Consider the following 42,416-nt stretch of genomic DNA (forward strand, 5'->3'; position numbering starts at 1 on the left):
AGACCAAGAACCTGCTGGTCAGCTATTCGGAGAAGAAGCTCGGCTTCTTCTGATCGGCGCGGCCGGCTCTGACCGACGGGACCGGCCTGATCAGCATCGACGATCGTGATCGGCACCGCCGGTACCGATCGGCACGACCGACGGGCCGGTCCGCGGGGCTCCCCGGACCGGCCCGTCGGCACCATCGCGGGAGGAGAGATCATGCATGAGGATTCCGACCAGCACGATATGAGCATCCCCGGGCCCTACGAGCCCCCGATGCCGCCCCCGGGGCAGCCGCCCACGGACCCGCCGGGACCTCCTCCCGGTCCGCCGTCGCAGCCCTTCCCGGGTGAGCCGCTCGAGCCGACGCCCGAGCAGCCTCGGCCCGAGCCCGAACCGGATCAGCCGCCGCCGGATCAGCCGCCCCCGGGCGCTCCCCCGTCGACCCCCTTCGGGCAGGGCGGAGGCCTCCGATGACGACCGGATCCACCGGTGCACAGCCGACGACACTCGGGGCCGACAGCGCGCGAGCGACGAGGAGCACCGAAGGGGCGAGACCGACGGAGCCCGGGCCCAGGGTTCCGCCGCCGACCTCGGCCGACGACGTGCTCGAGGCAGAGCCCACGATCGAGGGCGAGGACTTCTCGCGGGTGGCGTTCACCCAGGCAGCGGTCGCGCAGATGCAACGGCTCATCGACCGCAACGGTCCCCTGATGTTCCACCAGTCCGGGGGCTGCTGCGACGGCTCCTCCCCCATGTGCTTCCCCGAGGGGGACTTCCTCACCGGGGACGCCGATGTTCGGATGGGCCATGTCGAGGTCCCTCTGCCAGGCGGCGGCACCTCACCGTTGGACTTCTGGATGAGCCGGGAGCAGTTCGCCTACTGGCGCCACACGCATCTCACGATCGATCTGGTCGACGGGCGCGGCGGCGGCTTCAGCCTTGAATCTCCCGACGGGAAGAGGTTCCTGACCAGGTCGCGGATGCTGGAGGACTGACCACCCGAGAACTGACAGCTCCAAGACCGACGGCCTCTGACAGGCGGGATGTCACAGACCTCCACCGCCCGGTGTCCTCCTCACGAACGGCCCGTCGAGTGGGCCCGCTGAACGAAGGAAGCGCCATGTCTGCCATCACGCCCCTGCGCACCGTGTCCACGTCGAGCGGTGCGCCGCGGATACCCCTGGATCGCGACGGCCGCTTCGAGAAGGTCGCCGGCTGGGTGGTCCGTCGCGTCTACGGAAAAGTCCTGGACCCGCTCAAGGCCTCCTTCCACCATCGGCCCGTCCTGGTCTCGACGGTGGCCCTCGAAGCGACCGCCTCGCGCTGGAAGAAGCTGCCGCCCACCCTCCAGGCCCTGGCCACGATGGCCCCCGCCCACGAGATCGGCTGCTCCTGGTGCACCGACTTCGGCTACTGGGAGTACCACCACCGCGGGGTGGACCCGCGCAAGCTCCGCGACGTCGCCTCCTGGCGCACCAGTTCGGCCTACACCCCGCTGGAGCGGGCGGTGCTGGAGTACGCGGAGGCGGCGACGGCGACCCCGTCTGCCGTGACCGACGAGATGGTCGCCGTGCTCCGCGAGGACCTGAGCGACGGTCAGGTGGTCGAGCTCGCCTCGCTGGTCTCGCTGGAGAACTACCGTTCGCGCACGAATGCGGGTCTGGGCCTGAGCAGCCAGGGGTTCAAGGACGGGTGCGACGTCCCCTCGAGCCTGGCGCACTGACCACAGGAGCCCCATGAGCACAGCGCACGCCCGCGACTTCGAGACCCATCGCCGAGCGCTGCTCGGCGCGGCCTACCGTGTGCTCGGCACGGTCCAGGACAGCGAGGACGCCGTGCAGGACGCCTGGCTGCGTTGGCAGCACGTGGACCTCACAACGGTCCGCGAGCCCCGCGCCTTCCTGCTCACGGTCGTCACCCGCACGGCGCTGAACATCGTGCGCTCCCGCAGCCGACTGCGGGAGGAGTACATCGGCCCCTGGCTGCCCGAGCCCGTCTCCACGGGCGCCGACGCGGATCCTGGTCACGCCGCGGAGATCGCCGATGACGTCTCGCTGGCCCTGCTGGTCGTGCTCGAATCGCTCTCCCCGCTCGAACGTGCGGCCTTCGTGCTCCACGACGTGTTCGCCGCCCCGTACTCCGAGATCGCCGAGACTCTCGAGCGCTCCGAGACCTCCGTGCGGCAGCTGGTCAGCCGCGCGCGGGCGCATGTGCGGGAGCGTGCCCCGCGCCATCCGGTCGACGAGGACACGCACCGCGCCCTGACCGAGGCGTTCCTGGGCGCCGTGCGCGGCGCGACCGATCTGGAGGACATGGTCGCAGTGCTCTCCCCCGACGTCGTCCTGACGACCGACGGCGGCGGGATCGCCAAGGCCGCCCGGCGCCCGATCCTGGGCACGGACAACGTGCTGCGCTTCGTCGCCGGCGTCCTCGCGAAGCCCGAGGTCATGATCCTGTCCTGGCAGGTCGCCGAGATCAACGGGCGTCCGGCGCTCGTGGGTCACGACGGGCCGCGGGTCGACTGCGTGGTGTGGGTCGAGGGGACCGACGCGGAAGCAGGTCCCGCCGGAGCCGGCTACGAGGTGTCCCGCATCGACATGATCCGCAATCCCGAGAAGCTCGGCGCCGTGCGGGTCTGAGACACCGCAGCGATCACGCGGCGTCGATCCCGGCCCACCTGCTCACCACGGCCCTTCTGCTCACCGCGGCAACAGCCCGTCGACGAGGGCGTCGACGATGTCGTCGATCGAGTCCTCGGGCCTCAGCGGACCCGTGAGACGGTCCAGCAGCAGCCCGTCCACCGCATAGTGGAACAGGGCGATCTCGTGAGCTCCCCCTGGGAGCCCGGCGGCCGCGTTGAAGGCGACATCGCCCGCGAAGCCCTCGCGCCGCCACGTCACCAGCAGCTCGGCGATCTCCGGCCGACGGGTGCTCTCCAGGCGCAGCTCGAACAGGGCGATCGCGACCTGCCGCTCACCGAGCAGTCGGCGCGCGATATCGCGCAGGTACTGGGCGAACAGGTCCCTGCTCGGCGGCAGGCCCTCTCGCTCGCGCACGAACTCCGCGCTCGGGGCGAGCCGTTCGCCGATGCGTCCCACCAGGCCCTCGATCAGCGCGGTGCGGGAGCTGAAGTAGTTCGACGCCGTGCCCAGCGGGACCCCGGCGGCGCGGTCCACAGCGCGGTGGGTCAGGCCGCGGGCGCCCTCGTCGGCCAGCACCGTCAGGCCGGCGTCGGCCAGCGCCCGTCGGCGTTCCTCGTTGCGTGCCATGGAAATACCCTAGCGCGAACCACCACAGGTGTCGTACTCTCGACCACCACAGCTGTCGTGGTCCGCGACGGCGCCCCGCACCCCTGGAGTCGACATGCGTGAGCTCATCTACTACGTCGCCGTGAGCTTGGACGGCTATATCGCCGGCCCCGAGGGCCAGTTCGACGCCTTCCTCGTCGAGGGCGATCACCTCGCCGGCATCAACGCGGAGTTCGGCGACACCATCCCGACCGACATCGCCGCGCATCTCGGCATCGACCAGTCCGGCGGTCGATTCAGCACCGTCCTGATGGGCGCGGCCACCCACGCCGTGGGACTGCCGGACATGCCCAGCCCGTACCGGCACCTCGAGCAGGTGGTGTTCACCCATCGCGAGCTCGAGCCCGCGGAGAATCTGACCACGACGGACGCGAACCCCGTCGAGGTCGTGCGCGAGCTGAAGCAGCGCGGCGAGGGCTCGGGCGGCGGCAGGGATGGCGGCACCGGCGACATCTGGCTGTGCGGGGGCGCCGACCTCGCCTCCCAGCTGCACGGCGAGATCGATCGCCTGGTGCTCAAGCGGCAGCCGTTCCTGTTCGGCAGCGGCATCCCGCTGTTCGCACCCGGTGACTACGCGCCCGTCCGCTTCGACCACGTCCGCACGCGCGACTTCGACAGCGGGGTCGCGCTCACCGAGTACGTGCGGCGCCCCTGAGCGCGCGCACGCGGCCAGGGCCGCAGCACGCCGGCCGGGCGATCGGAGAACCGGGATCGCACGCGGCACGACGGAGCCGGACCCTTCCTGCTCCTGGCGCTCGCGGACGGCGTGTCCGTCCCGCGAACATCCGCGTCCGCTCTCTGCCTGGTGGGCTCGCACGGAGCTTCCTAGGCTCGAGGAGCACGCACAGTTGACCGCACACCACTCACACGAAGGGTCGATGATGACCACCCTCTCCACTGCTCCTGCAGATCTCGACGCTCTGGCAGATTCCTACGACGAGCAGGGCTATGTCCTGGTCAAGGGCCTCCTCACGAAGGAGGAGGCGGCCGAGTACCGCGCTCGCAGCCACGAGCTGATCTCCTCCCTGGACCGCGGCGACGACCCGACCTGGTCTTCCGCCTCCGACGTCGCCATGGGGCAGAAGACCAGCCTCCAGCACCTCCACGACGCCCAGTTCTACGATGCCGCGTTCACGCGTCTGCTCACGGATCCGCGCTTCACGTCCGTCGCGGCGGCCGTCATGCGCACCCCGAACGTGCAGCTGCACCACACCAAAATGTTCATCAAGCCGCCGGAGAACGGGTCCCCGTTCCCGCCTCACCAGGACTACCCGTTCTTCCCGCACCGGAACGACTCGGTGGGCGCGGCGATCTTCCACTTCGACGACGCCCCCGACCTCAAGGGCTGCGTGCGCGTCGCCCCGGGCAGCCACAAGGAAGGACCGCGCGAGCACGACCCGGCGGGCAGCTACCACCTCCCCGACTTCCCCACCGACCAGCTCGTCCCGATGGAGGCCGAGGCCGGCGACGTCCTGTTCTTCACCTACTTCACGGTGCACAGCTCCGGCGTCAACATGAGCGACGAGGCCCGCACCACGTGGCTCGTGCAGTACCGCGATCCGGCCGATCGGCCGTTGACCGACCAGCACAAGGAGTCCCTCGGCCAGGGCCTCATCCTCGCGGGAACCGATCCCACGGGTCGGGCCGAGCAGGCATGATGCTCGGGTGACCCTCGATACCGTCGCCCGCGCGACGACCTTCGTCGACCTCGCCGGTCTGCTCGTGACCGGCGAGGTCGACGGGTTCGACGTCGACTACCTCAGCTGGGGCTTCTACGCGCCCGCGGTCTGGCGCAACTACGCGCACACGCATTCCTACTTCGAGGTGTGCCTGGCCTACTCGGGCTCCGGCACCTTCAGCGTCGAGGGCGAGGTGCAGGAGATCGAGGAGGGCGCCTTGTTCGTGGCGCGACCGGGCGACGTGCACGAGATCATCTCCGACCCCGTCGACGGGCTCGGGATCGCGTTCTGGGGATTCACCCTGCAGCCGACGGGTGCGACGTCTGCCTCGGCCCCCGGGTGGTGGAGCGGACTGCTGCGCGCCGACCGCCCGCTGGTCTCCTCCGAGCTCGGGTCCCTGCCCGTGCTGATCGCGGCGCTGGCCGCGGAGGCCGCCGCTCCACGCTCCGGGGTCAGCGAGCAGCTCAAGGCTCTCGGCACCGCTCTGGTGATCGAGACCGCACGGGCCTTCGCCGCGCCCGACGACCTCGCCGTCGCCCTCGACCCGGAAGCCCGCACCACCTCGAGCGTGGCCTCCATGGAGCGCTACCTCGCCGACAACCTCGCACGCCCGGTGCAGGTGCGGGACGTGGCCGCGGTCGTGCACCTCTCCGAACGGCATGCGGCGCGGCTCTTCGCGCGGGAGACCGGGGAGTCGCTCATGGCGATGCTGCGCCGGCTGCGCCTGGAGCGCGGCGCCCACCTGCTGCTGGAGACCGACGACCCGATCGCCCAGGTGGCCCGCACCTGCGGTTATCCCGAAGCGCGCCCGTTCATCACCGCGTTCCGCCGCTACTTCGGGCAGCCGCCCGGCACCTTCCGCAGCAATGGCGGCACCCTGCACCTGTGAGCCGGCACGATGCTCAGGCGGCGACGAACTGGCGGCTGAGCAGCCGGCTCACGCCGGGCAGGCCCATCGCGCGGCGCCCCACCTGCTGCACGCGAAGCTGGAACGTGGTGGCCGGGATGAAGGCCGACGCGCTGAGGCGACCGGAGCGCCGCACCTTCTCCGCCGTGGGCCGCCACCGCCGCTCGTACTCCGCCAGGCCCACCTCGATGTGCGGACCGGCGGCCCGCAGGCTCCTGGCCAGCGCCTCGGCGCCGGCGATCGCCAGCGACGTGCCCTGCCCGGCGAGCAGCGACGGCGCGTGGGCCGCATCTCCGGCCAGCACCACGCGTCCACGGCTCCAGCGCGGCGCATGGCTCTGCGCCACGAGATCGTCGTAGAAGGAGTCCGGGACGTGGGTGAGAGCCCGGTCGATCTGCGGGTGCAGTCCGCTGAACCGCCGACACAGGCGATCGGGGTCCGGGACGGGACGCTCCGTGCCTTGGCGGTCGACGCGTTCGGCGAACATGACGCCCACCTGATCGACGTCGGCCGCATACAGCCAGCCCACCCGCTGGATCGAGTCGGACATGAGCATCCGCTCCCCCAGCTCATGGGCCAGCTGCGGATCCTCGTAGAGATAGCTGGCGGCGCGGTACCCCATCGGCAGGATCGGGCCGTGGCCGGGGGCGACCTGCTCACGGACCGGCGAGCGCACGCCGTCGCAGGCGACCACCAGATCGGACGTCAGCACCTCACCCCCCGCGGTGACGACCGCCGCTCGCTCCGGGCCGACGTCCTCCACCTCGACCACGCGGGTGCCGTAGCGGAGGTCCACGGAGTCCGGGAGCTGAGCGAGCAGTCCGAGCTCGACCTCGGGGCGGAGGATCGAGAAGTAGCGCCCGCCGGCGGCCTCGACCAGGGGGCCGGCGTCGATCGTGCCGCTGTCGGAGCCGTCCGGCAGGCCGTAGCGGACCCCGTCGAACACGTGCCCGCGCAGGCGCAGCTCCTCGAGCACGCCCATCCGCTCCGCGGCGACGAACCCGGGGCCGAAGAAGTCGATCATGTAGCCGCCGCCGCGTGGCCCCGGGGAGGACTCCAGCACGGTGACGCGATGATCGGGGGCGAGCTCATGGGCCAGCGCGAGGCCGCAGACCCCGCCGCCGACGATCGTGATGTCCATGCTCCGACGCTACTCCCCGCGAGTGGTCCAGACCACACAGCACCGGTCGCTGAGCGCCCCGGTCCTCGTGCTCCCCGCCTCGTGTCCCACGCCCCACGCCCCACGCCCCAGCGAATCCGACGCAGCCACCATGCCCCGCGACCACGATCGCGGCCACAGCCACGGCCACGGCTGCCGACTACCGATAACCGATTGCCAATTGCCGATTGCCGATAACCGATTGCCAGCGGGGCAAAGTTGGGGGAATGGCGAGCTCGTTCCCCCAACTTTGCCGGCTCATCCGAATCCAGGGTGTAGTCGGGGTCTGAACCCGCCGGTCTCGAGCAGGGATCTGGCGATGTAGTTGGTCAGGTTGCGGAACCCCAGCGCCGAGCCGCGCAGGTGCTCGAGCCTGCCGTTGATCGCCTCGGTGGGCCCGTTGGAGGTGCTGGGCCGGTCGAAGTAGGCCAGGACGTCGGCGGCGCGCTTCTTCAGCGTCCTGCCGAGCTTGGTGATCTCGACCAGGGCCTTGGGGACGCCGGTGCTGATCGAGTCGATGAGCCGGGCCATCAGCTCGCGGCCGTGGCGCCGGTTCTCGTGGCGGTAGGCGGCGATCATGCGCTGGTAGACGCTCCAGGTGACCTCGACCTCGACGTGGGCGTCGTCGGCGAACAGGGTGTCCAGTCGGTCCTTCTGCTTGTCGTTGAGCAGGTCGGCGCCGGTGGACAGGGTCCGGCGGGCGGCATAGAGCGGGTCGCCCTTGCGGCCGCGGTGCCCACAGATGGCCTGCTGAACTCGCCGTCGGCACTCATCGAGCGCCTCGCCAGCGAGGCGCGTGACGTGGAAGGGATCTAGCACGGTCACCACGTCGGGCAGTTCCTCGACGGCGGCGGTCTTGAACCCGGTGAAGCCGTCCATCGCGACCACCTCCACGCCGTCGCGCCACTCCTGCGGGCGGTCGGCCAGCCAGGTCTTGAACGCCTGCTTGGAGCGTCCTTCGACCATGTCCAGCAGCCGTGCCGGGCCGGTGCCATCTCGCACTGGGGTGAGGTCGATGATCACGGTGACGTACCTGTCGCCGCGACGGGTGTGCCTCCACACGTGCTCATCGACCCCGACGACCTTCACCCCCTCGAAGCGGTGCTCCTCGTCGATCAGCACCCGCTTGCCCTCGGCCATAACGGCGTCGTTGGCGGTGTCCCAGGCCACCCCGAGCCCCTCGGCGACCCGAGCCACGGTCAGGTGCTGGACCACGATCCCTTCCAGCGCCCACCGCAGAGCGCGCCGAGACAACTTGGCCCGGGGCTCGGCCGCGGCGGTGGTGTCCTGGCGCCACACATACCCGCAGCCGCTGCAGCGGTAACGGCGCACGACGACCTCCAGCGTCGTGGGCCGCCAGCCCAGTGGTTCGTGGGCAAGCCGTCGGACCACGGTGTCACGTGGTCTCCCTTCGCAGCCGCAGCGCCGGCACCACTGGTCGGGCTCGACCACCTGACAGGCCAATACGGCACGATCCGGCTCGAGTCGCTGCCCGGTGACAACGAGGCCGAGTTCGTCGAGGCGGCAGAAGGCAGTCAGGTCGGGGCTGGCGAACGCATCAGCGCGCCCGCCGACGGTAGCGTCGTGCACGTCGAGGTCTTTCGGGCTGAGTGTGTAGGAGCTCTCATCCTCGGGAGACCTCGACCCTCACCCCGACACCGACGCGCCGGCCCGCCGCGCGACGTGCGCTACACCCTCATCTGGGAAGAGCCACTTTGCCCCGCTGGCCCTGCACCCCAGGCGGAGGAGGTGTGCCGGGGTCGGGGGTACAGAACGTGAGCCCAGGCGAGGAATCCGTGACCGGGCAGCGCGAGGTACAGCTCGGCGGGGCAGCACCTGGCTAGGCGTGAGCGGGGCCGTCCGGGGTGTCGGGCGCCTGGCTAGGCGTGAGCGAGGCCGTCCGGGGTGTCGGGCGCCTCGCCGGCCACGGCGGCCACCTCGCCGGTGACGGCTGCGGACCCCGCCAGCACGGCGTCCTCCGCGTCGGGATCCACGCCACCGGCGAACTGCGACCAGTACAGGCGGTGATAGGCGCCCTCGGCCTCGAGCAGCGCGTCGTGATCGCCCTGCTCCACGATGTCGCCGTGCTCCATCACGAGGATCACGTCGGCGTCGCGGATCGTGGAGAGGCGGTGCGCGATGACGAAGCTGGTGCGGTCCGTGCGCAGCGCCGCCATCGCCTCCTGCACGAGCACCTCGGTGCGGGTGTCCACGGAGGAGGTGGCCTCGTCGAGGATCAGCAGCGCCGGATTCGCGAGGAAGGCGCGGGCGATGGTGATCAGCTGCCGCTCACCGGCGGAGATGTTCGCGCCCTCGTCCTCGATCACGGTGTCGTAGCCCTCGGGCAGGGTGTGCACGAAACGGTCCACGAAGGTGGCGGTCGCCGCCGCGATCACCTCGTCGTCACTCGCGTCGAGACGCCCGTAGCGGATGTTCTCGCGGATCGTGCCGCCGAACAGCACGGCATCCTGCAGCACCATGCCCACCTGGCTGCGCACCGCGCCGCGGTCCAGGGCCCGGATGTCCACGCCGTCGAGGCGGATCTCGCCGCCGTCGATCTCGTAGAACCGCATGATGAGGTTGACCAAGGTGGTCTTGCCGGCGCCGGTGGGTCCCACGATCGCGATGGTCTGGCCGGGCTCGGCGACCAGGGTGAGGTCCGTGATCAGCGGCTTGTCGGCCGTGTACGAGAAGGCGACGTGGTCGAACTCGATGCGCCCGCGGGTGGGGGCGGTGAGCTCGGCTCGCTCGATGCGGCGGCGCGGGAGGGCACTGCCGGCGACGGGGCCGTCGAGAGCGGGAGTGCCGTCGAGAGCGGCACCCGGGGCGGTGATCTCCCCGTCGGCCTCCTGCTCCTCGGCGTCCAGCAGCTCGAAGATCCGCTCGGCCGAGGCCACGCCGGAGATCAGCATGTTCGCCATACCGGCCACCTCACCCAGCGGCGCGTTGAACTCGCGCGAGTACTGGATGAAGGCGACCACCTGGCCGAGGCTGAGCTGCCCGCTGGCGATCCGCAGACCGCCCACCACGGCGATCCCCACATAACCCAGGTAGGTCACCCACTGCATGATCGGCATGATCATGCCGGAGTAGAACTGCGCCTTGAAGGACGCCTCGTACAGCTCCTCGTTGCGCGTATCGAACTGCTCGAGCATCGAGTCCTGGCGGTCGAACACAGTGACCAGGTCGTGGCCGGTGAAGGACTCCTCGACGTGGCCGTTCAGCCGCCCGGTGTTGCGCCACTGCGCGGTGAACAGCTTCTGCGACTTCGATCCGATGATGCCGATGACCACGCCGGAGATCGGCAGCGCCACCAGGGCGATCACGGCCAGCTGCCAGGAGAGGTAGAACATCATCGCGGTGATGCCCACGATGGTGAGCACCGCGTAGACCAGAGAGGCGAAGGCCTGCTGGAGGGCGGTCTGCACGTTGTCGACGTCGTTGGTGGTGCGCGAGAGCAGGTCACCGCGCTGGCGGGTGTCGAAGTACGAGAGCGGCAGGCGGTTGACCTTCGCCTCGATCTTCTCCCGCAGGCGGTACACGATGCGCATGACCACGTCGTTGAGCAGCCGGCCCTGCAGCCAGTCGAACAGGGCCGCCACGAGGTACATGCCCAGCACGACCAGCAGCAGCCGTCCCAGCGCCGGGAAGTCGACGCCGTCGCCGGTGAGGACCCCGTCGAAGATGACGTCCATCGCGTCGCCGAGGATCGAGGGTGCCCACACGGTGAGCGCCGTGGAGATGATCCCGAAGGCCAGCACGATCCCGAGGCTGAGCTTGTGATCTCCGAAGGTGCCGGCCAGGCGCAGTGCGGAGGGCCAGAAGGCCTTGGCCTTGCGCGGCGCGGACTCGCCCCACTCACCGCTCATGGAGTCCTGCATCTCGAGGATCTCGGCCTCGGTGAGATCCGGGGCGGCCGCCCCGGATCGCGGCGTCGCCCCGTCGGCCGGATCCGTCACGTTCTCTCCCTGCTTCTTCGCGGCGCTCATGCCGGCTCCTCCACGGTGATCTGGGAATCGACGATCTCCCGGTAGGTCGTGCTGGTCTCGAGCAGCTCCTCGTGGGTGCCGCGGCCCACGATCCGACCTTCGTCGAGCACGAGGATCTGGTCGGCGCCGGTGATGCTGGAGATGCGCTGGGCGACGATGATCCGCGTGGCGCCCTCGGTGTGCGCATCGAGCCCGGCGCGCACCGCGGCGTCGGTGGCGACGTCGAGGGCGGAGAAGGAGTCGTCGAAGACGAACACCCGGGGCCGGGCCACCAGGGTGCGGGCGATGCACAGGCGCTGGCGCTGCCCGCCGGACACGTTGGTGCCGCCCTGGGAGACGCTGGACTCCAGGCCTGTCGCCGCTCCCTCCCCCTCGCCGGTGGTGCGATCGGCGACGAACTCGGTGGCCTGGGCGATGTCGAGGGCGCGCCACAGCTCGTCCTCGTCGGCCGTCGGATCGCCGAAGCGCAGGTTGTGCGCGATGGTGCCGGAGAACAGGTACGGCTTCTGGGGCACGAGGCCGACGGTCGCGGAGATCGTGGCGCGGGCGAGGTCGGTGACCGGCACCCCGTCCAGGAGCACCTGGCCGCTGGTCGCGTCGTGCAGGCGCGGGATCAGGCTGATCAGCGTGCTCTTCCCGGAGCCGGTGGAGCCGATGATCGCCGTGGTGCGGCCTGCCTCCGCGGTGAAGGAGACGCCGTCGAGCACGGCGGCCTCGGCGCCCGGATAGGAGAAGGTGACGTCCCGGAACTCGACCGTCGCGCCGCCGTCGGCCCGATCCAGGGCGACCGGGCGGGAGCTCTCGGCGAGCGTGGGCGTGGTGTCGAGGACCTCGCCGATGCGCCGGGCGCTGATGATCGCGCGCGGGAACATCATGAACATGAAGGTGCCCATCATGACCGCCATGAGGATCTGCAGCAGGTACTGCATGAAGGCGGTCAGCGAGCCGACCTGCACGAGCCCGGCGTCCACGCGATGCCCGCCGAACCAGAGCACGGCGGCGGTGGCCAGGTGCAGCACGACGGTGATCGCCGGGCCCATGATCACGAACAGCCGGCCGATCCGCACCGAGGTGTCGGTCAGGGTCGCGTTGGCGTCCTCGAAGCGCGCGGTCTCGTGCTTCTCGCGCACGAAGGCACGCACCACGCGGATGCCCATGATCTGCTCGCGCATCACCGAGTTGATGGAGTCGATGTTGTCCTGCATGCGCTGGAACAGCGGCATGAGCTTCGTGACCAGGAGGCCCACGATGACCATCAGCACCGGCACAGCCACCCACACCAGCCAGGAGAGACCGGGGTCCTCCTGGATCGCCATGATGATCCCGCCGATGGACATGATCGGCACCATGACCATGAAGTTCAGGGTCATCAGCACGAGCATCTGCACCTGCTGCACGTCATTGGTGCCGCGGGTGATCAGCGTGGGGGCGCCGAAGCGACCCATCTCCTCGGTGGAGAAGCGGTCCACGCGGGTGTAGATCGAGCGGCGCACGTCCCGCCCCATGCCCATCGCCACCCGAGCCCCGAACCAGACCGAGATCACCGCGGTGATGACCTGCACCATCGCGACGATCAGCATGATCCCGCCGACGCGCCAGATGTAGTCGGTATCGCCCGTGGCCACCCCGTTGTCGATGATGTCCGCGTTGAGGCTGGGCAGGTACAGCGTGGCCAGCACGGTCGCCAGCTGCAGCACGATCACGGCGGCGACGTGCGGGAGGTAGGGGCGGAGGTGTCGCCGGATGACGGTCCAGAGCATGGAGGGTCCTTGGTGAGGGGTCAGGCTGGGGTACGGCAGTGCTCGCACCGCGATCGGCGGCAGGAACAACGGTAAAGTGGGAAGCGGACAGATCCTGTCCGCGAAGTGCACCGCGCCCCCGGGCACGGCGGCAGCAGTCCATTATTTCGTAGTGCCCCGCGCACCGCACCCGACTTTTGGAGGAGGACGCGGACCGCACAGTTCTGTGCACGCAGCGGGGTTCCGTGGAACCTCGGACCGAGGACGTGGCGCCACAGGTCGCGGTCAGGTCACCGAGAGACGATCCCCCGTGGACGAACACCCCGGAGGAGGCGACCGTGAGCGCAACAACCCTGCTCGTCGGCTGCGGCCGCGTCGGCATCCGCGTGGGCGAGCTGCTGCACGCCAGGGGCAGAGCAGTCGACGGAGACGGAGAGGTCGACGGAGGCAGCGAGATCGCCGGACTCCGCCGCGACCCGAGCACCCTGCCGCTCGCGTTCACACCGATCACCGCGGATCTCAGCGAGCCCCTCCCCTCCGCGCTGCCCGCGGTCGACACCATGGTCATCACGCTGACCCCGTCCGTCGCCGCGAGCTATCGCGAACCGCTGCAGCATCTCGCCGCCGCCCTCCCTGCGGCGCCCCGGCGCACCGTGTTCGTCTCCTCGACCCGGGTGCTCGAGGGCTACGACTCCTCCCGTCCGCTCACCGAGTCCGATCCCGCCCGTCCCCGGTCGGAGCGGGCCCACGTGCTCCTCGACGGGGAACAGGCCGCGCGCGAGCTGTTCGGGGCGAGCATCCTGCGACCGGCGGGCATCTACGGGCCCGGGCGCGATCACCTGATCAGGGCCGTCCTCGAGGGGCGCCCTGTCGAACACGGCCGGCACACGAATCGGATCCACGAGGTCGACCTCGCCCGGGCGGTCGTGACGCTGCTCGGCACCCCCGATCCGCCGGAGCTCCTGCACGCCGTGGACGGCGTCCCGTCGACCCTCGGCGAAGTCGTCACGCACATCGCACGGCGGCTCGGGAAGCCCGTGCCCCCGCGCAAGGAGCCGGATTCCGGCGTCGGCACCGTGCTCAACGGCACCGCTCTCCTCGACCTGCTCGGCTCTCTCGAGGTGCCCGACTTCCGCGCCGGGTATGGCGAGATGATCGACGGGTCTCCATCCCCGCTCGCCGATGCGCCGTGAGGGGCGTCAGCCTTCGACGCCCTGTCGCGAGGTCCGCACGAGACGTTCGACGAGGTCGTCCGGGATGGGCTTGCGCGGGGTGAACGTGATGCCGGTCTTGGTCGCCTTCAGGCCGGCGGCCGCGATCTCCGCGGCGTGCTCGGTCAGGGCGTGGGGACGCAGATACAGCCCGCACTGCTTGCTGAACGCCGCATAGCTGGCCACGACCGTGCCGTCGATCGTGAATCCGGGCATGGCGTAGGCGACGATCTCCTCGGCCTCCGGCAGGACCCGACGCAGGATCTCGCGCAGCCGCTGCAGTGCGGGCTGGAAGGCCTCGGGGGCCGACGCGATGTAGGCGTCGTGGTCGGTGATCGACGTCATGAGGGGGTCCCGCTTCCCATTCCTGGTCGTGGTCAGGCCGTGCGCTCCTGCGTCCTCCAGGGTACAGCGACCCCGAGAACCTGTCCTCGGCACCCTGCGGTCCCCTGACGACGAGGATCGCGGGGTCATGGGATCGGGGATCTCCGGGTCAGGACGAGGATCTGCTGAATCGTTCGGCTTTCCGGGTGGGTCCGGTGACCAGGATGATGTCGCCCTCCGTGAGCACGGTGTCCTCCGTCGCCGGCTGCCACGCCCCGTCGCGGTGCTTCACGGAGCTGACGGTGACTCCGAACTTGCGGCGGATGCCGCTGTCGCCGAGCCGTGTTCCCTCGTACTCGGGATTCAGCGCGGTCTTGACCATGGCGAAATCGGTGTCGATCTCGATGAAGTCCTGCATGCTGCCGAGCACGATGTGCGCGACACGGCGGCCCATGTCCTTCTCGGGGTACACGACATGCGGGATCCCCAGCTGCTCGAGGATCAGACCGTGCGCATCGCTGACCGCCTTCGCCCAGATCTGCGGGACCGAGAAGCGCAGCAGGAGCGAGGTGACCAGGATGCTCGACTCGATGTCGCTGCCGATCGCGACGACCACTCGATCGAACTCCGAGACGGACAGCTGGCGCAGCACCTGCTCATTGGTCGCGTCTGCCGCGACGACGTGGGTCAGCTGCCCGTTGAGGGCCTGGACGACGTCCTCGCGCACGTCGATGCCCAGCACCTCGGCTCCATCCTTCATCAGCTCGAGGGCCAGGGACTGACCGAACCTGCCCAGCCCGATGACTGCCACCGCATTCGCCGAGGAGACGGAGGAGGAGGGGACGGATCGGAAGAACCTGTGCTTAGCCAATGATCGGCCTTTCCTTGGGGAGGTCGTAGAGAAGAGTCCGCTGTCGCAGCGCGAGGCCGGTGGCCGCCGTGATCGGGCCCAGACGGCCGATGAACATCAGCACGACGAGAATCAGCTGGGCACTCGCGGGAAGATCCGCCGTGATCCCGGTGGACAGACCCACCGTGGCGAAGGCCGAGACCACCTCGAACAGGATCACGTCGAGCGAGAGGTCGGTCAGGAGCATGATGACGATGGTGGCGGCGACGATGAGGCCGGCTGCCAGCACGATGACGGTGATGGCCTGGCGATGCACCGCCCGGGAGAGGCGTTTGCCGAAGACGGTGACGGCGCCGGCGCCGCGCAGCTCGCCGAGCATGAGGAAGAACAGCACCGCGAAGGTGGTGACCTTGATGCCACCGGCGGTTCCTGCGGGTCCTCCGCCGATGAACATCAGCAGGTCCATGCCCAGCCAGGTCGCGGGATTTATCGCCCCGGTATCGACGGTGTTGAAGCCGGCTGTCCGCGTCTGGGCGGACATGGCGAAGCCGTTCAGGATCCGCAGATGGGGCGGCATCCCTCCCAGCGTCTCCGGATTGCTCCACTCCAGAGCAGTGATGTACAGGGTTCCCAGGGCGAGCAGGAGCGGCGTCGCGGCGACCACGATCCGGGTGTTCATCGACCAGAGGCGCACGGTGCCCAGATGCTTCCTCAGCTGCATCAGCACGGGGAAGCCGACACCTCCCAGCACCGTGGCACCGCTGGCCGTCAGGAGGATGACCGGGTCATCGGAGAAGGACATGAGGCTGTCGCTGTACAGCGCGAACCCGGCGTTGTTGAACGAGGAGACCGCGTGGAAGACCCCGAGCCACAGGGCGTCGCCCCATGTCTCGTCGTAGGCGAGGGCGAAGCGCAGCGTGAGGATCACCGCCGCGACCGCCTCGATCATCAGGGAGATCCGCACGACGCTGAGCACGAGGGTCCGCACGTCCTCGATGCCGAAGCTCTTCACCTCTGCCGCGGCGGTGAGCTTCGAGCGCAGGGAGAGCTTCCGGATCACGGCGATGCCGATCACGGAGGCGAAGGTCATCACGCCGAAGCCGCCGATCTGGATCAGCACCAGGATCACGACCTGGCCGAACGTGGTCCAGAAGACGGGGGTATCGACCACGATGAGCCCGGTCACGCAGAGGGCGGAGACCGCTGTGAAGAGGGCTTCCACGAGTGTGGCTCCTCTGGCCCCCGTGGAGGCCGACGGGAGCAGGAGCAGGAGGGTCCCGAGGAGACCGCAGGCGGCGAAGGCCAGGAAGACGGTCCGAGCGGGGCGCGGACGCCGGTCGACGGCGCGGGATGGGGTGAGGCCGAGTGGTGGCACGCGCGGAATCGTACGCTTCTTCGGCGCGGCCGCCGACCAGCCGTCGTGCCTGGAGACGCGGGCCTGTCCCAGCAGGTCCCGCTCGACCGGGAGATCGCCGTCGGGCGCCCCGCGGGACGGACCGCAGCCCGTCCCGCGTTCAGGTCCTACCTGACCGACAGGGTGATCGGCTGCGAGCTGGAGCAACAGGTGCTCGCGGCAGGTTCCGGGGCGCAGCAGCTCTCCCCGACGGGTGCCGGAGCCGGAGCCGGAGCGCAGCATCCCTCGTCACTCGAAGCCGAGGCCGAGGCCGAGGCGTCGCAGCTGCCGCCGAGGTCGGTGGTGCAGACCCCGGTCTCGGGGAGATCGAGGTGCACGGCATCGGCGGCCTCGCGGTCCCCGGCCAGCGCGGCCGCGATGGAGCGGACCTGCTCGTAGCCGGTGGCCATGAGGAAGGTCGGGGCGCGGCCGTAGCTCTTCATCCCCACGATGTAGAAGTTCTTCTCCGGGTGGGAGAGGACCCGTTCGCCGTGGGGTTCGACCGACCCGCAGGAATGGAACTCGGGGTCGATCAGCGGTCCCAGCTGTGCGGGCGCCTCGACGGCGGCATCCAGGCTGAGACGGAGCTCGGAGAGCATGCCGAGCTGGGGCCGGAAGCCGGCGGCCGGCACCAGCAGGTCGATCTCCTCGGTGCGCTCTCCGTCGGGCGTGGTCGCGTGCACGCTCAGTGCCTCGCCCACCGTGAACCTCGTGATCGTGAAGGAGGTGCGCACCTCGATGCGGCCGGTCTCGACGAGGCGCCGCAGCCGGGTGCCGAGGGCTCCGCGCGCGGCGAGCTCGTCCTGCTCCCCGCCTCCGTAGACCCGCGACACGTCGGCGGTGCGCACGGCCCAGAGGATCGAGAGGCTCGGTTCTTGCTCGGCGAGGTCCGCGAGATCGAGCAGCGTGTTGGCGGCCGAATGGCCGGCGCCGACGACCATGACCCGCTTCCCCGCGAACGCGGCGCGGTCCCGGCCGAGCACGTCAGGCAGCGCCCGGGTGATCCGGCCCGCAGCGCGCGCGGCTGTCTCGCCGGGCGCGACGAGCCCCGCCTGGCCGAGCGGGTTCGGGGTGGACCAGGTGCCGGAGGCGTCGATGACGGCGGAGGCGAGGAGGTCCTCGACCTGCCCGTCGGCGCTCTCGATCCGCACCAGGAAGGGCGCTTCGTCGCGCCCGGCGGTGCGGGTCTTGTCGAGCCCTGACCGGGAGACGGCGGCGACGCGCACGCCGTAGCGGATCGAGGGGGCGAGCTGCGGCAGCTCGGCGAGGGGCTCGAGATACTGCTCGCGCAGCTCGTGGCCGGTGGGCAGCGTGTCTCCGTCGGGCGCGGTCCATCCCTGGGCCCCGAGGAGGCGCCCGGCGGCGGAGTCGACGTTGTACTGCCAGGGCGAGAAGAGCCGCGTGTGGCCCCAGTCGGAGATGGCCGCTCCTGCCGTGGAGCCGGCCTCGAGCACGAGGAAGCCCACCCCGAGCTCGGCGAGCTGGGCGGCGGCGGCCAGGCCGACGGGGCCGGCGCCGATGATGACCACGGGACGGGTGGAGGTGGTGCTGGTGGTGAGCATGGAGGTCTCCTTGCTGCGAGAGATCAGGTCGAGGTCTGCGTGAGGTCGTCCAGGAGCGTGCGCACCCGGGCGTCGATGTCGTCGCGCACCAGGCGCATCCGCTCGGCGCCCTCGATGCCGCGCTCGGAGGGCTCGTCGGTCACCCACGTGGTGATCGTCCCCGCCATGCCCGGCACCGGCTCGACGACGGCCTCCTCGCCGAGCACCACGACCCGGTCCACGCGGGCCAGCAGCGCAGGGTCGATCGGCTTGGTGAATCCGGCGGACATGTCCGCGCCGACCTCGGCGACGACCTCGGCAGAGAGTGCGTTGATCGCGCTGCCGGGCTTCGTCCCGGCGGAGTGCACCTCGACGGCGTCTCCGGCGTGGTGGCGCAGGAGTGCGGCGGCCATCTGGGACTTGCCGCCGTTCTTCACGCACACGAACAGCACGGACGGGGCGGCGGAGTTCTGGGAGCTCATGCGGAGACCTTCTCGGTGGTGCGGGCGGGGACGGTGGTGTCACCGGGGAACAGGCGCGGGCCCAGCCAGAGGGACACGTAGACCAGGGCGACGAGCACGGGCACCTCGATCAGAGGGCCGACGACACCCGCGAGCGCCTGCCCGGACGTGACGCCGAAGGTGCCGATCGCGACGGCGATCGCGAGCTCGAAGTTGTTGCCCGACGCCGTGAAGGCCACCGTGGTGGACTTCGCATAGGTCAGCCCGACGGCGCGGGCGGCGACGAGCGAGATGAGGAACATGCCTACGAAGTAGGCCAGCAGCGGTAGGGCGATCCGGGCGACGTCCCAGGGGTTGGAGGTGATCGCCTCTCCCTGCAGGGCGAAGAGCAGCACGATGGTGAACAGCAGACCGTACATCGCGAAGGGGCCGATGCGGGGCAGGAAGCGGTTCTCGTACCAGTACCGCCCCTTCGCCCGCTCGCCGAGCACCCGGGTGAGGAAGCCGGCGAGCAGGGGGATGCCGAGGAAGACCAGCACGGAGAGCACGATCGCACCGACGGAGAACTCCGCCGATGTCACGGGCAGCCCCAGCCAGGAGGGCAGCACCTGGAGGTAGAACCAGCCGAGCGCCCCGAAGGCGAGGACCTGGAAGACGGAGTTGATCGCCACCAGCACGGCCGCGGCCTCCCGATCGCCGCAGGCGAGGTCGTTCCAGATGAAGACCATGGCGATGCAGCGGGCGAGGCCCACGATGATCAGTCCGGTGCGGTACTCGGGGAGGTCGGCGAGCAGCAGCCAGGCCAGGGTGAACATGATCGCCGGGCCCACGATCCAGTTCAGCACCAGCGACAGCACCATGAGCTTGCGGTCGGCGGTCACGCGGCGGGTCTCGTCATAGCGGACCTTGGCGAGGACCGGGTACATCATCACCAGCAGCCCGATCGCGATCGGCACGGAGATCCCGGCGACGGACATGCTCTCGAGTATCTGATTGAGCCCCGGAACGAAGCGTCCCAGCGCCAGGCCCAGGATCATCGCCGCGATGATCCAGACCGGAAGGAACCGATCAAGGAAAGACATCTCCCCGGCCACCCGGGTCGGCGTTCCGGGCGCTGCAGTCGTCGTCATGACGGGGACTACCTCTTCCTATAGACGAACATCGATGCGAACGCTAGCCTGTCACATAGACATCCGTCAATGTAAGGTGACCACATGACCTCCCCCTCGATCGCGCCCCCGAGCACACCTCCGGAGAGCATCGCGCCGTCGTGCACACCGGGCGAGCGCGCCACACTCGACTGCTGCACGCTCGGGGCCGGCCCGATCGATGTCGCCGAGGCGGAGCATCTGGCGCTGCGCCTCAAAGCGCTCTCGGACCCGACGCGCCTCCAGCTGCTCTCGCATGTGGCGGCCCAGGGATGCGGCGACGTCTGCGCCTGCGATCTCACCGAGCCGCTGGGCATCAGCCAGCCGACCGTCAGCCACCATATGAAGAAGCTCGTCGACGCCGGCCTGCTCACCCGCGAGCAGAAGGGGCGGTGGGCCCACTACTCCGTCATTCCGTCGGCCTTCGCCGAGCTGCGTGCCTTCCTCGACCTGACCTGATAGCTCGTCGTCGCCCGCCGTTCCAGCACCGATCTCAGCCGGTGACCAGTGCTGCGACGATCGGCAGCACGGTGGTCATGACCAGGGCGTTCATCACCATCGCGGCGCTGGACCAGCCGCCGGACACGGTGGATTCGGCGAGCACGCGCGAGGTGCCGATGCCGTGGGAGGTCAGGCCGACGGCGAAACCGCGAGCGCGTTCGTCGCGCACCCGCACCAGGGTCAGCAGCGCCGGGCCGACGACCGCCCCGAGCACCCCGGAGATCAGGGTGAGCACCACCGCGAGCGGCACGGACGCCCCGAGGAGCTCCGCGATCGACAGTCCCACCGGCGAGGTCACGGACCGGGGCAGGGCGGCGCGCAGCAGGTCGTCCCCCACCCCGAACCCGGTCAGCACCGCGACGGTGAGCGCCACGCTCAGCGCGCCGCCCACCACCAGCGTCGCCAGCACGGCGGGGGCCGACGAGGCCAGCGCCCGGCCGTTGCGCAGCAGCGGCAGGGCCAGGGCCACGGTGGCAGGGCCGAGCAGGAGGGTCAGCACGGTCACCTGCTCGAGGTACTCGGCGTACGGGAGCCCGGTCAGCTGCAGCACCCCGGCCACGATCACGACCGTGACGAGCACCGGGGACAGCAGCCCGGGCCGCCCCGTTCGCTGGTACAGCCACAGGGACAGCAGGTAGGCGCTGAGCGTGAGCGCGAGGCCGAACACCGGCAGGTGGATGAGCGTGCTCATGCGGCCGCGCCCCCCGGCTGCGGGGCGTCGGGCCCGCCGGGCTCCCCGGAGCCTCCGTCCGGACCTCGCCCGTCGGCAGCCCTCCCCCTGGCCCGCCGACGATCCTGCCGGCGCAGCAGCGCCTGCAGCATCGTCCCCGCGACCAGCAGAGTGACCACGAAGGAACCGCCCACGGCGAGCGCGATCGGCAGCGCTTTCTGCGCCAGGGAGTCGAGCTCGAGCAGGATCCCGACGCCGGGCGGGACGAACAGCAGCTGCAGGTGCGCGAGGAGCGGGGTCGCGGCCGGTTCGGCGACGCGCAGCACGGCGCGCGTGGGCCGCAGCAGACCGAGCACCACCAGCAGCACGATCCCGATCACCACCCCGGGGACGGGCAGGCCCAGCAGCGCCGACAGGCCCAGGCCCACCATCTGCGCGAGCAGCAGGACCACGAGGCCGAGCAGCACGGGAGGGAGCAGAGCAGCGCGGGACATCCCGGTCAGGGTAGCCCGACAGGACGCCCGCGCATCGCGTTGACCACCGCAGCCCGCGCACCGCACACTGCCCTCATGCCGCGCACGCCCCGCACGTCCCTCGTCTTTCCCCTGGTCGGCGAGCGCGTGCTGCTGCGCCCGTTCGAGCAGGTCGACGCCGCAGCCGCGCACGGGATCTACGGCGACGCCGTGGTCATGCGATACGTCGGTGACGGCAAGGCGGTCTCGCCGGCGACGACGACGCAGATGATCACGGACTACCGCCGCCACCAGAGCGAGCGCGGCTTCGCGTTCTGGGCGGTGATCGACCGTGGCACCGGCGGACTGATCGGCGACGCCGGACTGGAGGTCACCCGGTTCGGGACCGAGCTCGGCTACACCCTCGCCCGCGACGCCTGGGGGCGGGGCCTGGCGACGGAGGCTGCGCAGCTGTGCGTGGACGCCGCGTTCGGCCCGCTCGACATCCCGCGCCTGGTGGCGGTGGCCGACGCCGAGAACCCTGCCTCGGCGCGGGTGCTGGAGAAGATCGGCTTCGCCGCTGCCGGGACCGTCACGGCCTACGGCCGTCCGCACCGGCGCTTCGCGCTGCCTCGCAGCGACCAGCACGCCGACGGACTTCACCGCGCCTGTCAGCCCGACAAGGGTCTGCATCACGAGGACAGATCCTGACCTCCCACCGTGCGAGGATCCAGCAATGACACAGTCGCAGGTCACCTTGGGTGCCTACAACCTCGACACCTCGGATCCCCACCACCTTGCCGAATTCTGGTCGCAGCTGACGGGCGGGGATCCTCAGCCCGGCGGGAACAGCGTGTACATCGCCCCGGCCGGTGCCCACGGTTTCGGGATGTTCATCCAGCCGAGCGACTCTCCCCGACCGGATCGCCAGTCCTCGCACCTCGACCTGACCGTGCCCTGGGGGCAGCGGGAGCAGGAGGTCGACCGTGCCGTCTCGCTCGGCGCCGTGGTGCGGTGGCATGTGCTCGACGAGTACCCGCACGTCCAGTGGACGACACTCGCCGATCCGGAGGGGAACCTGTTCTGCATCGCAGAACATCCGCCGACACCCTGACCCGCCCCGCCCCGCACTCGGGCCTAGACCGCGAACGGGAACGCGAACGCGGCCGTGCTCCGAAAGGTTCCACCTCGATGGCACCTTTCGGAACACGGTCGGAGAAACATGGCCGAAGGAACATGCTCGGAGGACTACGGACGGCGGTCAGCGGTCCCGGCCCGGCCCCTGCGGCGAGCTCGTGCCTCCAGCACGCGACCGACGATGATCATCGCGGCGCCGCCGACCATGTAGAGCAGACCGAAGTTGCTCCAGGAGATGCCGCCGTGCAGAAGGGCGAGCACGACGGTTGCCACCAGGCCGCCCACGAGAAAGACGAGGCCGCTGCGCTGCAGGGTCCGCGGGTAGAAGATGTGCGCTCTCGCCATGTCGTCCTTCCGTCATCTGCCCTGGGCGTGATGCCAGGAGCCGTCCTCTCGACGGTAGCTGACATACACATGATTCCGATCTGCGCGGGCCTGCATGAACTCGATCCGCTCCGGCTGCACGGCGTAGACCTGCCAGTCGGGATTCGGGGTCCCGTCCGAGGTGGGGCGGGCGAGCCAGTCCCGCTGCGAGACGTCCTCCCCGAGGGCAGTGACCACTCCGGTGACCTGCACCTGCCGTCCGCTCTCGCGCCAGAAGAAGGTCATGGCCGCGCGGGGATCCTCCGCGAGCTGATGCGCCTTGGCCGAGGTGTTGCGCGTGGAGATCTGGAAGCCGGTCTCGTCGAGGTCCTTGAGGATCAGGGTGCGGCCGACGGGGGCTCCGCCCGGCAGCAGGGTCTGGAACGTCATCGCGTGAGGCTGGCGGGTACCGCTCGCGATCGCCTCCTCGAGCCAGGTCAGGAACAGCTCGGTCGGGTCCATGGGCAGCGTCGCGAGATCAAGCTCAGGCATCACGTCGGGAAACGCGGGCAGGGCGCGGAGGCGTGCGGCGAGATCGCTCATCCCTCCATCCTGCGTGCGGCCCGCGCGGAGGACAAGGCGCGCTCAGGCGTCGCCGAGCCCGCAGCGCTCGGAAGGCGTCGCGCGGCGCGACCTCACGGCTCGACGAGCCCGGTTCGGTAGGCGACGACGGTGGCCTGAGTGCGGTCACGGGCACCGAGCTTGCGCAGCACGGAGGCAACGTGGGTGCGCACGGTCTCGGTGCCCAGGACCAGCTGCGCAGCGATCTCGGCGTTGCTCGACCCGCGGGCCACGGCCTCGAGCACCTCCGTCTCCCGCGGGGTCAACGCCGGACCGGTGTACGCCGCGGTGGCCGCGCGAGGCTGCAGCAGGGTGCGTACGGCGCCGGGGAACAGCAGGCTGTCTCCGTGGGCGATCGTGCGCACGGCCTGCACCATCTCCTCGGCGCGGGATCGCTTCAGCAGGAAGCCCGACGCCCCTGCCAGGAGCGCGTCCAGCACATACCCGTCGTGCTCGAAGGTGGTCACGACCAGCACCTTCGGCGGTTCGGGGAGGCGCAGCAGCAGCTCCGTGGCGCGGATCCCGTCGATCTCGGGCATGCGCACGTCCATGCACACCACCTCCGGGGCCTCTCGTCGGGCGAACTGCACGGCGTCGGCGCCATCGTCGGCTTCGCCGATCACCTCGAGATCCTGCTCGGCATCGAGGATCATCCTCATGCCCTGGCGGACCAGGGGCTCGTCATCGACCAGCAGGATGCGGACCGGGGTGCGGCCCGATCCCGCACCTGCAGCCGCGCCCGCGCCCGCGCCCGCGCCCGCGCCCGCGCCGGAGGCCACCGTGCTGCCCGTGCTGGTCACGCCGTCGGGCTCAGGGGTCATGTCGGGGCCTCTCGGAGAGGATCGGGAGCTCGGCGCGTGCGCGCCAGCTGCCGTCGGACGGTCCGGCCTCCAGCGTGCCACCCCACAGCTCGAGACGCTCCCGCAGTCCGGCGAGGCCGCGCCCGCGGCGTCGGGACGCCGAAGCCTCCGGAACCTTCGAGACACCCGACGCCTTCGAGCTCTCCGAGCCCTCCGAGCCCTCCGAGCCCTCCGAGCCCTCCGAGCCCTCCGAGCCCTCCGAGCCCTCCGAGCCCTCCGAGCCCTCCGAGCCCTCCGAGCGAGCATCATCTCTCCGCAGGGCCGTCGTCGACAGCGGATTGCTCGTCTCGACGGACACGACGCGTTCTCCCGTCGCCGCCGCGCCCTCGGCGACGCGCAGCTGCACCGGACCGGCGCCGCCGTGGCGGTGCGCGTTGGTGAGGAGCTCGGTGACGATCCGGGCGAGGTGCTCGTGCTGGAGACGGGACAGGCCTCGGGGGACCGCCACGCTCGCGCGCAGATCCAGGCCTGCCCGCCGGTGGTCCTCGAGGACCCGGTCCAGGCGAGGCGCGGCTCCCCCGTCGGCCACCTCCCCGTAGGCCGCCTCCCCGTCGGCCGCCTCCCCGTCGGCCGCCTCGTCGCGCAGGCCCGCGAGCACCTCATCGAGATCGAGCAGCGCTTCGCGCGCGGTGGCCTCGATCTGCGCGAGGGACTGCGCGGCCGCGTCCTGGTCACGGGCGATGACGTGCCCACCGGCGGCCGCCTGGATGCTGACGATGGTGAGGGCGTGGCCGATGCCGTCGTGCAGCTCGCGGGCGATGCGGGTGCGTTCGGACTCCCGATCGATCCGGGCCAGGGCCAGCTCGAGACGGTCCCTGGAGGTGGGTCCCAGCAGCCGGGGCGCGAGCCGGGCGGCGAGCCGTCCGAGCGGGAGGAAGGCTGCCAGGGAGAGGACGGCCGAGAGCAGTGCGGCGGCGGCGATGCCGAACCGTCCGGCCGCCGTGCTCGCCGTCGGCACCAGGGTGCTCTCCCCACCGCGGAGCGCTTCGACGAGGGTGAGCACCGAGGCGGGAAGCAGCATCGTCAGGAAGGCCGCGACCAGAAGCCCCAGCAGCAGGTGCAGCTGCACCCACACCACGTCCTGCGCACGGTGCACGAGGCCCGGCCGCGAGGGCACCACCAGCTCGGAGTCGACGCCGAGCATCGAGCGGGCAGCGGTGACCTCGAGCTCCCTCACCCCGGGGACCAGACCGAGCAGGCCGCCCAGCAGGATCGCCAGCAGCACACCCGGCAGGAGGAGCGGGACGGGCAGCAGCTGCTGACGGGGCACGGGGACCACGAGCGCGAGGACGAGCACGACGGTCGTCCCGATCGCCGCGCCCGTCATCAGCCACGCGAAGCGGCTGCCCTGCTGTCGGACCTGCCGTCGATTGCTCACGCCCCCATCCTGGCCGAGGCGGGGCCTCCGGCGCGAGGGTCGATGGTCGACCGGCGGTGGCCGACGTACCCCCACACGGCGAGCGCGAGCGCAGGGCCCCACAGCCAGCAGGGGAAGACCAGGGCGAACTCGAGCGCCGTCGCCAGGCCGAGTGCGGACGCGCTGAGCATGACTGGTACCGCCGCGAAGCACAGCAGGGCGGCGACCGTGAACCCGGGGATGGCGGCGAAGGCGACGGGGACAGGGCGCCCGCCGACGGCGGGGAACCAGCGCGGGAACACCTCGCCCCAGGGGCGGATCAGGCCGATGGTGAGGAGCACGCCGAGCCAGGCGCCCGTCGAGAGCGCGAGCCCCCAGACGCGCACGGAGGGATCGCCGGCGGCCATCTCCCCGCCGAGCAGCGGCCACGGGGTGAGCCAGGTCAGGCGGAGCAGCGCGTACGGAAGCGGGCCGCAGGCCGCGATCAGCGTGAGGATCCTGCGTCGGCGCACTGTCCACGCCCCCAGCGCGCGCAGGGTCCCGGTGTCGCGCAGTGCGAGCAGGGAGATCGCGGCCCAGAGGGCGCCGGCGACGACGAAGTGCGCCGTGGCGACGATCAGGGGGCCGGTGGCGAGCAGGCTGGGCAGGATCATCGAGGCGAGGTGGGCGATCGTCCCCGCGCCGGCGACGGCGCCCAGGATCAGCAGGGCGAGCAGGGGGACGCCGACGACCCACCGGGCCCGGCCTCCGTGGAGGACCAGCAGCACGCCGACCGCGCTCAGCAGGATCGGCATCGACAGGGCGATGAGGTATCCGGTCTGGGCGAGCGTCATGAAGCTCGCGAAGCCCAGTCCGAACAGGGCGACCTGCAGGCCGCCCACCACCGCCAGGGCGGGACCGGGCCGACGGGACAGGCCGACGACCCCCACCACCGCCCCGAGCAGCGCCACGACGATCTGCAGGGTGTACAGCGGGCCTGCGCCGATCAGTTCGAGCAGGGGCGGCGGCGTGGCCGAGGCGGTGAACAGCGCGGCGTCAGGGGCCATCAGCCAGCGGATCCCGAGGGCTGCGCTGATCAGGCTGGTGAGCGTGCCCAGCAGCAGGAGGATCCGGAGGGAGCGGGGCGCTGCTCGCTCGGCGTCGTCGGGGCGTGTCCCCGCCGTGCCGTCGGCGCGCAGGCCCGCAGTGTCGAGGGGGCGCCGCCCCGCAGCGTCGTGGGGGTGCTGCCCCGCAGCGTCGTGGAGGCGCGGGCCCGCAGTGTCGTGGAGGCGAGGGCCCGTAGTGATTCCGGGGCGTGATCTCGGTGTCGTGGGGCGTGGGCGTGGATTCGGTGTTGTGGTCATGTCCCGAGACTTCGCTCATCGGCGCCGCCCCACCTCCCCCGCGCGGGTGAACACTCTCCCCCTGGAGCGCTCCGGCGAGTGCGACCTTCGGGATCTCAAGGTTCCAGGACGCCAGCGTCAAGGTCGCACTCGACGAGTGGATGGCTCGGACGACTCGGACGATTCGACCTGGGCCGGGGCTCCCCCGGGTCCGCCCTGATCTCGCAGGCTCCCCCTGCCCCCTGCCCCCTGCCGTCTGCCTCTTCCGCCCCTGCCCGTCTGCCCCTTCTGCCCCTTCTGCCCCTGACCCTTCTGACCCTTCTAACCCTTCTGACCTGCAGGGGAGCCGGCGTCTCGGTCCGATCCCGTCCCCTGTTGCGCGTGACACCCCGCGTGGTGCGTCACGCACGTCTTGCGGCGGGCGCCCGGTCTCTCACAGCGTGGGTCACGAGGGAGCTCGACCTGCGACCCAGGCGCTCCCGCCACGACGTCCCCGTCGCGACCACCAGGTACTCATCGGAGGGATCCCGGATGACGAGCCCCATGACCACCCCCATCAGCCGGCGCGCCGCACTCCGCGGTCTGGGCTTCGTCGGCCTCGCCGCGACCACCGGCCTGTTCGCGACCGCCCAGGCCAAGGTGGCGAGCGATCTCGTCGTCGTCGATCAGGGCGGCACCGGCCCCTGGGACGGCGAGAACTGCGGCCCGACGTCGGCCGTGATCGCCCTGGTCGCCGCCGGCAAGGCACCGGAGCACTACGTCTCCGGGCCGGAGGGCGCGACCGTGGGCGGCAACGCCACCGCGGTCGAGGACATGCGCGTCGCCTGCGGCCTGTCTCCCCAGGGCGACGCGTCCGCCAAGAGCGTGGACTACTGGGGCGCCTACCTCAAGGACCTCGAGGCGGGGATCCGGGAGTACGACGGCACCGCCACGCACTCCATGTTCGAGGAGGGCGTGGATGCCGCCGCGAGCGGATCGGTGGTGATCCTGCACGTCCATCACGGGACGCTGATCGGCGAGGAGGCCGACTACGGCCACTTCGTCGTCGCCCAGGGCACGGACTCCGACGGCAACATCCTGGTCTCCGATCCGGGACGGGCGCAGACGATCGGCATCACCGGGTACTCGCGTCAGCACCTGCTGGATTCCCAACGGGACGACGCCACCATCGTCAGCTGACCGGCCCGTTCGGTCCGCTCAGCCCGGCCCGCTCGGCCCCGCCTGCCGGGCGTCACTTCTCCAGGAAGATCCCGTTGCCCGGGCCCAGCGGCAGGTCGAACGCGAAGAACACCGCGAGGATGACGGTCCACACGATCCAGAACGGGATGACGAACGGGAGCATGCGCGCCATCAGGGTGCCCAGGCCCGCGCCCGGCTCGTACTTCCGGATCATGCCCAGCAGCACGATCATGTACGGGTTCATCGGGGTGATGACCTGGGTGGCGGAGTCGCCCACGCGGAACGCCGCCTGGGTGAAGGCGGGCTCGTAGCCGATCAGCGCGAACATCGGCACGAACACGGCGCCCATGATCGCCCACATGGCGGAGCCGGAGATGATGAACAGGTTCAGGCAGCTGGCCAGGAGGATGAACCCGAGCACGGCGGGGAACCCTGTCAGCCCCACGCCCTCGAGCCCGGCGGCGCCGGTCACGGCGATCCAGGTGCCGATGCCGGACCAGTTGAACAGGGCGATGAAGTTGCCCAGCACGAAGGCGAGCACCACGAACGGCAGCATCTCCTTGAGCGACTCGGTCATCATGTCCACGGCGTCCCGGGTGGAGCGCACCGTCTTCGTGGCGATCCCGTAGGCGAGGCCGAGCACCACGAAGTAGGCGACCACGATGAACACGATCGAGCTCAGCAGCGGGGACTTCGGCAGGAAGCCGCCGTCCTCGTTGCGCCACGGCGAGTCCGGGACCAGGAACGCCACGAGGAAGATCGCGGTGAGCACCACGGCGCTGATCACCGCGGCCAGCAGGCCCTTGTTCTCCTCGGGGGTGAGGGCGGCGCGCATCTGCTCGGCGCTCTCGGCGCTGTCGGCAGCGCCCTCGACGGCGACCTCGTCACGGTTGATGCCCTGACGTGTCAGGCGCGGCTCGAGGACCTTGTCGATGATGAACCCGGCGACGAAGCCCAGGATGATCGACGAGGTGATGTTGAAGAACCAGTTCGAGACCGGGTTGACCGCGGTGGTCTCGAAGCCGGGCAGGGCGCCCATCACCGACGTGGTGATGCCGGCGAACAGGGCATCCAGCGAGGTCGGGAAGATGTTCGTGGAGTAGCCGGCGCCTGCCGCGGCGAAGCCGCCCAGCAGACCGGCCACGGGGTGGCGGCCGGCGGCCTTGAACACGAGGGCCGCGAGCGGCGGGACCACCACGAAGGCGGTGTCGGCCATGATCGAGGAGATCACGCCGACGAATCCGACCACGTAGGGCAGCAGCCAGGCCGGCGAGGTGCCGAACAGCTTGCGGATCCCGGCGGCGAGCAGCCCGGAATGCTGGGCGATGCCGATCGCCAGCAGGATCGGCAGCACGGTCACCAGCGGGGGGAATCCGATGAAGTTCTCGCCGAGGGTGGTGGTCAGCCAGGTCAGCCCTTCCCCCGTGAACAGGCCCTTGATGACCGTGGGCTCCTCGGAGCCGGGCACGGAGACCACCACGCCGCTCCCGGCCATCGCGGTGGACACGATGCCGGTGACCGCGAAGAGCACCAGGAAGAGCATGAAGGGTTCGGGCAGCTTGTTGCCGGCCCTCTCCACGCCGTTGAGGATCTTGTCGGTGATGCCGGTCGTCGCCGGCGGTGTCGATGTCGTCTTGCTCATGGGGACTCCAGACGAGTCGGGCGGAGGGGCGGGGAGGGATGCCGGCACAGGGGCCGACGGGGAGAGGCGTCAGGGTCTGCGGGGTCTCGGCGGCCGGCCATTCTGAGCGGCCAGTCGACCCTGCATAGTCAGTCGAACCTGAGCACTCAGTCGAAGAAGCCGGGCACGTCGATCGCGCCGCCGGCCTCCTCGAACTCGGCGGCCATGGCGGTGGCCAGCTGCGGATCGTGCAGGGCGTCGAGCACCGTGGCCGCCAGGCCGTAGGCCCCGTCGGCCGCTGCGGACCGGGCGTCCTCGGAGACCGCCCAGGTCGCGAACTCGCGGGTGTGCAGGGCGACCTCGGGCGGGGCGATCCGGATCACCGGGTGGATCCCGGGCACGCGGTAGCTGACGTTGCCGAAGTCGGTGGAGGCCGCGAGGATCGGCGAGACCACGCCGAAGGGCAGCGGGTCGCGGCCCCGGCGGCGCTGCGCCTGGACCCAGCGCCCGGTGAGCGCCTCGTTCGTGCGCACCGGGAGGGAGGGCGGATGCTCGTCCCAGCGCACGGTCACGCCCACGCCGGCCATGAGGGCGGCGCCGCGGGCCACGTCGTCGACCCGCGTCGAGAGATCCTTGAGGGTCTCGGGGCGCTGCGAGCGCACATACAGATCGAGCTTGGCGTAGTCCGGCACGACGCTCGCGCGCTCGCCGCCCTCGCGGATCACCGCGTGGATGCGGTCCGACGGCGGGGTCTGCTGCCGCATCAGCCCGATCCCCTGGTACATGAGGTTCGCGGCGTCCAGGGCGTTGCGGCCCATGAACGGTTGCGCGGAGGCGTGGGCGGTGTGCCCGTGGAACTCGACGGTGAGGGTCCGACGCCCCAGCCAGGTCTGATCGGCCAGGTCATAGCCGTAGGGGTGGGCCATCACGGCCGCGTCCAGGCCCTCGAAGGCGCCTTCTCGCGCCATGTACTCCTTGCCGGTGTGGCCCTCCTCGGCGGGGGTCCCGAGGAACACGACCCGTCCGGGAACGGCCGACGGGTCGGCCTTCGCCAGCGCCGAGAGGGCCAGGAACGCGCCCAGCCCCATGACCGCGATGACGTTGTGGCCGCAGCCATGGCCCACGCCGGGCAGCGCGTCGTACTCGGAGAGGATCGCGAGCGTCGGCCCGTCGGCCCCGCCGTTCCCGCCCCCGGCGCCGGTTCCCGAGATCTCCGCACGGATCGCGGTGTCCAGGCCGTGCACGCCCAGCTGCGCCTCGATGCCGTGCTCGGCGAGGACGTCGACGATGGCGCGCGCCGAGCGGTGCTCCTGAAAGGCGACCTCGGGGTGCTCGGCGAGGTCGAGCATGAGGTCGATCATCCCGGGACCGTCGGCCGCGACGCGCTCCTCGAGCCGGTCGTGCAAGGCGATGCTCGCCCCGTCGAACGACGAGCCCGGATGGGACGCGGTGCGCATCGCCGATTCCCGCTCGTCATCGAGCTGGCGGAGGTAGGCGGTGGACACCTCGGTGTGCTGGGTCTCCGGGTGCGCCGGACGCGAGGGCACCGGGCGAGGGGACGTCTGCGGGGAAGGCGTCGGCTGAGAAGGCATGGGGACGACAATAGGCATGAACGGCTCGGTCGAGAAGAAATATCCACCGTGTTGCAGGGTCGTGACGTCCGCGGTTCCTCGGGCTGTGACATGCGCGGCCAGTGCGGACTCCCGCTGTGGCGGCCGCACGGTCCCGGCAACCGCACAGTCCCCGCGACCGCGTAGTGTCGGCCCTCGCATCAGCGAATCCCCTCGTCGGAAGAAGTCCTTCCCCATGTCCCAGCTCAGCGATCTGGTCGACCCCACCGCGATCCTCCTCGACGCCCCGGCGCAGGACTGGCGCGCCGCGATCCGGCTCTCCGGGGACCTGCTGGTCTCCGCCGAGGCCACCACCGGCTCCTATACCGAGGCGATGATCCGCACGGTCGAGGAGCACGGTCCTTACATCGTCATCGCGCCCGGCTTCGCCCTCGCGCACGCCCGCCCCGACGACTCCGTGCTGCGCACGGCGCTGTCGTTCGTGCGCCTGGCCGAGCCGATCCCTTTCGGCAACGCGGCCAACGACCCCGTCACCCTCGTCATGGCGCTCGCCGCCGCGGACAGCTCCGCCCACCAGGCGGCCCTCGCCGCCCTGGCCGGGGTGCTGGCTGATCCGGCGGGACGTCGCGCACTGGATAGCGCGTCGACCCCGTCTGAGGTGCTCGCCGCCCTCGGTGCCGACGGCCCAGCCGACGCGACCGGCTCAACCGGCTCAACCGGCTCAACCGGCTCAACCGGCTCAACCGGCTCAACCGGCTCAACCGGCTCAACCGGCTCAACCGGCTCAACCGACGCGAGCATGGCGGCCACCGCGGGGGCCGACGGGTCCGCGGCGTCGGCCGACTCCGACCCCGCCGTCGTCGACCCCGACGCGGTCCCCTCGAAGAACCTGATCCTCACCGTCTGCGGGAACGGTCTGGGCACCAGCCTGTTCCTGAAGAACACCGCCGAGCAGGTCCTGGACCGCTGGGGCTGGTCCTCCTACCTCGACATCCAGGCCACCGACACGATCTCCGCCAAGGGCCGGGCCAAGGAGGCGGACGTCATCCTCACCTCGGGCGCCATCGCCGACACCCTGGGCGACGTCGGCGTCCGCGTCGAGATCATCGAGAACTTCACCTCCCAGGCGGAGATCGACGCCGTGCTGCGGCGCGTCTACGCGGTCTGATCTCGGACGTCCGCATCCGGACCGACTGCATCCAGGCCGCCGGACCACTCGCCGTCCGCATCATGACCGCCTGACCCCGGGGCCATCTGAGCCCCAGCGGGCCGCCCCCGCTCCTCCTTGTCCCTCCCACCCCACGGAGCAAGACCATGAACGTGCTCGTCACGATCGCCGAGTTCCTCGTCAACGAGATCCTCAGCGTCCCCGCCTATCTCATCGGCATCATCACCGCAATCGGCCTGATCGCCCTGCGCAAGTCCGCCGGCCAGGTCGCTGGCGGCGCCCTCAAGGCCATCCTCGGCTTCCTGCTGATCGGTGCCGGCGCCACCCTCGTCACCGCCTCCCTCGCCCCGCTGGGCACCATGATCCAGGGCGCCCTCGGCGCCCAGGGCGTGGTCCCCACCAACGAGGCCATCGCCGGCATCGCCCAGGAGGAGTTCGGCGCGCAGGTGGCATGGCTGATGATCCTCGGCTTCATCGTCGCGATCGGGCTGGCCCGCTTCACGCCGCTGCGCTATGTGTTCCTCACCGGCCACCACCTGCTGTTCATGGCCACGCTGATCACGGTGGTCATGGCCTCGGCGGGCATGCCGACCGTGGTCGTGGTGGTCCTCGGCGCGGTCCTGCTGGGCATCCTCATGGTGTCGCTGCCGGCCTTCGCCCAGCCCTGGACCCGCCGCATCACCGGGGACGACTCGATCGCGATCGGCCACTTCGGCACCGCCGGCTACATCGCCGCAGGCACCGTCGGCCGGCTCGTGGACCCCAAGGGCCGCAGCCGCTCCACCGAGGACCTCAAGGTCCCCGAGTCCCTGCGCTTCCTGCGTGACTCGATGGTCGCCACCGCCCTGTCGATGGTGCTCATGTACCTCGTCGTCGCCGTCGTCTACCTGGCACGTGCCGGGCAGGGAACCGCCTTCGACGCCTTCGAGGGCGGCGCGACCGACGTCGGCAACTACCTCATGCAGTCCGTGACCCAGGGCCTCCAGTTCGGCATCGCCGTCGCCGTGATCCTCTTCGGCGTGCGCACGATCCTCGGCGAGCTGGTGCCCGCCTTCCAGGGCATCGCCGCCAAGGTGGTCCCCGGCGCGATCCCGGCGCTCGACGCCCCGATCGTCTTCCCCTACGCCCAGAACGCGGTGCTCATCGGCTTCCTCTCGAGCTTCGCCGGCGGACTCGTGGGCCTGCTGGTCCTCGGCGTCTGGCTCGGCCCGGTGCTCGGGCTCGCCCTGATCCTGCCCGGCCTGGTGCCGCACTTCTTCACCGGTGGCGCGGCCGGCGTCTACGGCAATGCGACCGGCGGCCGACGCGGCGCGGTCGCCGGCGGTTTCGTCAACGGTCTGCTCGTCACCTTCCTGCCGGCGCTGCTGCTGAAGGTGCTGGGCTCCTTCGGATCGGCCAACACCACCTTCGGCGACACCGACTTCGGCTGGTTCGGCATCCTCATCGGCTACTCGGCCCGCACCGGAGTTCTGCCCGGCATCATCCTGTTGATCGTGGTCGGCGCCGTGATCCTCGGCGGTGCCATCCTCATGCAGCGTCGCGTGGTCGACGCCGGCTGGGACCCGTCGCCGGCTCGTGCCGCCGCGGGGGCCGGGACCACGGCCGCCGTGGCCGGGGCGCCGACGGACGCCGGCTCCTCCACCGCACCTGCGGGCGCTGGCAGCAGGTCCTATCCCCGGGTCGCTCCGCCGACCGGGGCACCGACGCCTCCCCCGCCGCCCGCCGACTGATGTCGACGGCCGCCGGCTGAGGCAGGCCGGTCTGCGGGCGGGCCCCGAGGACGAGTATCATCCGGGCACGATGTGCGGCCGCCCACCCGTCCCGGCCGCGCACCATCGGCCTTCGCACGGGCGCGAGACCCGCTGACCGTGCGCCGTCCCGGCGTCCTGCCGGGTCCGCCCTGCCCGTTTCCCCGAGCTCCCCCGAGCTCCCCCTCAAGCCCCCGCTCCTCGGCGCGATCCGGGGGGAGCAACCCTTTCCGCGCAAGCCTTCGGAGGCGACACCTTTGAGCGCAACATCCCCCTCCCCTGCCGCACCGGCCTCGAGCGCCGACCGCGGGGCCTTCTCCGGACGCACCGCGTTCATCTTCGCGGCCATCGGCTCCGCAGTGGGCCTCGGCAACATCTGGCGCTTCCCCGCAGTGGCCTACGAGAACGGCGGCGGCGCGTTCATCCTGCCGTATCTCGTCGCCCTGCTCAGTGCCGGCATCCCCCTGCTGTTCCTCGACTACGCGATCGGCCACCGCTGGCGCGGCTCCGCGCCGATGGCGTGGCGTCGCTTCAGGCGCTGGACCGAGTTCATCGGCTGGTGGCAGGTGCTGATCGCGCTGATCATCGCCCTGTACTACGCGCTGATCCTGGCCTGGGCCACGAACTACACGATCTTCTCCTTCGACCAGCGCTGGGGCGATGACGCTGCCGGCTTCTTCGGGGAGTACACCCAGGCCCTCGGCGGCGCCGACGCCACGATCTCCTTCGACATCGTGCCCGCCGTGCTGATCTCCATGATCGTCGTGTGGCTGGCCGTCATCGTCGTCATGTCGCTCGGTGTGCAGAAGGGCATCTCCGCCAGCTCCGTGGTGTTCATCCCGCTGCTGGTGATCATGTTCGTGATCCTCGTGGTGAGGGCCCTGTTCCTCCCGGGCGCGATCGACGGCCTCGACGCCCTCTTCAAGCCCAACTGGGAGGCGCTGCTGGACGCGAAGGTGTGGATCGCGGCCTACGGGCAGATCTTCTTCTCGCTGTCCGTGGCCTTCGGCATCATGCTCACCTACTCCTCGTACCTGAAGAAGAAGACCGACCTCACCGGCTCCGGTCTGGTGGTCGGCTTCGCGAACTCGAGCTTCGAGATCCTCGCCGGGATCGGCGTGTTCTCGGCGCTGGGCTTCATGGCGCAGGCGCAGGGCGTCGCGATCGACGAGGTCGTGACCGACGGCGTGGGGCTCGCCTTCATCGCCTTCCCGACGATCATCAGCGAGGCGCCTGCCGGCGCCGTCATCGGCGTGCTGTTCTTCGGCTCGCTGGTGCTGGCCGGCTTCACCTCGCTGATCTCGATCGTCGAGGTGGTCATCGCCGCGATCCAGGACAAGTTCGGCTTCGCCCGCATCCCTGCCACGCTGTGGGTGTGCATCCCGCTCGCCGTGGTCTCCACGGCGCTGTTCTCCACCACCATGGGTCTGCCGCTGCTGGACGTGCTGGACAAGTGGGCCAACGAGTACGGCATCGTCGCCGCCGCCCTCGTCTCCACGATCATCGTCACCTACGTGGTGCGGGGCCTGCCCACGCTGCGCGATCACCTCAACGTCAAGGGCACCTTCCCGATCCGCACCTGGTGGATCGTGTGCGTGGGCGGCATCGCCCCGATCGTGCTCGGCGCCTCACTGGTCCTCAGCACGATCGACCTGCTCACGGCTCCGACGACATACGGGGAATACCCGGGCTGGTTCGTGTTCGTCTTCGGGTGGCTGATGGCGATCGGCCTCGTGGTCGTGGCGATCGGGCTGTCGCTGATCCCGTGGCCCGCCAGGTCGAACCTGTTCAAGGACGACTCCGACGGCGACCCGGTCGCCCCCGAGGTCGTGGCCGGCAAGGGCCTGGTCTCCACCCCGGAGGCCACCACTCCCCACGAGCTGCGGTCTGCCCAGTGGTGAGCACCGCCCCGCAGCAGATCCCGTCGGCACCACTGACCCCGTCGATCTCGTCGATCCCCCTCAGCAAGGAGTGACCATGTCCGTCTCCGCCATCGTCATGATGTCCATCGCGATCATCACCGTCTGGGGCGGCCTCGTCGCCGCCGTCGTCAACATCGTCCGTCACCCCGAGAAGGACGACTGACCCCACCGGCGACGCCCGCCCGTCGGGCACGCCGTACGCAGCACGCACCTAGCACCGCCCGTCCTTCCGGGCCCGCCCAGTTCTGCCGACCAGAGGACCGCTCCGCCCCCGCGGATCGGTCCTCTGGCCGTAGTACTGGCATCGCACGGCGGCCGCACCCGCACCCGCCGCCATCGCCGCCATCGCCGCCATCGCGCACTCAAGTCTTCCGCCGTCACATTCATGGCGGCACGACGGCTCGGCCCGTTAGGTTCGCTCCTGTCACCGCACGCACCGCACGCACCGCGTGGACCATGGAGCCCCCGGGCCGAACAACTTCGAGGAGGACACCTCATGTCGTCCGACGCCACGACCAGCGCCACTGCCGCAAGCGCCGACGGCGCCCTGGATCGCGCGACCTTCGCCGATCTCTTCCGCCGCCACCCCGCCGGCGTCGCCGTCGTCACGCTGACCGACGGGACCCGACCCCTCGGATTCACAGCGACGTCCGTGATCTCCGTGTCCGCGCAGCCTGCCGTGCTCGCGTTCTCCATCAACGACACGTCGTCCTCGTGGCCGGCGCTCAGCCAGGCCGAGACGGTCACGGTGAATCTGCTGGCCGCGGACCAGCGCCAGGTCTCCACCGTGTTCGCGACCTCGGGGATCGACCGCTTCGCCCAGGTCGACTGGCATCAGCTTCCCACCGGCGAGCCGATCCTCGAGGGCACCGCCGGGTGGATCAGCGGCCGGATCCTGGAACGCGTGCCGGCCGGCGGCAGCCACCTCGTGATCGTCGCCGCGGATCGTGCGGAGATCGCGAACGACGAGCCGCTGGTCTACCGCAACCGCACGTACCATCAGCTCCTCGAGTACGAGATCTGAGCCGGCCGATGGCGCGATCCGATGGGCCATGCCCGCCTCGGCGAGGGGCGAGTGTGACCTGCGCCCGCTCGGTTCGCACCACCCCTGGGTGTCAGGTACGCTGATGCCTGCTCTTACGAGCGCTGGAGGATTCGCCTAGCGGCCTATGGCGCACGCCTGGAACGCGTGTTGGGTTAACGCCCTCAGGGGTTCAAATCCCCTATCCTCCGCCGAAGAAATGCCCCTCACCTGCCAGTGAGGGGCATTTTCGTATCCCACTGCCTCCGAACATCCGCTCGTCTCAGAGCAGCCTCTCAGAACGCGCGTACTTCTCAGAACAGAGAGGGCTGAGGGACCAGGTCCAGCGCAGCCGGTGCGGGCCGCACTCTGCCGGCCCGGGCGACCTTGCCGGCGGCGGCTCGTCGCTGCTCGGGCTGATCCTCGTCCTCGTGGACCTCCAGGCCGTGGCGCTGCAGCAGCGGCCGCACCCGCTGGGACAGGTTCCTGCGATAGCTCGCCGGTGCGTAGGACTCCCGGCCGTAGAAACGCTGATATCCGGTGGCGAGCTCGGGATGCTCCCGCTCGATCCACTGGAGGAACCACTCCTTCGCGCCCGGCCGCAGGTGCAGCGCCCCGAAGACGACGCGCTCCGCACCAGCCGCGGCGATCTGCGCGAGGGCTTCGTCGAGCTGGGCGTCGGAGTCGGTCAGCCACGGCATGATCGGCATGAGGAACACGGTGACGCGGAAGCCGGCGTCGGCCGCGGCGCGCACGGTCGCGAGCCGCGCGGCGGTGGTCGGCGTGCCCGGCTCGATCGCCTTCTGCAGGTCGTCGTCGAAGACGGCGATCGACATCGAGAGGTCCACCGGGACCCGCTGCGCGGCCGTCGTCAGGAGCGGGAGGTCCCGCCGCAGCAGGGTGCCCTTGGTGAGGATCGAGATCGGTGCGCCGCTGTCGGCGAGGGCGGAGATGATCCCGGGCATGAGCCCGTAGCGCCCTTCGGCGCGCTGATACGGATCGGTATTGGTGCCCAGTGCCACGAGTTCGCGGTTCCAGGAGCGCTTGGCGAGCTCGGCGCGCAGCACCTCGGCGACGTTGACCTTCACGATGACCTGCTGGTCGAAGTCGGCGCCCGCGTCGAGGTCGAGATAGTTGTGCGTGCTGCGGGCGAAGCAGTAGACGCAGGCGTGGGAGCAGCCGCGATACGGATTGACGCTCCAGTCGAAGGGCATCGAGCTCGAGGCGGGCACGCGGTTCAGCGCCGATTTCGCCGTCACCTCGTGGAAGGTGACGCCCTGGAACTCCGGGGTGCGCACGCTGCGCACCAGTCCCTTCATCCCGAGCAGGGCCTGGGAGCGCTGCTCACCGTCGATCGCCTGTCCACTCCATCGCATACCGCTCAGTCGAACGTCTGTTCGATCTTTTGTCAAGGCGGCGCGCACGCATCATGGGTGGGGGCCGACGGGCGCCACCTCGTGACCGCATCGGGACCTCCTGCCTCGATCCTGATGAAGGCCCACGTCAGCAGGGCGGAGCGGCCCGATTCGTGCGCTCCGGGAGGGCCGGCGCCGGCCGTTCCGCAGTGCTGAGCCCACAGTTCCCCTACCCGTTGCGTCATCCCCGGATATCCTGCGATCTGCAACAACCGGGGAACGCAAGGGGGAACGCATGTCGGGCACAGGGGACCGCGCGCCGCATGACGGGTCACCGGGGTACGGGGGCGGCAGCAACCGTGATCAGCCGCAGGGCTGGGGCGGGCAGGGCGTCGATCCCGACGCGACCCACCAGGCGTGGAGAGCGGACCAGCCCCACCCGAACGCTCACCCCGGCGCCTCCCCGTACAACGCATCGTCCCCTGCTCCGCAGTACAACGGACAGCTCGGCGCCTCCCCACAGGGCGGGCCGGGCGGACCGATGGGCCCGGGCGGCCCACCGGGCACCGTCGGACCCACCGGGCAGCAGGCCCCGGGGCGACAGCCGTCCCCCGGACGTCGCTGGGCGCTGATCGCGGTCGCCTTCGGCTGCATCGCCATGCTGCTGCTCGTGATCGGCGGAGGCGTCCTCTACCTCACGCTCCAGCGCGGCGGCGAGCCCGACTCCCCCGGCGCCGCCCCGTCGGACCCCGAATCGACGTCGACGCAGCCCGAGGAGACCGACTTCTCGACGGACCCGGCGGAGTCGACATTCGTCGGGATCTCCCCGCTCGACACCGTGGAGGGCGACGCCGAGGACGTCTGGGCGGTCATGGCCAACAACCCGCTGACCACGGGGTCCCTGCCCGACATCAGCAGCTGCGAGATCCCCGAGACGCCTGTCGAGCAGACCGTGGAGGAGCTGCAGGCCACCCTCGACGCCGCCAACGACTGCCTGAACTTCCTGTGGTCCAGCGCGAGCTCCGACCGCGGACTGCCCTGGGACGGGCCGTCGGTCCAGGTCTACACCTACCCGGACATCCCCAGCTCCCCCTGTGAGCCGGACTCCTTCGAGGAGGACTTCCCGCGGGTCTGCAATCTCGACTTCACCATCTACTGGCCCGCGGGGTACGGCACCGGAGCCGAGCAGACCGATCCCGCCGCAGTGCCGGGCGCCTATGCGTGGGACCTCTCGTACCTGTACATGAACACGTTGACCTGGAACAGCTCGCTGGCGTTCTACTTCAACGCGCTCGACGAGAAGCTCGCGGACGATCCGGAGCGCGCCGAGGAGGCCTGGCGCCGCTACAACCTGCAGATGCGCTGCCTCGCGGCGGCCTCGACCATGCAGCTGCCCGCGGAGGCGCAGCCCACGCCGGAGATGATCGAGACCCTGCTCGACGAGTCGACCTGGCCCACGGAGGACGAGCCCCACAGCCTCGAACCGGCGTCCCGCGTGCGATGGTTGACGGTCGGCTTCGAGTCGGACGGCGACGTCGCCCAGTGCAACACCTGGCTCGCGCCGTCGGATCAGGTGGCGTGATCTCGCCAGGCGCGACACCCCACTAACCTGAGGCCATGGTGCAGCCCTCGAGCCCGAATCCGGCCACGAATCCGGCCACGCCCCCAGCCCCAGCCCCAGCCCCAGCCCCAGCCCAGTCCGCTCCGCGCGGCCCCCGGACCGATGCGCTGTACGTCGCCCGCGTGGACAACGTCGGCGGCACCTCCGGCCAGGTGCGTGTGCACGACGGACCCGCTGCTCTCGCCGCGGAGGATCCCGCCGCAGCGCGCCCCGACTCCGGGCGTCCTGCCGCAGAGGTGCCCGCGAGAACCCCGTCGGCCCCCGAGGTCTCGCTCCCCACGGGCGGGCCGACGACGCCCGCTCGCGGGTTCAACCCCGAGCAGTTCCTCGCCATGGCCTGGAGCACGTGCCTCGGCGAGACGCTGCGCGTGGTCCTCTCCGAGCACGGCCTGCCCCACGACAGCCATGTGAGCGTCGAGGTCGGCCTGCACCGCGACCCGTCGGGCGGGTACCTCTTCGCGCCCCGAGCCCTGGTCACGATCGACGCGATGGCGGCCGACGAGGCACAGCCGCTCCTCGAGGCCGCCCACGCCCGCTGCCCCGTCTCGAAGCTGCTGCGCGGCCCGGACGAGCCGGTCGTCGAGCTCCACGAGTCCGCAGACGCCGGGGAGTCCGCTCAGGGCTGAGGTCGACGTGATGCAGCACATAGCCTCCTGACCAGCGCGCTCGGTACGCTGAGAGAACCCTTTCGAGCCGCCTCGCCACGGTCCTCCGACCCCGGTCCTCCGATCCCGGCGCACGGCTCGACCCTCCCCCTCGTGAGAGCCGATGATCGAGTTCCAGAACGTCGCCAAGACCTTCCTGCAGGGCCGGTCCGTCGTGACCGCCCTGGAGGGCATCAACCTCACGATCGCCGAGAACGAGATGTTCGGCGTCGTCGGCGAATCCGGGTCCGGGAAGTCGACCCTGCTGCGCCTGATCAACCATCTCGAGGCGCCCACCTCGGGCACCGTGCTGGTCGGCGGCGAGGATCTCAGCACCCTCCCGCCCCGTGCACAGCGTGCCCGGCGGCGCGGCATCGGCATGGTGTTCCAGCAGTTCAACCTGCTCGGCAACTCGACCGTCCTGGACAACGTCTCGATGCCGCTGCGCCTGCAGGGTCGCCGCGGGCGGGACACCGCGATGCAGATGCTCGAGTTCGTGCACATGGCCGGCCACCGCGACAAGCACCCCAGCCGACTCTCCGGCGGCGAGAAGCAGCGCGTCGCGATCGCGCGAGCGCTCGTGACGAGGCCGCAGATCCTGTTGGCCGACGAGCCGACGTCGGCCCTGGACTCCGGGCACACCGATGAGGTGATGTCCGTCCTGCGGGACGTGCGCGCCGAGTTCCGCACCACGATCGTGCTGGTCAGCCATGAGCTCGACGTCATCAAGACCTCCTGCGACCGGGCCGCTGTGCTCGAGGGCGGGCACCTGGAGGCCCTCATCGACGTCACGCCGCCCCCGCCGCGCGAGCGCACCGGGAGCTATGCCGACCGCGCCCGGGAGCACCTGGCATGAACGATCTGCTGACCCGGCTGGGCGAGTACCGCGGCGAGATCATCACGTCGATCGTCGAGACCGGCTACATGCTGGGCAACTCGATGCTCGCGGCGGTCCTCGTCGGCCTTCCGCTGGGCACCCTGCTGTACCTCTCCCGCCCGGGCGGGCCCTTCGAGCGCCGCTGGCTGCACACCGTGCTCAACACCTACGTCAACGTGGTGCGCTCGGTGCCCTTCCTGCTCTTCGTCGTGGCCCTGATCCCCGTCACCCGCTGGCTGGTGGGGACCTCCTTCGGCACCACCGCGGCGTCGGTGCCGCTCGCCTTCGTGGCCGCCGCGCTCTACGCCCGCTTCTCCGAGCAGACTCTGCTGGAGGTCCCGGAGCAGACCGTGGAGCTGGCCCGGTCCCTCGGTGCGGGTCCGCTGCAGCTGGTGGTGCGCTTCCTGTACTCCGAGGCTCGCTCCGGCCTGGTGCTGAGCCTGACCACCGTCACGATCTCGATGGTCAGCTACTCCACGATCATGGGCGTGGTCGGCGGCGGCGGCGTGGGCGACTTCGCGATCCGCTACGGCTACCAGACCTACGAGTACGACCTCATGTACACCACGATCGTCCTGATGATCGTGGCCGTGATGCTCATCCAGGGGGCGGGAACCCTGCTCGCCCGGATCCTCGACAAACGCGGTCGCTGAACCGCGCCCCGCGGCTCGCGCCTCTCGTCTCACGCCCTACGCACGACTCCCAACGCCACAAGCCCCAGCTCCAGCTCCAGCTCCAGCTCCAGCTCCAGCTCCAGCTCCAGCTCCAGCTC

41 protein-coding genes and 1 tRNA gene are annotated in these 42,416 nt (G+C 70.6%); 21 read left to right on the top strand and 21 right to left on the bottom strand.

The features are described from left to right. The first annotated feature begins 455 nt into the window (after positions 1-455). From INT49_RS17550 to sigJ, 3 genes are all read left to right on the top strand, one after another. Positions 456-980, top strand: coding sequence for a DUF779 domain-containing protein (locus INT49_RS17550; protein WP_193119044.1), 525 nt, complete (start codon positions 456-458; stop codon positions 978-980). 125 nt (positions 981-1,105) lie between these two features. Then, complete coding sequence (locus INT49_RS17555) at positions 1,106-1,708, top strand: carboxymuconolactone decarboxylase family protein (RefSeq protein ID WP_193119045.1); 603 nt, start codon at positions 1,106-1,108, stop codon at positions 1,706-1,708. Positions 1,709-1,721: 13 nt separating this feature from the next. Next, positions 1,722-2,624 (top strand): RNA polymerase sigma factor SigJ, encoded by a 903-nt coding sequence (gene sigJ, locus INT49_RS17560; protein WP_193119046.1) that lies wholly within the window; start codon positions 1,722-1,724, stop codon positions 2,622-2,624. A gap of 60 nt (positions 2,625-2,684) precedes the next feature. Here the strand turns inward: sigJ and INT49_RS17565 are convergent, their stop codons facing one another. Continuing rightward, the gene (locus tag INT49_RS17565; protein ID WP_193119047.1) at positions 2,685-3,254 is read right to left on the bottom strand and encodes a TetR/AcrR family transcriptional regulator; all 570 of its coding nucleotides are present in this window, start codon (positions 3,252-3,254) and stop codon (positions 2,685-2,687) included. Positions 3,255-3,348: 94 nt separating this feature from the next. On the opposite strand from INT49_RS17565, the gene INT49_RS17570 reads away from it, so the two are divergent. The 3 genes from INT49_RS17570 (at position 3,349) to INT49_RS17580 (ending at position 5,861) form a co-directional block, all read left to right on the top strand. Continuing rightward, complete coding sequence (locus tag INT49_RS17570) at positions 3,349-3,948, top strand: dihydrofolate reductase family protein (protein WP_193119048.1); 600 nt, start codon at positions 3,349-3,351, stop codon at positions 3,946-3,948. A 223-nt stretch (positions 3,949-4,171) separates the two neighbouring features. Beyond that, positions 4,172-4,951, top strand: a complete 780-nt coding sequence (locus tag INT49_RS17575; protein WP_226850871.1) for a phytanoyl-CoA dioxygenase family protein — start codon at positions 4,172-4,174, stop codon at positions 4,949-4,951. 7 nt (positions 4,952-4,958) lie between these two features. Then, complete coding sequence (locus INT49_RS17580; RefSeq protein WP_193119049.1) at positions 4,959-5,861, top strand: helix-turn-helix domain-containing protein; 903 nt, start codon at positions 4,959-4,961, stop codon at positions 5,859-5,861. A 13-nt stretch (positions 5,862-5,874) separates the two neighbouring features. Here the strand turns inward: INT49_RS17580 and INT49_RS17585 are convergent, their stop codons facing one another. From INT49_RS17585 to INT49_RS17600, 4 genes are all read right to left on the bottom strand, one after another. Further along, on the bottom strand, positions 5,875-7,020 hold the full coding sequence (locus INT49_RS17585; protein WP_193119050.1) for an FAD-dependent monooxygenase: 1,146 nt from the start codon (positions 7,018-7,020) through the stop codon (positions 5,875-5,877). A 276-nt stretch (positions 7,021-7,296) separates the two neighbouring features. Next, positions 7,297-8,628: an ISL3-like element ISPfr3 family transposase gene (locus INT49_RS17590; protein WP_087137594.1), complete on the bottom strand. Its 1,332-nt coding sequence runs from the start codon at positions 8,626-8,628 to the stop codon at positions 7,297-7,299. A 290-nt stretch (positions 8,629-8,918) separates the two neighbouring features. Continuing rightward, positions 8,919-10,919, bottom strand: coding sequence for an ABC transporter ATP-binding protein (locus INT49_RS17595; protein WP_226850880.1), 2,001 nt, complete (start codon positions 10,917-10,919; stop codon positions 8,919-8,921). A 104-nt stretch (positions 10,920-11,023) separates the two neighbouring features. Next, positions 11,024-12,787 carry an ABC transporter ATP-binding protein gene (locus INT49_RS17600; protein WP_193119052.1) on the bottom strand — a complete coding sequence of 588 codons (1,764 nt, stop codon included), beginning with the start codon at positions 12,785-12,787 and terminating at the stop codon, positions 11,024-11,026. A 317-nt stretch (positions 12,788-13,104) separates the two neighbouring features. Between INT49_RS17600 and INT49_RS17605 the strand changes: the two genes are divergently transcribed. Beyond that, positions 13,105-13,959 carry a Rossmann-fold NAD(P)-binding domain-containing protein gene (locus INT49_RS17605; RefSeq protein ID WP_193119053.1) on the top strand — a complete coding sequence of 285 codons (855 nt, stop codon included), beginning with the start codon at positions 13,105-13,107 and terminating at the stop codon, positions 13,957-13,959. Between the two features lie 6 nt (positions 13,960-13,965). On the opposite strand, the gene INT49_RS17610 is transcribed toward INT49_RS17605, so the two are convergent. The 6 genes from INT49_RS17610 to arsB form a co-directional block, all read right to left on the bottom strand. Next, complete coding sequence (locus INT49_RS17610) at positions 13,966-14,322, bottom strand: iron chaperone (protein WP_193119054.1); 357 nt, start codon at positions 14,320-14,322, stop codon at positions 13,966-13,968. A gap of 148 nt (positions 14,323-14,470) precedes the next feature. Further along, positions 14,471-15,172, bottom strand: coding sequence for a potassium channel family protein (locus INT49_RS17615; protein WP_193119055.1), 702 nt, complete (start codon positions 15,170-15,172; stop codon positions 14,471-14,473). Next, entirely contained in the window at positions 15,165-16,526 is a 1,362-nt protein-coding gene (locus INT49_RS17620) for a TrkH family potassium uptake protein (RefSeq protein ID WP_319021689.1), read from the bottom strand. The genes INT49_RS17615 and INT49_RS17620 overlap by 8 nt, the downstream gene beginning before the upstream one ends. Before the next feature lie 146 nt (positions 16,527-16,672). Beyond that, positions 16,673-18,106, bottom strand: coding sequence for an NAD(P)-binding domain-containing protein (locus INT49_RS17625; protein WP_193119057.1), 1,434 nt, complete (start codon positions 18,104-18,106; stop codon positions 16,673-16,675). A gap of 23 nt (positions 18,107-18,129) precedes the next feature. Further along, positions 18,130-18,567: an arsenate-mycothiol transferase ArsC gene (locus tag INT49_RS17630; protein WP_193119058.1), complete on the bottom strand. Its 438-nt coding sequence runs from the start codon at positions 18,565-18,567 to the stop codon at positions 18,130-18,132. Further along, positions 18,564-19,676 carry an ACR3 family arsenite efflux transporter gene (arsB, locus tag INT49_RS17635; RefSeq protein ID WP_193119059.1) on the bottom strand — a complete coding sequence of 371 codons (1,113 nt, stop codon included), beginning with the start codon at positions 19,674-19,676 and terminating at the stop codon, positions 18,564-18,566. The genes INT49_RS17630 and arsB overlap by 4 nt, the downstream gene beginning before the upstream one ends. An 84-nt stretch (positions 19,677-19,760) precedes the next feature. On the opposite strand from arsB, the gene INT49_RS17640 reads away from it, so the two are divergent. After that, on the top strand, positions 19,761-20,153 hold the full coding sequence (locus INT49_RS17640; RefSeq protein WP_193119060.1) for an ArsR/SmtB family transcription factor: 393 nt from the start codon (positions 19,761-19,763) through the stop codon (positions 20,151-20,153). A 34-nt stretch (positions 20,154-20,187) separates the two neighbouring features. Here the strand turns inward: INT49_RS17640 and INT49_RS17645 are convergent, their stop codons facing one another. Continuing rightward, positions 20,188-20,886, bottom strand: a complete 699-nt coding sequence (locus INT49_RS17645; RefSeq protein ID WP_193119061.1) for an LrgB family protein — start codon at positions 20,884-20,886, stop codon at positions 20,188-20,190. Beyond that, positions 20,883-21,359, bottom strand: a complete 477-nt coding sequence (locus INT49_RS17650) for a CidA/LrgA family protein (protein ID WP_193119062.1) — start codon at positions 21,357-21,359, stop codon at positions 20,883-20,885. Before INT49_RS17650 ends, INT49_RS17645 begins: the two co-directional genes overlap by 4 nt. Before the next feature lie 75 nt (positions 21,360-21,434). Here INT49_RS17650 and INT49_RS17655 point away from each other — a divergent pair, with 75 nt between their 5' ends. Beyond that, positions 21,435-22,028, top strand: coding sequence for a GNAT family N-acetyltransferase (locus tag INT49_RS17655; RefSeq protein ID WP_193119063.1), 594 nt, complete (start codon positions 21,435-21,437; stop codon positions 22,026-22,028). A gap of 25 nt (positions 22,029-22,053) precedes the next feature. Then, positions 22,054-22,431 (top strand): VOC family protein, encoded by a 378-nt coding sequence (locus tag INT49_RS17660; RefSeq protein ID WP_193119064.1) that lies wholly within the window; start codon positions 22,054-22,056, stop codon positions 22,429-22,431. 134 nt (positions 22,432-22,565) lie between these two features. Here the strand turns inward: INT49_RS17660 and INT49_RS17665 are convergent, their stop codons facing one another. From INT49_RS17665 to INT49_RS17685, 5 genes are all read right to left on the bottom strand, one after another. After that, a complete protein-coding gene (locus INT49_RS17665) occupies positions 22,566-22,799 on the bottom strand; it encodes a hypothetical protein (protein WP_193119065.1) in 234 nt (77 codons plus the stop codon). 12 nt (positions 22,800-22,811) lie between these two features. Next, positions 22,812-23,360: a pyridoxine/pyridoxamine 5'-phosphate oxidase gene (locus INT49_RS17670; RefSeq protein WP_193119066.1), complete on the bottom strand. Its 549-nt coding sequence runs from the start codon at positions 23,358-23,360 to the stop codon at positions 22,812-22,814. A 92-nt stretch (positions 23,361-23,452) separates the two neighbouring features. Next, positions 23,453-24,199, bottom strand: a complete 747-nt coding sequence (locus INT49_RS17675; protein ID WP_193119067.1) for a response regulator transcription factor — start codon at positions 24,197-24,199, stop codon at positions 23,453-23,455. Continuing rightward, positions 24,189-25,616 carry a sensor histidine kinase gene (locus INT49_RS17680; protein ID WP_193119068.1) on the bottom strand — a complete coding sequence of 476 codons (1,428 nt, stop codon included), beginning with the start codon at positions 25,614-25,616 and terminating at the stop codon, positions 24,189-24,191. Before INT49_RS17680 ends, INT49_RS17675 begins: the two co-directional genes overlap by 11 nt. Beyond that, positions 25,613-26,938, bottom strand: coding sequence for a hypothetical protein (locus tag INT49_RS17685; RefSeq protein ID WP_193119069.1), 1,326 nt, complete (start codon positions 26,936-26,938; stop codon positions 25,613-25,615). The genes INT49_RS17680 and INT49_RS17685 overlap by 4 nt, the downstream gene beginning before the upstream one ends. 522 nt (positions 26,939-27,460) lie before the next feature. Here INT49_RS17685 and INT49_RS17690 point away from each other — a divergent pair. Then, a complete protein-coding gene (locus INT49_RS17690) occupies positions 27,461-28,096 on the top strand; it encodes a cysteine peptidase family C39 domain-containing protein (protein WP_193119070.1) in 636 nt (211 codons plus the stop codon). A 52-nt stretch (positions 28,097-28,148) separates the two neighbouring features. Here the strand turns inward: INT49_RS17690 and INT49_RS17695 are convergent, their stop codons facing one another. Further along, on the bottom strand, positions 28,149-29,738 hold the full coding sequence (locus tag INT49_RS17695; RefSeq protein WP_193119071.1) for an AbgT family transporter: 1,590 nt from the start codon (positions 29,736-29,738) through the stop codon (positions 28,149-28,151). A 146-nt stretch (positions 29,739-29,884) separates the two neighbouring features. Further along, a complete protein-coding gene (locus INT49_RS17700) occupies positions 29,885-31,264 on the bottom strand; it encodes a M20 family metallopeptidase (RefSeq protein WP_404801957.1) in 1,380 nt (459 codons plus the stop codon). A gap of 259 nt (positions 31,265-31,523) precedes the next feature. Here INT49_RS17700 and INT49_RS17705 point away from each other — a divergent pair, with 259 nt between their 5' ends. The 6 genes from INT49_RS17705 to INT49_RS17730 all read left to right on the top strand — a co-directional run bounded on the left by INT49_RS17705 (position 31,524) and on the right by INT49_RS17730 (position 37,359). Further along, positions 31,524-32,456 (top strand): PTS sugar transporter subunit IIA, encoded by a 933-nt coding sequence (locus tag INT49_RS17705; protein ID WP_193119073.1) that lies wholly within the window; start codon positions 31,524-31,526, stop codon positions 32,454-32,456. A 146-nt stretch (positions 32,457-32,602) separates the two neighbouring features. Next, entirely contained in the window at positions 32,603-34,186 is a 1,584-nt protein-coding gene (locus tag INT49_RS17710) for a PTS ascorbate transporter subunit IIC (protein ID WP_193119074.1), read from the top strand. A gap of 275 nt (positions 34,187-34,461) precedes the next feature. After that, the gene (locus INT49_RS17715) at positions 34,462-36,105 is read left to right on the top strand and encodes a sodium-dependent transporter (RefSeq protein WP_193119075.1); all 1,644 of its coding nucleotides are present in this window, start codon (positions 34,462-34,464) and stop codon (positions 36,103-36,105) included. 76 nt (positions 36,106-36,181) lie between these two features. Then, a complete protein-coding gene (locus tag INT49_RS17720) occupies positions 36,182-36,289 on the top strand; it encodes a methionine/alanine import family NSS transporter small subunit (RefSeq protein ID WP_193119076.1) in 108 nt (35 codons plus the stop codon). Between the two features lie 333 nt (positions 36,290-36,622). Beyond that, positions 36,623-37,150 carry a flavin reductase family protein gene (locus tag INT49_RS17725; protein WP_193119077.1) on the top strand — a complete coding sequence of 176 codons (528 nt, stop codon included), beginning with the start codon at positions 36,623-36,625 and terminating at the stop codon, positions 37,148-37,150. A gap of 124 nt (positions 37,151-37,274) precedes the next feature. Further along, positions 37,275-37,359 (top strand) — tRNA-Ser (locus INT49_RS17730). 102 nt (positions 37,360-37,461) lie between these two features. Here INT49_RS17730 and INT49_RS17735 read toward each other — a convergent pair. After that, positions 37,462-38,523, bottom strand: coding sequence for an Rv2578c family radical SAM protein (locus INT49_RS17735; protein ID WP_193119078.1), 1,062 nt, complete (start codon positions 38,521-38,523; stop codon positions 37,462-37,464). Between the two features lie 274 nt (positions 38,524-38,797). Here INT49_RS17735 and INT49_RS17740 point away from each other — a divergent pair, with 274 nt between their 5' ends. From INT49_RS17740 to INT49_RS17755, 4 genes are all read left to right on the top strand, one after another. Next, on the top strand, positions 38,798-40,084 hold the full coding sequence (locus INT49_RS17740) for a hypothetical protein (RefSeq protein WP_226850874.1): 1,287 nt from the start codon (positions 38,798-38,800) through the stop codon (positions 40,082-40,084). A 35-nt stretch (positions 40,085-40,119) separates the two neighbouring features. Beyond that, a complete protein-coding gene (locus INT49_RS17745) occupies positions 40,120-40,749 on the top strand; it encodes an OsmC family protein (RefSeq protein WP_193119079.1) in 630 nt (209 codons plus the stop codon). A gap of 142 nt (positions 40,750-40,891) precedes the next feature. Beyond that, on the top strand, positions 40,892-41,623 hold the full coding sequence (locus INT49_RS17750) for a methionine ABC transporter ATP-binding protein (RefSeq protein ID WP_193119080.1): 732 nt from the start codon (positions 40,892-40,894) through the stop codon (positions 41,621-41,623). Then, positions 41,620-42,297 carry a methionine ABC transporter permease gene (locus INT49_RS17755; protein WP_193119081.1) on the top strand — a complete coding sequence of 226 codons (678 nt, stop codon included), beginning with the start codon at positions 41,620-41,622 and terminating at the stop codon, positions 42,295-42,297. The genes INT49_RS17750 and INT49_RS17755 overlap by 4 nt, the downstream gene beginning before the upstream one ends. The last annotated feature ends 119 nt before the right edge of the window (positions 42,298-42,416 follow it).

The organism is Brachybacterium tyrofermentans, from assembly GCF_014897585.1.
In the GTDB taxonomy this organism is placed as follows: domain Bacteria; phylum Actinomycetota; class Actinomycetes; order Actinomycetales; family Dermabacteraceae; genus Brachybacterium; species Brachybacterium tyrofermentans.

Excerpts from the sequence above, each read along its gene's own strand:
- INT49_RS17665 (WP_193119065.1), bottom strand. The coding sequence starts at position 22,799 with ATGGCGAGAGCGCACATCTTCTACCCGCGGACCCTGCAGCGCAGCGGC.
- INT49_RS17675 (WP_193119067.1), bottom strand. The coding sequence starts at position 24,199 with ATGACCCCTGAGCCCGACGGCGTGACCAGCACGGGCAGCACGGTGGCC.
- sigJ (WP_193119046.1), top strand. The coding sequence starts at position 1,722 with ATGAGCACAGCGCACGCCCGCGACTTCGAGACCCATCGCCGAGCGCTG.
- INT49_RS17745 (WP_193119079.1), top strand. The coding sequence starts at position 40,120 with ATGGTGCAGCCCTCGAGCCCGAATCCGGCCACGAATCCGGCCACGCCC.
- INT49_RS17735 (WP_193119078.1), bottom strand. The coding sequence starts at position 38,523 with ATGCGATGGAGTGGACAGGCGATCGACGGTGAGCAGCGCTCCCAGGCC.
- INT49_RS17710 (WP_193119074.1), top strand. The coding sequence starts at position 32,603 with ATGAACGTGCTCGTCACGATCGCCGAGTTCCTCGTCAACGAGATCCTC.
- INT49_RS17660 (WP_193119064.1), top strand. The coding sequence starts at position 22,054 with ATGACACAGTCGCAGGTCACCTTGGGTGCCTACAACCTCGACACCTCG.
- INT49_RS17600 (WP_193119052.1), bottom strand. The coding sequence starts at position 12,787 with ATGCTCTGGACCGTCATCCGGCGACACCTCCGCCCCTACCTCCCGCAC.
- INT49_RS17750 (WP_193119080.1), top strand. The coding sequence starts at position 40,892 with ATGATCGAGTTCCAGAACGTCGCCAAGACCTTCCTGCAGGGCCGGTCC.
- INT49_RS17755 (WP_193119081.1), top strand. The coding sequence starts at position 41,620 with ATGAACGATCTGCTGACCCGGCTGGGCGAGTACCGCGGCGAGATCATC.
- INT49_RS17625 (WP_193119057.1), bottom strand. The coding sequence starts at position 18,106 with ATGCTCACCACCAGCACCACCTCCACCCGTCCCGTGGTCATCATCGGC.
- INT49_RS17645 (WP_193119061.1), bottom strand. The coding sequence starts at position 20,886 with ATGAGCACGCTCATCCACCTGCCGGTGTTCGGCCTCGCGCTCACGCTC.
- INT49_RS17650 (WP_193119062.1), bottom strand. The coding sequence starts at position 21,359 with ATGTCCCGCGCTGCTCTGCTCCCTCCCGTGCTGCTCGGCCTCGTGGTC.
- INT49_RS17705 (WP_193119073.1), top strand. The coding sequence starts at position 31,524 with ATGTCCCAGCTCAGCGATCTGGTCGACCCCACCGCGATCCTCCTCGAC.
- INT49_RS17595 (WP_226850880.1), bottom strand. The coding sequence starts at position 10,919 with ATGCAGGACTCCATGAGCGGTGAGTGGGGCGAGTCCGCGCCGCGCAAG.
- INT49_RS17690 (WP_193119070.1), top strand. The coding sequence starts at position 27,461 with ATGACCACCCCCATCAGCCGGCGCGCCGCACTCCGCGGTCTGGGCTTC.
- INT49_RS17550 (WP_193119044.1), top strand. The coding sequence starts at position 456 with ATGACGACCGGATCCACCGGTGCACAGCCGACGACACTCGGGGCCGAC.
- INT49_RS17610 (WP_193119054.1), bottom strand. The coding sequence starts at position 14,322 with ATGACGTCGATCACCGACCACGACGCCTACATCGCGTCGGCCCCCGAG.
- arsB (WP_193119059.1), bottom strand. The coding sequence starts at position 19,676 with ATGACGACGACTGCAGCGCCCGGAACGCCGACCCGGGTGGCCGGGGAG.
- INT49_RS17570 (WP_193119048.1), top strand. The coding sequence starts at position 3,349 with ATGCGTGAGCTCATCTACTACGTCGCCGTGAGCTTGGACGGCTATATC.
- INT49_RS17555 (WP_193119045.1), top strand. The coding sequence starts at position 1,106 with ATGTCTGCCATCACGCCCCTGCGCACCGTGTCCACGTCGAGCGGTGCG.
- INT49_RS17685 (WP_193119069.1), bottom strand. The coding sequence starts at position 26,938 with ATGACCACAACACCGAATCCACGCCCACGCCCCACGACACCGAGATCA.
- INT49_RS17695 (WP_193119071.1), bottom strand. The coding sequence starts at position 29,738 with ATGAGCAAGACGACATCGACACCGCCGGCGACGACCGGCATCACCGAC.
- INT49_RS17630 (WP_193119058.1), bottom strand. The coding sequence starts at position 18,567 with ATGAGCTCCCAGAACTCCGCCGCCCCGTCCGTGCTGTTCGTGTGCGTG.
- INT49_RS17670 (WP_193119066.1), bottom strand. The coding sequence starts at position 23,360 with ATGAGCGATCTCGCCGCACGCCTCCGCGCCCTGCCCGCGTTTCCCGAC.
- INT49_RS17640 (WP_193119060.1), top strand. The coding sequence starts at position 19,761 with ATGACCTCCCCCTCGATCGCGCCCCCGAGCACACCTCCGGAGAGCATC.
- INT49_RS17720 (WP_193119076.1), top strand. The coding sequence starts at position 36,182 with ATGTCCGTCTCCGCCATCGTCATGATGTCCATCGCGATCATCACCGTC.
- INT49_RS17585 (WP_193119050.1), bottom strand. The coding sequence starts at position 7,020 with ATGGACATCACGATCGTCGGCGGCGGGGTCTGCGGCCTCGCGCTGGCC.
- INT49_RS17575 (WP_226850871.1), top strand. The coding sequence starts at position 4,172 with ATGATGACCACCCTCTCCACTGCTCCTGCAGATCTCGACGCTCTGGCA.
- INT49_RS17655 (WP_193119063.1), top strand. The coding sequence starts at position 21,435 with ATGCCGCGCACGCCCCGCACGTCCCTCGTCTTTCCCCTGGTCGGCGAG.
- INT49_RS17565 (WP_193119047.1), bottom strand. The coding sequence starts at position 3,254 with ATGGCACGCAACGAGGAACGCCGACGGGCGCTGGCCGACGCCGGCCTG.
- INT49_RS17740 (WP_226850874.1), top strand. The coding sequence starts at position 38,798 with ATGTCGGGCACAGGGGACCGCGCGCCGCATGACGGGTCACCGGGGTAC.
- INT49_RS17725 (WP_193119077.1), top strand. The coding sequence starts at position 36,623 with ATGTCGTCCGACGCCACGACCAGCGCCACTGCCGCAAGCGCCGACGGC.